The organism is Pseudomonas sp. KB_15 (genome assembly GCF_052114525.1).
GTDB lineage: Bacteria > Pseudomonadota > Gammaproteobacteria > Pseudomonadales > Pseudomonadaceae > Aquipseudomonas.
On record NZ_JBFREX010000031.1, the window covers coordinates 1 to 57,671 of the forward strand.

General features: G+C 57.4%; 43 protein-coding genes and 4 pseudogenes (1 of these 47 running past the window's edge). 29 read left to right on the forward strand and 18 right to left on the reverse strand.

Features of this window, described 5'->3' with window-relative positions:
- The first annotated feature begins 962 nt into the window (after positions 1–962).
- The 5 genes from nirB to AB4Z35_RS21160 all read left to right on the forward strand — a co-directional run bounded on the left by nirB (position 963) and on the right by AB4Z35_RS21160 (position 7,247).
- Entirely contained in the window at positions 963–3,524 is a 2,562-nt protein-coding gene (gene nirB / locus AB4Z35_RS21140; RefSeq protein ID WP_442099204.1) for a nitrite reductase large subunit NirB, read from the forward strand.
- The gene (nirD, locus tag AB4Z35_RS21145) at positions 3,524–3,910 is read left to right on the forward strand and encodes a nitrite reductase small subunit NirD (protein WP_442099205.1); all 387 of its coding nucleotides are present in this window, start codon (positions 3,524–3,526) and stop codon (positions 3,908–3,910) included. Before nirB ends, nirD begins: the two co-directional genes overlap by 1 nt.
- A gap of 100 nt (positions 3,911–4,010) precedes the next feature.
- On the forward strand, positions 4,011–4,451 hold the full coding sequence (locus AB4Z35_RS21150) for a CBS domain-containing protein (RefSeq protein ID WP_442099206.1): 441 nt from the start codon (positions 4,011–4,013) through the stop codon (positions 4,449–4,451).
- Positions 4,452–4,742: 291 nt separating this feature from the next.
- Positions 4,743–5,801 (forward strand): tartrate dehydrogenase, encoded by a 1,059-nt coding sequence (locus tag AB4Z35_RS21155; RefSeq protein WP_442099208.1) that lies wholly within the window; start codon positions 4,743–4,745, stop codon positions 5,799–5,801.
- A 93-nt stretch (positions 5,802–5,894) separates the two neighbouring features.
- The gene (locus AB4Z35_RS21160) at positions 5,895–7,247 is read left to right on the forward strand and encodes a dicarboxylate/amino acid:cation symporter (RefSeq protein WP_442099210.1); all 1,353 of its coding nucleotides are present in this window, start codon (positions 5,895–5,897) and stop codon (positions 7,245–7,247) included.
- Positions 7,248–7,299: 52 nt separating this feature from the next.
- On the opposite strand, the gene AB4Z35_RS21165 is transcribed toward AB4Z35_RS21160, so the two are convergent.
- The 6 genes from AB4Z35_RS21165 to AB4Z35_RS21190 form a co-directional block, all read right to left on the reverse strand.
- The gene (locus AB4Z35_RS21165) at positions 7,300–8,211 is read right to left on the reverse strand and encodes a LysR family transcriptional regulator (RefSeq protein ID WP_442099212.1); all 912 of its coding nucleotides are present in this window, start codon (positions 8,209–8,211) and stop codon (positions 7,300–7,302) included.
- 441 nt (positions 8,212–8,652) lie between these two features.
- The gene (gene ttdB, locus AB4Z35_RS21170) at positions 8,653–9,261 is read right to left on the reverse strand and encodes a L(+)-tartrate dehydratase subunit beta (protein WP_008004560.1); all 609 of its coding nucleotides are present in this window, start codon (positions 9,259–9,261) and stop codon (positions 8,653–8,655) included.
- Entirely contained in the window at positions 9,258–10,157 is a 900-nt protein-coding gene (ttdA, locus tag AB4Z35_RS21175; protein ID WP_178087131.1) for a L(+)-tartrate dehydratase subunit alpha, read from the reverse strand. The genes ttdB and ttdA overlap by 4 nt, the downstream gene beginning before the upstream one ends.
- Before the next feature lie 879 nt (positions 10,158–11,036).
- The gene (locus tag AB4Z35_RS21180; protein ID WP_442099215.1) at positions 11,037–12,167 is read right to left on the reverse strand and encodes a helix-turn-helix transcriptional regulator; all 1,131 of its coding nucleotides are present in this window, start codon (positions 12,165–12,167) and stop codon (positions 11,037–11,039) included.
- A gap of 87 nt (positions 12,168–12,254) precedes the next feature.
- Positions 12,255–13,625 carry a DUF1329 domain-containing protein gene (locus tag AB4Z35_RS21185; RefSeq protein ID WP_442099216.1) on the reverse strand — a complete coding sequence of 457 codons (1,371 nt, stop codon included), beginning with the start codon at positions 13,623–13,625 and terminating at the stop codon, positions 12,255–12,257.
- A 22-nt stretch (positions 13,626–13,647) separates the two neighbouring features.
- A complete protein-coding gene (locus AB4Z35_RS21190; RefSeq protein WP_442099218.1) occupies positions 13,648–15,279 on the reverse strand; it encodes a DUF1302 domain-containing protein in 1,632 nt (543 codons plus the stop codon).
- Positions 15,280–15,642: 363 nt separating this feature from the next.
- On the opposite strand from AB4Z35_RS21190, the gene AB4Z35_RS21195 reads away from it, so the two are divergent.
- The 3 genes from AB4Z35_RS21195 to AB4Z35_RS21205 all read left to right on the forward strand — a co-directional run bounded on the left by AB4Z35_RS21195 (position 15,643) and on the right by AB4Z35_RS21205 (position 18,394).
- The gene (locus AB4Z35_RS21195) at positions 15,643–16,479 is read left to right on the forward strand and encodes an SDR family NAD(P)-dependent oxidoreductase (RefSeq protein WP_442099219.1); all 837 of its coding nucleotides are present in this window, start codon (positions 15,643–15,645) and stop codon (positions 16,477–16,479) included.
- 51 nt (positions 16,480–16,530) lie between these two features.
- Positions 16,531–17,409: an SDR family NAD(P)-dependent oxidoreductase gene (locus AB4Z35_RS21200; RefSeq protein ID WP_442099221.1), complete on the forward strand. Its 879-nt coding sequence runs from the start codon at positions 16,531–16,533 to the stop codon at positions 17,407–17,409.
- Positions 17,410–17,488: 79 nt separating this feature from the next.
- The gene (locus AB4Z35_RS21205) at positions 17,489–18,394 is read left to right on the forward strand and encodes an NAD-dependent epimerase/dehydratase family protein (RefSeq protein ID WP_442099223.1); all 906 of its coding nucleotides are present in this window, start codon (positions 17,489–17,491) and stop codon (positions 18,392–18,394) included.
- Between the two features lie 353 nt (positions 18,395–18,747).
- On the opposite strand, the gene AB4Z35_RS21210 is transcribed toward AB4Z35_RS21205, so the two are convergent.
- Genes AB4Z35_RS21210 through AB4Z35_RS21225 form a run of 4 tightly spaced genes read right to left on the reverse strand, consistent with a single transcriptional unit; the run spans position 18,748 to position 21,500 of the window.
- Positions 18,748–19,524: an SDR family NAD(P)-dependent oxidoreductase gene (locus tag AB4Z35_RS21210; RefSeq protein WP_442099224.1), complete on the reverse strand. Its 777-nt coding sequence runs from the start codon at positions 19,522–19,524 to the stop codon at positions 18,748–18,750.
- A gap of 15 nt (positions 19,525–19,539) precedes the next feature.
- Positions 19,540–20,295 carry an SDR family NAD(P)-dependent oxidoreductase gene (locus AB4Z35_RS21215; RefSeq protein WP_008004553.1) on the reverse strand — a complete coding sequence of 252 codons (756 nt, stop codon included), beginning with the start codon at positions 20,293–20,295 and terminating at the stop codon, positions 19,540–19,542.
- A 22-nt stretch (positions 20,296–20,317) separates the two neighbouring features.
- Positions 20,318–21,079, reverse strand: a complete 762-nt coding sequence (locus tag AB4Z35_RS21220; protein WP_442099226.1) for an SDR family oxidoreductase — start codon at positions 21,077–21,079, stop codon at positions 20,318–20,320.
- Entirely contained in the window at positions 21,066–21,500 is a 435-nt protein-coding gene (locus AB4Z35_RS21225; RefSeq protein WP_442099228.1) for a nuclear transport factor 2 family protein, read from the reverse strand. The genes AB4Z35_RS21220 and AB4Z35_RS21225 overlap by 14 nt, the downstream gene beginning before the upstream one ends.
- A 218-nt stretch (positions 21,501–21,718) precedes the next feature.
- Between AB4Z35_RS21225 and AB4Z35_RS21230 the strand changes: the two genes are divergently transcribed.
- Positions 21,719–22,219 (forward strand): nuclear transport factor 2 family protein, encoded by a 501-nt coding sequence (locus AB4Z35_RS21230; RefSeq protein ID WP_442099230.1) that lies wholly within the window; start codon positions 21,719–21,721, stop codon positions 22,217–22,219.
- Positions 22,220–22,374: 155 nt separating this feature from the next.
- Here the strand turns inward: AB4Z35_RS21230 and AB4Z35_RS21235 are convergent, their stop codons facing one another.
- From AB4Z35_RS21235 to AB4Z35_RS21245, 3 genes and pseudogenes are all read right to left on the reverse strand, one after another.
- Complete coding sequence (locus tag AB4Z35_RS21235) at positions 22,375–23,850, reverse strand: FAD-dependent oxidoreductase (protein ID WP_442099231.1); 1,476 nt, start codon at positions 23,848–23,850, stop codon at positions 22,375–22,377.
- A gap of 85 nt (positions 23,851–23,935) precedes the next feature.
- Positions 23,936–24,727 carry an SDR family oxidoreductase gene (locus tag AB4Z35_RS21240; RefSeq protein WP_442099232.1) on the reverse strand — a complete coding sequence of 264 codons (792 nt, stop codon included), beginning with the start codon at positions 24,725–24,727 and terminating at the stop codon, positions 23,936–23,938.
- Positions 24,728–25,160: 433 nt separating this feature from the next.
- Positions 25,161–25,369 (reverse strand): annotated as a pseudogene (locus tag AB4Z35_RS21245) (IS3 family transposase); the annotation flags it as partial.
- Positions 25,370–25,897: 528 nt separating this feature from the next.
- Between AB4Z35_RS21245 and AB4Z35_RS21250 the strand changes: the two are divergent.
- Positions 25,898–27,142: an EAL domain-containing response regulator gene (locus AB4Z35_RS21250; RefSeq protein WP_442099233.1), complete on the forward strand. Its 1,245-nt coding sequence runs from the start codon at positions 25,898–25,900 to the stop codon at positions 27,140–27,142.
- A gap of 565 nt (positions 27,143–27,707) precedes the next feature.
- Here AB4Z35_RS21250 and AB4Z35_RS21255 read toward each other — a convergent pair.
- Positions 27,708–31,451 carry a transporter substrate-binding domain-containing protein gene (locus AB4Z35_RS21255; protein WP_442099234.1) on the reverse strand — a complete coding sequence of 1,248 codons (3,744 nt, stop codon included), beginning with the start codon at positions 31,449–31,451 and terminating at the stop codon, positions 27,708–27,710.
- 41 nt (positions 31,452–31,492) lie between these two features.
- Between AB4Z35_RS21255 and AB4Z35_RS21260 the strand changes: the two genes are divergently transcribed.
- The 8 genes and pseudogenes from AB4Z35_RS21260 to AB4Z35_RS21295 all read left to right on the forward strand — a co-directional run.
- The gene (locus tag AB4Z35_RS21260; protein WP_008004537.1) at positions 31,493–32,122 is read left to right on the forward strand and encodes a response regulator transcription factor; all 630 of its coding nucleotides are present in this window, start codon (positions 31,493–31,495) and stop codon (positions 32,120–32,122) included.
- Positions 32,123–32,681: 559 nt separating this feature from the next.
- Entirely contained in the window at positions 32,682–33,233 is a 552-nt protein-coding gene (locus tag AB4Z35_RS21265; protein WP_442099235.1) for a fimbrial protein, read from the forward strand.
- Between the two features lie 70 nt (positions 33,234–33,303).
- Positions 33,304–34,044, forward strand: a complete 741-nt coding sequence (locus AB4Z35_RS21270) for a fimbria/pilus periplasmic chaperone (protein ID WP_442099237.1) — start codon at positions 33,304–33,306, stop codon at positions 34,042–34,044.
- 385 nt (positions 34,045–34,429) lie between these two features.
- Positions 34,430–36,946 (forward strand): fimbria/pilus outer membrane usher protein, encoded by a 2,517-nt coding sequence (locus tag AB4Z35_RS21275; RefSeq protein ID WP_442099283.1) that lies wholly within the window; start codon positions 34,430–34,432, stop codon positions 36,944–36,946.
- A gap of 225 nt (positions 36,947–37,171) precedes the next feature.
- A complete protein-coding gene (locus AB4Z35_RS21280; RefSeq protein WP_442099238.1) occupies positions 37,172–38,191 on the forward strand; it encodes a fimbrial protein in 1,020 nt (339 codons plus the stop codon).
- 63 nt (positions 38,192–38,254) lie between these two features.
- Positions 38,255–38,641: a hypothetical protein gene (locus AB4Z35_RS21285; protein ID WP_442099240.1), complete on the forward strand. Its 387-nt coding sequence runs from the start codon at positions 38,255–38,257 to the stop codon at positions 38,639–38,641.
- 458 nt (positions 38,642–39,099) lie between these two features.
- Positions 39,100–39,348: pseudogene (locus tag AB4Z35_RS21290) on the forward strand (multidrug ABC transporter ATP-binding protein); the annotation flags it as partial.
- Between the two features lie 1,121 nt (positions 39,349–40,469).
- Positions 40,470–40,670, forward strand: a pseudogene (locus AB4Z35_RS21295) (hypothetical protein); the annotation flags it as partial.
- Positions 40,671–40,772: 102 nt separating this feature from the next.
- Here AB4Z35_RS21295 and AB4Z35_RS21300 read toward each other — a convergent pair.
- Both AB4Z35_RS21300 and AB4Z35_RS21305 read right to left on the reverse strand, forming a co-directional pair.
- Positions 40,773–41,264 (reverse strand): MaoC family dehydratase, encoded by a 492-nt coding sequence (locus AB4Z35_RS21300; RefSeq protein WP_442099242.1) that lies wholly within the window; start codon positions 41,262–41,264, stop codon positions 40,773–40,775.
- A gap of 232 nt (positions 41,265–41,496) precedes the next feature.
- On the reverse strand, positions 41,497–42,114 hold the full coding sequence (locus tag AB4Z35_RS21305) for a LysE family translocator (protein ID WP_442099243.1): 618 nt from the start codon (positions 42,112–42,114) through the stop codon (positions 41,497–41,499).
- A gap of 147 nt (positions 42,115–42,261) precedes the next feature.
- On the opposite strand from AB4Z35_RS21305, the gene AB4Z35_RS21310 reads away from it, so the two are divergent.
- Positions 42,262–42,714 carry an Lrp/AsnC family transcriptional regulator gene (locus tag AB4Z35_RS21310; protein ID WP_442099244.1) on the forward strand — a complete coding sequence of 151 codons (453 nt, stop codon included), beginning with the start codon at positions 42,262–42,264 and terminating at the stop codon, positions 42,712–42,714.
- 43 nt (positions 42,715–42,757) lie between these two features.
- Here the strand turns inward: AB4Z35_RS21310 and AB4Z35_RS21315 are convergent, their stop codons facing one another.
- Both AB4Z35_RS21315 and AB4Z35_RS21320 read right to left on the reverse strand, forming a co-directional pair.
- Complete coding sequence (locus AB4Z35_RS21315; protein WP_442099246.1) at positions 42,758–43,873, reverse strand: Gfo/Idh/MocA family protein; 1,116 nt, start codon at positions 43,871–43,873, stop codon at positions 42,758–42,760.
- A 159-nt stretch (positions 43,874–44,032) separates the two neighbouring features.
- Positions 44,033–44,953, reverse strand: coding sequence for a MurR/RpiR family transcriptional regulator (locus AB4Z35_RS21320; RefSeq protein ID WP_008004519.1), 921 nt, complete (start codon positions 44,951–44,953; stop codon positions 44,033–44,035).
- A 311-nt stretch (positions 44,954–45,264) separates the two neighbouring features.
- Here AB4Z35_RS21320 and AB4Z35_RS21325 point away from each other — a divergent pair, with 311 nt between their 5' ends.
- From AB4Z35_RS21325 to AB4Z35_RS21370, 10 genes and pseudogenes are all read left to right on the forward strand, one after another.
- Positions 45,265–47,202, forward strand: a complete 1,938-nt coding sequence (locus tag AB4Z35_RS21325; protein WP_442099249.1) for a bifunctional 5-dehydro-2-deoxygluconokinase/5-dehydro-2-deoxyphosphogluconate aldolase — start codon at positions 45,265–45,267, stop codon at positions 47,200–47,202.
- Positions 47,203–47,362: 160 nt separating this feature from the next.
- On the forward strand, positions 47,363–48,256 hold the full coding sequence (iolE, locus tag AB4Z35_RS21330) for a myo-inosose-2 dehydratase (RefSeq protein WP_442099251.1): 894 nt from the start codon (positions 47,363–47,365) through the stop codon (positions 48,254–48,256).
- The gene (gene iolB, locus AB4Z35_RS21335) at positions 48,253–49,062 is read left to right on the forward strand and encodes a 5-deoxy-glucuronate isomerase (RefSeq protein WP_442099253.1); all 810 of its coding nucleotides are present in this window, start codon (positions 48,253–48,255) and stop codon (positions 49,060–49,062) included. The genes iolE and iolB overlap by 4 nt, the downstream gene beginning before the upstream one ends.
- Before the next feature lie 44 nt (positions 49,063–49,106).
- Entirely contained in the window at positions 49,107–50,609 is a 1,503-nt protein-coding gene (locus AB4Z35_RS21340) for a CoA-acylating methylmalonate-semialdehyde dehydrogenase (RefSeq protein ID WP_442099255.1), read from the forward strand.
- 25 nt (positions 50,610–50,634) lie between these two features.
- Entirely contained in the window at positions 50,635–51,456 is an 822-nt protein-coding gene (locus tag AB4Z35_RS21345) for a TIM barrel protein (protein ID WP_442099257.1), read from the forward strand.
- 85 nt (positions 51,457–51,541) lie between these two features.
- Positions 51,542–53,356: pseudogene (iolD, locus tag AB4Z35_RS21350) on the forward strand (3D-(3,5/4)-trihydroxycyclohexane-1,2-dione acylhydrolase (decyclizing)); the annotation flags it as partial.
- A 32-nt stretch (positions 53,357–53,388) separates the two neighbouring features.
- The gene (locus AB4Z35_RS21355) at positions 53,389–54,414 is read left to right on the forward strand and encodes a Gfo/Idh/MocA family protein (protein WP_442099259.1); all 1,026 of its coding nucleotides are present in this window, start codon (positions 53,389–53,391) and stop codon (positions 54,412–54,414) included.
- A 160-nt stretch (positions 54,415–54,574) separates the two neighbouring features.
- Positions 54,575–55,435: a sugar phosphate isomerase/epimerase family protein gene (locus AB4Z35_RS21360; protein WP_442099261.1), complete on the forward strand. Its 861-nt coding sequence runs from the start codon at positions 54,575–54,577 to the stop codon at positions 55,433–55,435.
- 136 nt (positions 55,436–55,571) lie between these two features.
- The gene (locus AB4Z35_RS21365) at positions 55,572–56,624 is read left to right on the forward strand and encodes a Gfo/Idh/MocA family protein (RefSeq protein ID WP_442099262.1); all 1,053 of its coding nucleotides are present in this window, start codon (positions 55,572–55,574) and stop codon (positions 56,622–56,624) included.
- A 156-nt stretch (positions 56,625–56,780) separates the two neighbouring features.
- A protein-coding gene (locus tag AB4Z35_RS21370; protein ID WP_442099264.1) for a sugar ABC transporter substrate-binding protein crosses the window boundary here: on the forward strand, positions 56,781–57,671 show its 5' portion. It continues 36 nt past the right edge of the window; the window shows 891 of its 927 coding nt (coding positions 1–891); its start codon is at positions 56,781–56,783; its stop codon lies off the right edge, out of view.

Below are 57,671 nucleotides of genomic sequence, written 5' to 3' on the forward strand. Positions count from 1 at the left end.
GTGTCAGACCCAACGCGCACCCAGGGTTTACGACTGCTGCGCAGTCGAACGCAGGCTTCGCCAGCTGCTACAGGGTATGTGTCGCTGCCGGCAGGCTGATCGCAGGCAACCCGGTGAGGTTCCAGGCACTGGTATGGCTGAGCGGCGCGGCGCGCATCGACTGCTGTGGTGGTAATCGTCACGCTGGGCGAGACCCGGTAGTCATAGTGCTCCGTGACATACAGCGGGCCCGCGCTATCACCCTGATGCCGATCCGTTAAGCCAAAACGCGATCCATGTAGCAGCTGGCGAAGCCTGCGTTCGGCTGCGCAGCAGTCGTAAAGTCAGCCTATGCGGTGCGTCAGACCCACCGCGCCCCCAGGGTTTACGACTGCTTCGCAGCCGAATGCAGCCGAATGCAGCCTCGCGGGCTCGGCAGCTGCTACAGATTGCATTATTAGCCGAATACCGTTGTATTTTTGGCCGGTGGGGAGGGCGTTGTAATCGGCGGTCATTTGCTGGAATCGGTTGTGCCGTTCCAACAGTTCGGCGGGCGAAAAACAGGCTTGAGCTCCAACGAGCTGTGGCATCGAACTGTAAATGCACTTTTATAAAGCGCTATGCGTAACAGCGTGCACCAGTCGGAAGCGCCGCAAAGCGCTTTCGCCTGTGGACAGCAGTCGCCGTGACAATCMCCCCTGGTTCAAGACTCAGTGTTTCCAGATAGTTGAAGTCTCTCTGTTGCTGGCTGGCACAAAGGCTGCAAGGTTGACATCAGGTCCACCTGGAACGCATTCGTGTGGACAGCCCCCTCGGTCAACGACGATCGATTGGCCGAACAGGTCGTGGGCAACATCGGTGGATCAGGCATAGACGCCTGTTTCAACACCACAAAAAAACAGGCAAAGACGCCTGGAACCGCAAGGTTTCAGGCGTTTTTTTTTGCTTTTAAAACCGTGATTGGCTMGGGCTGGGTGCTTTCTATGAATTCCAATGTTGCCACGTTGAACAAGATGCAAACGCTGATCGTGATCGGTAATGGCATGGTCGGACATCATTGTGTCGAACAGCTGATCGAGCGGGGAGCGCTTGACCATTACCGGCTGCACGTCTTCAGTGAGGAACCGATGCGTGCCTATGACCGTGTGCATCTTTCCGAGTACTTCTCCGGTCGTGATGCCGAGTCGCTGGCGCTGTCTGATGCGTCGCTGTACCAGACGCCCGGCGTTACGCTGCATTTGGGTGTGCCGGTATTGGAAATCGACCGCGTCCGTCGCCAGGTGATCACCTCGCAAGGTTGCGTCACGTATGACAAGTTGGTCCTGGCCACCGGGTCTTATCCGTTTGTTCCGCCAATCGAAGGCGCCGAAGGTGAATCGCGTCTGGTCTATCGCACCCTGGAAGACCTCGATGCCATTCGGGCTGCGGCGGCCAATGCCCGGCGCGGCGTGGTGGTCGGCGGAGGCTTGCTGGGTCTCGAAGCCGCGAACGCGTTGAAGAGCCTGGGCCTTGAAGCCCACGTGGTGGAATTCGCGCCGCGCTTGATGCCAGTACAACTGGATGACCTCGGTGGCCAGGCGCTCAAGGCGCAGATCGAACGATTGGGCGTCGGTGTACACCTGTCCTGCGCCACTCAATCGATCAGCGCGGGCGAGCAGTACCGCTATCGCATGAATTTCGCCAATGACGAATTCCTCGAAACCGACCTGATCGTGTTTTCCGCCGGTATCCGCGCTCAAGATGCGTTGGCCCGTCAATGCGCGCTGGAGATCGGTCCGCGCGGTGGCGTGGTGATCGACGACACGTGCCTGAGTTGCGACCCGAACATCTACGCCATCGGTGAATGCGCATCATGGAACGGCAGCCTGTTCGGCCTGGTCGCGCCGGGCTACCAGATGGCGCGCAGCGTCGCGGCCCGTCTGTGCAACGAAGTCGCCGAGCCGTTCACCGGTGCCGACATGTCGACCAAGCTCAAGCTGCTGGGGGTGGATGTCGGCTCCATCGGCGACGCGCACGGCAGTACCCCGGGCGCGCGCAGCTATCAGTTCATCGACGAAACCAGCGCCAGCTATCGGCGCCTGGTGGTGGACGCCAGTGGCAAACACGTCCTCGGTGCAGTGCTGGTCGGTGACAACAGCTATTACGACACCCTGCTGCAATACATGCAGAACGGCATCGCCTTGCCGTTGGAACCGGCCAGCCTGATTCTGCCGTCCACCGAAGGCGCACCGACCCTGGGCCCGGGTGCGCTGCCCGAGTCGGCCACGGTGTGCTCCTGTCATAACGTCACCAAGGGCGCGATCTGCACGGCCATCGACGGAGGCTGTACCGACCTGGGCCAGCTCAAGTCGCAGACCAAGGCTTGCACCGGCTGCGGCGGCTGCGCCGGCCTACTCAAGCAAGTGTTCGAGCATGAGTTGATTGCCCGTGGCGTCAGTGTCGACAAGAGCCTGTGCGAACACTTCGCCTATACCCGCCAGGAGCTTTATGCGCTGGTGCGGGTAGAAGGGATGATCACCTTCGAAGAACTGTTGACCAGGCACGGCCGCGGCCATACCGGTTGCGACGTTTGCAAGCCGGCCGTGGGTTCGATTCTCGCCTCGTGCTGGAACCAGCCGATCATGGACACGTCGCTGGTGCCGTTGCAGGACACCAACGACACCTTCATGGCCAACATGCAGAAAAACGGTACCTATTCGGTGGTGCCACGCATCGCCGGGGGCGAGATCACAGCCGACAAGCTGATCGCGATTGGTGTGGTGGCGAAGAAATACGACCTCTACACCAAAATCACCGGCGGCCAGCGGATCGACCTGTTCGGCGCACAATTGCATCAGTTGCCGGATATCTGGTCCGAGTTGATCGAGGCCGGTTTCGAAACCGGGCACGCCTACGGCAAATCGACCCGGACGGTGAAGTCCTGCGTCGGCAGCACCTGGTGCCGTTATGGCGTGCAGGACAGCGTGAAAATGGCCCTGACCCTCGAGGATCGCTACAAAGGCCTGCGCTCGCCGCACAAGCTCAAGTTCGCGGTCTCTGGCTGCACCCGTGAATGTGCCGAGGCGCAGAGCAAGGACGTGGGCGTGATTGCCACCGAGAACGGCTGGAACCTCTACGTGGCGGGTAACGGCGGCATGCGTCCACGCCACGCCGAGCTGTTCGCCACCGACCTGGATGATGAAACCCTGATCCGTTACATCGACCGGTTCCTGATGTTCTACATCCGCACCGCCGACAAATTGCAGCGCACCTCGGTCTGGCGTGAAAGCCTGGAGGGCGGCCTGGATTACCTCAAGGACGTGGTCATCAACGACAGCCTGGGGCTTGGCCTTGAGCTCGAATCGCAGATGCAACGGGTGGTCAACCGCTACGAATGCGAATGGGCCAACGCCCTGAAAGACCCGGAAAAGCTCAAGCGATTCCGCACCTTCGTCAACGATCAACGCCCGGACCCGGACATCCATTTTGTCCAGGAACGCGGTCAGCGCCGGCCGATCATGGCCGCTGAACTCCACCTTATCCCTGTCATTGAGGAGATTGCCTGATGAGCCAGTCCGATACCCAGCGAGCCTATTCCTGTTCCTCCCAGGTCAATCCACAAGCCTGGCAAACGGTGTGCCGCCAGGAGGATCTGGTGAGTAACTCCGGCGTTGTCGTCTGGCTCGATGGTGCACAAGTGGCGCTGTTCTACCTGCCGGCTGCCGAAGGCAAGACCCTCTATGCCATCGATAATCATGACCCGCAATCCGGGGCGAATGTCATCGGTCGCGGGCTGATCGGCAGCATCAAGGGCGATCTGGTGATTGCCTCGCCACTCTACAAACAGCATTTCCGCCTTGAGGACGGCAGTTGTCTGGAGTATCCGCAGCAGCGCCTTCGAGTCTGGCCGGTGCGCCTGAACGCAGGCCAGGTGGAAGTCGCGGTGGCCTGACCACATGGATTTTGACGGGGTCTGAACGCTCATTCAATTAATGATGTAGCCAGGCTCCGGCGACGTCGATGATCAATGACAAACAGTATCGGAGGCTCGTATGAAAACAGCCGCACAACTGCTGAAGCTGAAGGCCGTGCAGAACCGGCGGGTGCATAGCATCGCGCCAGACCAGATGGTGCTTGAAGCGTTGAAGATAATGGCCGAAAAAAATGTCGGTGCTCTACCCGTCATGGAGCAGGGACAGGTGGTCGGCGTTATCAGCGAACGCGACTATGCGCGCAAGGTCGTTCTACAGGGGCGCTCTTCGGTCGGTACGCCGGTCCGGGCCATCATGAGCGCGCCCGTCGTGACAGCAGACAGTCAGCAGAGCATTGAGCGTTGCATGGCGGTCATGACCGACAGTCATCTGCGCCATCTACCGGTGGTGGAGGGCGACCAACTGATTGGTCTGTTATCGATTGGTGATCTGGTCAAAGAAGCCATCGTCGAGCAGGCCGAACTGATCCGGCAACTGGAACACTACATTCGCGGACATTAGAACGACCGGGGCAGGGTGGATCGAAGGCTAATGAATAAGGCATGGCGTTATATGCGTTGCACGATCTGGCAACGCTGAAGGAACACCCAGTGCTGCCTGCCGCAGTAACTCTGAATAGACCAACCGTGCCTATAACTGCGTGTGTAGCAAGCCCAACAGGAATTAATGAATTAAATTTAATAATGTAGTGATTTTGAGTTAACCAACGCCTGTTGCTCACTTCGTATATTCCAGCCACACGCCGGCTGATCTCCCTTCGAAGGCGCACGAAAATAAAAGGTGGAGTTGACGATGAACACTTACAAAATTGCAGCGGTTCCTGGTGACGGTATCGGCGTGGAGGTGATCGACGCCGGCGTTGAAGTGCTCAAGGCACTGGCCGAATGTTCGGGCACCTTTGCCCTGGACTTCAAGCACTTTGACTGGAACTCTGACAACTTCCTCAAAAACGGCCACTACATTCCCGAAGGTGGCCTGGAAGAGCTCAAGACTTTCGACTCCATCTTCTTTGGCGCCGTGGGTGCGCTCAATGTGCCGGACCACGTCTCCCTCTGGGGCCTGCGCCTGCCGATCTGCCAAGGCTTCGACCAATACGCCAACGTGCGTCCGGCTCGCGTGTTGCCGGGCGTGAAAAGCCCACTGCACAACGGCCACGAGATCGACTGGGTGGTGATCCGCGAAAACTCCGAAGGCGAGTACTCCGGCAACGGTGGCCGCGTGCATCGTGGCTTGCCGGAAGAGGTGGCCACCGAGGTGTCGGTGTTTACCCGTGCCGGTGTCGAGCGAATCCATCGCTTTGCCTTCGAGCTGGCGCGTACCCGGCCACGCAAGCACCTGACCATGGTCACCAAGTCCAATGCCCAGCGCCATGGCATGGTGCTGTGGGATGAGATTTTCTACGAAGTGGCGAAGGACTTCCCTGACGTGAAAATCGACAAGGAACTGGTAGACGCCGTGACCACCCGCATGGTGCTCAAGCCATCCACCCTGGATGTGATCGTGGCCACCAACCTGCACGCCGACATTCTCTCAGACCTGGCTGCTGCGCTGTCGGGCAGCCTGGGCATCGCGCCCACCGCCAACCTCAACCCGAGCAAGAAATTCCCGTCGATGTTCGAACCCATCCACGGTTCCGCATTCGACATCACCGGCAAAGGCGTGGCGAACCCCATCGCGACCTTCTGGACCGCCGCCATGATGCTCGAACACCTGGGCGAGGTGCAGGCATCTCGTCAGTTGATGTCGGCCATCGAAGCCGTGACCGAGGCGGGCGTGCATACCCCTGACCTGGGCGGCACGGCCACCACTCGCCAGGTGACCGATGCAGTCATTGCGCTGCTGCGACGTTAAACACTTCCTTATCGTGATATAGCGCCACAGGGGTTGGTCACCCGGACCGAACTCCTGGGCATTCCTGACAACAATAAAAACTCAGGGTCCGCCATGAAACGCATACTCGGCAAACTCTATGTACAAGTACTCATCGCAGTCGTACTCGGCGCAATCGTCGGGGTGCTGTTTCCCGAAACAGGAACAGCGCTCAAACCCATCGGCGACGGCTTTATCAAACTGATCAAGATGCTCCTCGCCCCGGTGATCTTCCTGACGGTAGTCAGCGGCATCGCACGCATGGAAAACATGAAGGAACTGGGGCGTGTGGGCGTGCGCGCATTGCTCTACTTCGAAGTGGTGTCCACCTTGGCCCTGGCCATCGGCCTGATCGTGGTGGATGTGTTCAAGCCAGGTGCCGGCATGAATATCGACCCCAAGGCACTGGACACATCCAGCATTGCCACATACACCACCCAGGCACCGCACAACTCGTTCATGGATTTCATCCTGAGCATCATTCCGGACACCATCGTCGATGCTTTCGCCAAGGGGAATGTGCTGCAGATTCTGCTGTTCTCTATCCTGCTGGGCGTAGCCCTGGCCAATGCCGGCCCCCGCGCCAGGATCTTCATCGACGTCATCGACAGCCTCATGCGCGGCATGTTCAACATCGTCAACATGGTGATGCGTCTGGCGCCCATCGGCGCGTTTGGGGCCATTGCTTTCACCATCGGTAAATACGGTTTTGGCTCGATGTTCTCGCTGGGCAAGCTGATGGCTTGTGTCTACCTGACCTGCGTCGTGTTCGTGATTTTCGTGCTGGGGCCGATCTGCCGCTACAGCGGGTTCAGCTTGTGGAAGTTCCTGCGCTACATCAAGGAAGAGCTGTTCACAGTACTGGGCACCAGTTCCTCGGAGTCAGTGCTGCCACAGATGATCACCAAAATGGAAAAGGCAGGGTGCTCCAAGCCGGTGGCCGGCATGATGATTCCCGCCGGGCTGAGCTTCAACCCGGACGGCCAGGCCATCTACTACACCATCGCTGCCATCTTCGTCGCTCAGGCGACCAACACGCCATTGACCTTGACCGACCAGTTGATTGTCCTGGCGGTGTTGATGTTCACCTCCAAGGGTTCGGCGGGGGTGAGTGGCTCGGGCTTCATCATCCTCGCCGCGACGCTGGCCTCCCTGGGCAACATTCCGGTGTCAGGCATGGTGCTGCTGCTGGGCGTCGATCGATTCATGTCCGAGGCCCGCGCCATTACCAACACCATCGGCAACGGGGTAGGTTGCCTGGCCATTGCGAAGTGGGTGGGGGCGCTGGATACAGCCAGGCTGAGACGGGTGCTGGATGGTGAAGAGCAGGTGGTGGAGGAGGCGGTAGTCGCCAAGGCTTCGAGCTTCACCTTGCAGCCTGAAAATGCCCATCCAATGGGTGGTGTGAAAGCCGCCACCCGCATCTGATCAAAGGGTCGTGATTCAGCTGTCGATTCCCCGGTGGAGTCGACAGCTTTTTTTATGCGCGGTCTTCGATGTTATCGATCTGCTTGAAACGTTGGATCAGAAAGTCGATCAGGCTGCGTACCCGGGCTGACAGGTGCAGTTGCTGCGGGTAAACCGCATACACGTCTGCGCGGGTAGGGGTATGGTCCTCCATCACCAGGCGCAGCCGCCCGCTGCGCACATAGCGGGCGATGTCCCACTCGGCGCGCAGCAGCAAACCGTAACCCTCCAGCGCCCAGTTCAGGGCGACCTCACCGTCGTTGCAACCCAGCGCTCCGCGGACCTTGATGGTCTCGGTCCGCCCGCCGTTGTCGAAGTTCCATACACCGTAGGGGGCTTCGTTCTGGCGAATGAAAATGCAGTTGTGGTTTTGCAGGTCGGAGAGTTTCTCCGGGGTCCCATGCTTGTCCAGATAAATCGGCGACGCGCACAGCAAGCGCCGGTTTGAGGCAATCTTGCGGGCATGTAGCGCAGCGTCCGGCAGAGTGCCGAAGCGAATGCCCAAGTCGAAGCCGTGGGTGGCGAGATCCAACGGGTGGTCACTGATCTCCAGCTGGATTTCCACCTCCGGATAACGGGTGTAGAAAGCCGCCAGCGCAGGGCCGATATGCCGACGGCCGAAACCCAGTGATGCGTTCACCCGGATCAGCCCCTTAGGCGTGGCGCGGCTGCTGCTGACCAGCTGCTCCATTTCGTCGACTTGGGTAAGAATGCGCGCGGTATGCGCGTAATACAGCTCGCCCTCGGGGGTAAGGCTCATGGAGCGGGTAGTGCGGTTGACAAGCTGGACCCCCAGCCGTGCCTCCAGCGAAGCCAGGCGCTTACTGACGGCCGGTGGCGTCACGCCAAGCTCCCTGGCGGTGGCGACCAGGCTGCCCTGTTTAGCCAGCAGGTAGAAAAAACCCAAGTCCTGGGTGTTCGTCATTCATGACTCCAGATTAATTATCGCGTTACTTTCAGGTAAACCATCGCTTCCGTTTCAATACATATACTCCAGCCGATCCTGCGCGAAAAGCCTTTGTGTCTATGCAGTTTTCTCAGACGTGAGCGATTGGCCGGGCACGAGCCGTGAGGATCGTGGGCCTGGTTTTTCCTGAGAGGAGGGTGGTTGATGGGTGATGGAAGGACTTGCAGTCCAGGAGTGCCAGGAAGGCTCAGGGCATTTGCAGGAAAGGGTGTTGCTGAGGGCATTACGGGGGATCGGGAAGCACAACCTGTGGCGAGGGAGCTTGCTCCCGTTGGGGCGCGAAGCGGCCCTGCTCTTTGTTTAAAAAGAAGGGGTCTGCTGCGCAGCCCAACGGGAGCAAGCTCCCTCGCTACAGGTGATCTGTTCGTCCTTAAGTGAACAGAATTACCCACCCGCGGATCATTTAATGAAGCGTACCTGCGCGTTGATCTTCTCGATGATCGACCCTTTGCGCTCGTTGAAGCGCGCCTTGTTCTGCTCGAAGAGGTTGTTGCCCTTGGTGTCGATGGAAATGATCAGCGGGCCGAACTCGCGTACCCGGTTCACCCAAAGGGTTTCCGGCATGCCCAGGTCTTGCCACTCGGCGCGTTCGATTTCCTCCACCTTGGTGGCGGCCAATACCGCGCAACCACCCGGGAACACCGCATGCACCGCCTTGTTTTCCAGGCAGCCAGCGGTTGTTTCAGGCCCCATGCCGCCTTTGCCGATGATCAACTTGACCCCGGTTTGTTCGATGAACTGCTTCTCGAATTTTTCCATGCGCATGCTGGTGGTCGGCCCAATGGACACCATCTCGAAATTGCCGTCATCTTTCTTGCGCACGATGGGGCCGGCATGGAAAATCGCGCCACCGCGCAGGTCTACCGGTAGCTCGCGCTTGAGCTCGATCAGACGACGGTGCGCCACGTCACGGCAGGTCACCAGTTGGCCTGTGAGGTACACCACGTCACCGACGTTCAGACCGGCCAGGTCCTCGTCCTTGATAGGGGTATTAAGGACTTTAATCACAGTACTACTCCTTCATGGGAGAGGATGTCGTAGGAAAGGTCGGCGTTGATGCGGATCTTGCCGCGCCGATGTGCCCAGCAACCGGTGGACACGGCCACGCCAATGGTGGACGGGTGACGAGCCGATGACTCAATGTTCACCCCCATCACACTGCTGTTACCGGTCAGGCCCTGCGGGCCGATGCCCACCTCGTTCAACCCGTCCTCCAGCAATTGCTCCATAAGTGCCGCGCTTTCGTTCGGGTGGCTGGAGTCCACCGGGCGCAGAATCGCCCGCTTGGACAAACGGGCAGCCGTCTCCACCGACGTCGAGACACCCACGCCAACCAACAGTGGCGGGCAGGCATTGACACCGCGCGACGTAATGACGTCAAAGACAAACTCGGTGATGCCTTCATAACCCTGACCAGGCATCAACACCTTCGCCGAGCCAGGCAACGTGCAACCGCCACCAGCCATGTACACATCGATCAATGCATAGTCGGCATCCGGAATGATCTCCCAGTCGAGCCACGGAATCTTCGAGCCAGTGTTGGTGCCGGTGTTCTTCTCAATAAAGGTCTCCACCGCGTTATGGCGCAGTGGTCCCTTGATGGTGGCCTCGCGCGTGGCGTTTTCCAGAATGCTCTCAAGCTCTCCCAACAGCGGGAACCGGGCRCCGGCGCTGATGAAGTACTGAATCACCCCGGTGTCCTGACAGCTGGGCCGATCCAGCTTGTCGGCGTAGTCCTGGTTCTCGGCCATGGAGTCATAGACAGCAATGGCCAACGGATTGGTTTCCGCTGCGCGCAACTGGGCAGTCTTTTTCTTCACGTCGGTGGGCAGGCGCTTGCCAATGTAGGCCGTGAATTTGGCCATCACATCAGTCAGCGAATCAACGGCTGAGTCTTTATCCACTTTCATTTCCTCACTGCATCTCAAGGCTTGTTTTTTTGTTTTGGAGCTTTTGGTTGTGCGAAAGGACGCTGGCATGCCCAAGGAGTAATTCCATATAGAGCATGTGGTTAATGCGCTGAATTAAAATTATCAGTTCAACTGGAGGGATTGAATGGGGTCATGGTTATTACACTCTTTACTTAAAGTTAATTATTGGAGGTAAACCAGAGAGCCGGTTTGTGGGGTTGGAATGACGCGTGAAATGGCTTTTACGAGGGATGTGAGGTGTGAATCGGGCGTGGGGGTAGTAAGTGAGAACCTGGCATCTCAAAAGTAGGCATCGATTTTCTGATGCCCACCAAGAGTTTTCTGCCGGGTCTCATCCTGGTGTTCGGTGCCGTCCGCTTGCTGCCGAGCGAAGAGCGTCCAGATCCTCGCCACCGAGGATCGGACCAGCACACTGGACATCAAAACCTCGGAGGGCTGCCGAATCAGTGGAAACGGTAGACCGCAATTTCTCCCCTCAGAGTTGGTAAAGCGTAGTGTCCGTTACGGGGGCGCATTGCAGCCTTTCGCGACAGGCATTTCGTGCAGCGGAGTGTTCTGGAAAAGATCGGCAATTTGAAAAACCTGAGCCGGTCGATGTCGAGAATCYCAAGGAGTTAACCAGATACTCATGGCCAGAATCTGACCGGGAACGGATAGCACGAGTATCCATACTTTTGACATTGACTGATGGCTGCATGCTGCAAAGTCGGGAGTGACACTGGAAGCACCACGTAGCCAAAGGTGACAATGCACAATAGCGCGGCGATATAAATTGTTATTTTTGTTTTCATGATCATCCATTGCTGAATGGCAAGCACGATTGGACGTGTGATGCTGATCCGGGCTGGTCATTTAGCCGAGGGTGGCGACGCTGCGTAGAATCAACCGCACCAGTAAGGTCTGACTGGTGACCCCGGTTTTCGAGAAGATCGAGCGCAGTTGCGCACGTGCCGTGTTGCGACTTATGCCGAACTCATCAGAGGCCTCATCAATGGTCTGGCCATTGGCCAACTGAAAGGCCAGGTGAGTTTCGGCAGGTGTAAGGTCGAACAACGACCGGACGATCTCCTGAGGCGCGCTGGATTTATGTTCGGGATCGCTGATGAAAATGACGACTGCCGGACAGTGTGTCCCTTCGCTCCATTCGCTCTGCGTTACGCGGCGGACGATGATGCCAAGGTCGCCACGCCCGGAAGGGCGCTGTACGCGCATGGCCTTTACCAGCGAGGGGGTCTTGCTCTTCTGCGATAGCAAGGCCTGATCAATCAGTTTGTGGAGCTCCTGGCAGTCCTGCACCGTTCCGACCTGCAGATTGTCGTTGACCAGCTGGATACCGTCCCTTTCCTCCAACAGGCGTTGGGCGAGTCGATTGCTCTGCAGGACCTTGCCATTCTGGTCGAGGATGATGGTGCCCAGAGCCAGTTTGTCGACAGCGCCAGCGTAAAGGTTTCGCTCGCTCTCTATGCGGTTGAGGTACATGTGCAGGAGTACGGTACGTTCCAGGTGCGGAAGGAATGAAGCGAGAAGTTCCTTGTCCTGCTGATTGAATGGGCCACTGGCCTGATCGCGTGAAATGSGAATCCGGCACTTGGAGCCAAGGTTGGTATTGATGTCGGCTCCCAGGACATGGAACACGTTCACCGGTTCGAGGAAACTCTTGTAAAACTCGCATTCCAGCCAGTCTTTCTCTGAAACGAACTCGGTGCAGATGACAACCTGGCGATTGGGCAGGTCGATGAAGGGATCGATGGTGTAGAAGTACTGATTATAGGAGGCTGTAATCGCCGCCGAGGAGCCCGAGGTGGAGATACTCAGTCCGTCCACGTGCTGGCTCGGCGGGCGCAGAGTGAGGGTGGCGTACTTGGCTCTCATTGACCATTTGAGCCGGTCGAGAAACGTGCTCCAGGGAATGTTTTCCAGTGGCCCCTGATAGAGGCTGCCGAGCATCCCGCTGAATTCGTCAAGGCTGAGGGGATGTACCATATGGACCCCGTTTTTATTATTGAGAAAAGTCTATCCGCATAAGCCTGCTGCCCGGCTACCTGTCGGTCGGGCAGCAGGCTCGGGTTGTCAGCGCCCGAGTTTGCGCAGATTGGCAGTGGTAAAGAAGTCTGCCTCGAAACTACTGCTGTTCAGGCGAGCGGGGGGCTGGCCATTGAGCAGGCGGTCGGCAAGGTAGGAGCCGGCGATGAGGTCATGGAATATCGCGACGCGGGCCTGGAAACCTTGCATGTCATAGGCATATACAGTGCTCTGYATGTTGCTTCGCCATAGGTCACCTTTGCCGTCGTAGTTGTCGGCAAGCACGCCGATCCAGGAGTCTTCGTCGAGATAGAGCATGCGCTTGCCATAGACATGGCGCTTGCCGGGTTTGAGGGTGGCTTCGAGTACCCAGACGCGGTGTAACTCGTAGCGCATGTAATCGGGATTGACATGGCCATTTGTGGCCAGTAGCTGGTCGAGTTTGAGGCCTGGATCATCGAGCTTGTTATTGTTATAGGGGATATACATCTCCTTCTTGCCGAGCATCTTCCACTCGTATCGATCAGGAGCGCCGTTGAACAGGCGGTCCTCATCCATCACACGAAAGCCGCCGGCGCCGAAAGGGGTGTCGTAGGCCACGGTGGGTGCTCGTCGTACCCGACGCATTCCCGGGACGTATTGCCAGGCCTGCGATGGCGTGGTCATGGGGTCGGTGAACGAGTGGGCAAGGATTATCTCGCCTTTCTTGCGTACGGGTTCCAGTGTGCTCACCATGGCATATGCCTGTACGCCGCCGAAGGTGCTGAGGCTTTCTTTGGGATCGTCCCAGACCGAGTAAATCTTGTAGTCCATGGACTCGAGCGAGCGTTCGCCATTGGATAGGGTCAGGGCCATGGTATAGATGGCATCCTCCTTCCAGGCCCGGGCTGGCAAATTGAGATTCCACATCAACTCGTAGCCATTTTTGGGAATAGGGAAGGGCGATGCGCCAATGGCATTGGTCACGCCGTTGCCATCACTGATCAGTTCGGCATCGACAGCATTCCTGGCAATGTTGCTCTCGACCCTTTGCGAGTAGCTGAAATCGCGATGGCTGGGATAGATCGGCATCTTGAAGGTCTGTGGATAGCGCTTGAACAGGGCCTTCTGACCGTCGGAGAGCTTGTCGGCGTATTGCGCCATGTTTTGTGCTGTGATGGTAAACAGCGGTCGCTCATCTGCGTAGGGGTTTGGGTACTGGCTGCCGCTGCCAGCGTAGTTCAGCTGGGGGGGCGCACCGCGCCATTTTCCACTCCAGGCCGGGATGCTGCCATCGGCATTGCCGGCCTTTTCTGCACCCATGGGGGTGAGGTCGTGGCCCAGACGTGCGGCTTCTTCGGGGGTCGATTTGGCCAGAGCGACGCCGCTGAGGCTGCCGGCAAGCAACGCGCTGAGCAATAGGGCTTTGTTCTTATGCATTTGGACTCTCCTGCGCACTCGGTTAGAAACTGTACTTGGCGTTGATTGCGAGGTTGTCGCGATCAGCCAGAGGGGTGTCCTTGGCACTGCCAAGGAAGGCGTTGTAGCGTGTTTCCAGCGTGAGGTTGTTGAGGTAGGTCCAACTGACGCCGACACCTAAACGGTCGTCTCTCTCTCCCATGCCGAAACTGCCTAACAGCGAGGAGTTGCCATTGACCGCCTGGCTAAACACAAGGGGAATGCTCATGTCCCAGCCATTGAAGACGTTCAGATAGGCAAATGTGGCGCCTGCGGTATAGCCCCAGGCCGACCTGTCGTTAAAAAGCTTGCCGGTGTTCGAAGTGGTGTAGGGGGCTACCCCACCTGCGCCATCTGGAACGAACACACTGAAGCTTGGGGCCTTGTCGTTTTGCAGGACGCGGTTGTAGCCGACTTCGCCGGTCAGGTTGATGGTGTCGGCCACTGGCGTGTTGCTTAGCACATGGACGAAGGACACCTGACTTTGCAGGGTCTTGCCCCGTACTGAGTGAGGTACCAAACCGGTGTCTACCATTACCGGCTGACCGTCGCGGTAGCTGACCTCACCACTGACGTTGGTTTCGCCAAGCACTGTGGAGAAGCTCGCGCCATACAGGTCGATGTTGTCGAAGTAACGCACCTGGTAGGCGGCATTGTTCCAGTTACTAAGGAAGTCCAACTGCGGCGCCTTGTCATGGAAGCGCACGTAGTACAAACCAAACTCGGTGTTGTTCAGCGACTCGGCCATATAGGTCATGGCCACGCCGTACTGCCCTTTGTCGCTTGGTTTGTCGTCTGCCAGGCGGTGGGTTGCACCGAAGGCATCGGTGAAGCCACCCTTGTCAATGAAGTCGGTTGTCGAGAAAAAACTGCCGACGCCGTCGATTTCGGTTTTCTGCCACTCGTATTGGTAGTAGGCCTGCAGACCGATGGTATCGGTCACGCTTATTTGACCGAACAACTGACCGACCGGCAGGAAGATCTCCTTGACCTCGACCCCTGGGGTATTGGCTTTGGTGGCGTCGGCCGGGCTTTGTGCTCCGGAGATGCCATTGGCGATGTAAAGGCTCTCACCCCAGCTGACCACCTGATCGCCAAGGCGCAGGTTGAGGTCATGTCCGTCCAGATGCCAGCTGCCGTAAACATAGTGGTCGAGCAGGCGGACATCATGACCGTGCTGGTCGATGGTCTCCCTGGAAAATTTATTGGGGCTTGAACACTCTCCACCGACGAAGCAGTTCGAGGTGCCGGTATTGTTGTCGTTGTTGTGGTTGTAGACGTCGTCGTAGAAGCCGCTCGCACGTACGAACACGCCGAAATCCTGTTGCCAGTTGAGATTCATCTCTGTCAGGAAGCTGGTTCGATTGCTGATCAGGCTGCCGCGGGAAAAGGCATTGTTGCCGTCGTCGCCGTTAGCGATCGCCGGGTTGGGGAAACCGTTGGACAAGTGTTTGTCCCGTGATTCGGTGCGCCAGGCCAGACCATAGGTGAGGTTGGTATTCCATTCGACTTTCAGGTCATCACTGGGTTGGAAGCTCAAGGCATGCACTTGTCCAGCCAAGCCACTGGCCAACATGGCCAAGGACAAGCGAGCGGCAGAACGCAGGGGGGGCTGGGCGATTATTGTTTTTATCATGTCGTCCTCTTACCAGGTCCAGGTGTTACCCAGCCGGTATGTGTCGGGGTTTAAACGAAGCGACATGACTATGGAATTCGGGCTTGCACTGCATCATCGTCCTACCGGACTAGACCGCCGGGGAGCGCGTTTTTTCCGTGTCCGGAACCGCCTGTTTCGCAGCTGTGGATACTGAAGGCTCGAGGTAGTCCCCTAGGACGATGCCGGCCTGGTCACGCCAGCAAACAATCGCCGCAACGACCCTCCGCTCGCAGCGGTCGCTGCTCGCTGAATCCGGTGCATTAACCCGAGGATTTCCGGGCGCGAGATGCCGCGTTCAAGACGGCGTCAGAAGTTTTCAGTGGACAAACCGAGGACAACGCAATGATGGATTTCACAGGCAGAACAGTACTGGTCACCGGTGGTGGCGCGGGCATTGGTCGCGCAATTGTCGAAGCCTTTGCCCGAGCGGGCGCGCGCCTTGTGGTCGCGGAGATTGATGTCGCGCGTGCAGCGGACGTTCGCAACTCACTCGAAAGCAGCAGCAACGAGGCCCTGGTAGTGGAGGCGGATGTCACCGACAAGGAGCAGGTGGCTGCACTGGCCGAGCAGATCCAGACGCGTTTCGGTGGGCTTGACGTACTGGTGAACAACGTCGGCGACTCGCTGATGATCGCCAAGCCCTTCGATGTCTACAGCGATGACGATATCGACCGGTTGTACGCCGTCAACCTGCAGCACATTTTTCGCGTCACCCGCGCCATGCTGCCGCTGCTACGGCGTCAGGGTGCGGGCAGCAGCATTATCAGTCTGTCGTCGATCGAGGGTTTCCGTGCCATTCCAAACTGCAGTATCTACGCCGCTTTCAAATCCGCCATCAGCGGTTTCACCAAGAGCCTGGCGCTGGAGCTTGGGCCTGCGGGGATTCGCGTCAACCAGATCGCGCCCGAGTCCACCGAAACGGCGCAGTTGCCGATGTCCATGATGATTGCTGCGGAGCACCAGAGGCTGATCCCACAGTGGATTCCCCTCGGCCGTTTCGGCAAGGCCGAGGACATGGCCGGTGCCGCGCTCTTCCTCGCCAGCCCGCTGTCGGGCTGGGTCACCGGCACTACCCTGCACGTGGACGGCGGTGCTTTGGCCGCTGCAGGCTGGTACCGCGACCCGAACGGTACCTGGACCAACGTACCGGTGATCAGCGGTAACGGTTTCAATTTCTGAGCCCGCGCTAATGAGCTTCGAATGACCACCAAAAATAATAAGGAAGCACAGATGAAATCGGAGAATTCCAGGATCGCGGTCGTCACTGGAGCCAGCCGCGGGGTTGGCAAGGGCATTGCCATTGCCCTTGGTGCTGCGGGCATGACTGTCTATCTCAGTGGTCGCACAGAGGCCGTCAGCAATAGCCAGTTGCGCGGTCAGCCACTGCCCGGCAGCCTGGTTGAAACCGCCGCGGCAGTGACCCGCGCGGGTGGCAAGGGCATTGCTGTGCAATGCGATCACCGAGACGATCAACAGGTACGCAAACTCTTCGCCCGCGTCGAACGGGAGGAGGGGCGTATTGATTTGCTGGTTAACAATGCCGCCTTGCTCCACGAGAACCTGATAGATCCGGGGCCGTTCTGGGACAAACCCCTGGAGTTGGTAGACATCCTCGATGTTGGTCTGCGTTCGGCCTATGTCGCGAGCTATTATGCCGCGCCTCTGCTGGTCCGTAATGGACACGGCCTGATCGCGTTTGTGTCCTCCTTCGGCGCTGGCTGCTACATGCATGGTCCGGCTTATGGCGCACAGAAGGCCGGCTGCGACAAGCTGGCCGCAGATATGGCGGTAGACCTCGAGGGCACCGGCGTTGCCGCGGTATCTCTCTGGCTCGGCCCGCAGCGTACCGAACGCACGGCTATTGCCGGAGCGGAGCGCGCCGACCAATACGATGCCTTCATGGCAATGGCTGAAACTCCGGAATTCAACGGTCGAGTCATATGCTCGCTACTGGATGCCCCGGATCTGACCAGCCTCTCCGGGCAGACCCTGATCAGTGCCGAGTTAGCCCTGGGCTATGGCATCAGCGATGAGGCCGGACGCCAACCGCCGTCCTATCGCGAGATGCTCGGTGCCCCTCGGCAACAGCACCCGGCGCGCGTTATCTGAGCCGCGCGCGCCCGGCATTGCACGGGCGCCCCTTCAAAAAATCAGCCCAATTTCGGGCTCAAGCAGGAGCGAATATCCGATGAAGATTCTTGTAATTGGTGGGACTGGCCTGATCGGAGGTCATGCGGCCCTCTACCTCCAGGAGCTGGGTAACGACGTGACCATCGCCAGCCGCAAACCCGCGGCCGCAAACAGCGCCCTTGCCGAATTAAAACAACTGCAGTGCGACTACATCGCGAGCACCATCAGCCGGGACGAACTGGCCGGCTTCGATGCCCTGGTTTTCGCTGCCGGCAGTGACATCCGCCACGCTCCGCAGGAGGGGGATATCGATGCCCACTGGCAACGCGCGAATGTCGAGGCCATCCCGCGCTTTTTCGAGCTGGCTCGTAGCGCCGGGATCAAGCAGGCGGTTCTGGTGGGCAGCTTTTATCCTCAAGTGGCGCCGGAGCTTATTGACAGCATCCCATACGTGCGCTCGCGCCATTTATCCGATGAAGGTGTAAGAGCCCTGTCCGGGCCGGGCTTCAGGGTCTGCAGCGTCAACGCGCCCTTCGTTGTCGGGATGGTGCCTGGACTCCAGGTGGATATGTTCGAGGCCTACACCCGTTATGCAGAGGGCAAGTTTTCGCCAATGCCGTTCTACGGTCCGGCAGGTGGCAGCAACTTCATCTCTACCCGCTCGCTATCCCAGGCAATCTGGGGTGCACTGCAGCGTGGCGAGTCGGGCAAGTCATACCTTGTCGGGGACGAAAACCTCAGTTACGCCCAGTACTTCCAGGCCTTCCTGCGTGCGGTCGGCAACGATGCCGAGGTACCATCGCTGGACCAGGAACACCCGCTGCTACCGGACATGGCGCTCTATACCGGGCGTGGCAATACAGTAAGCTACCAGCCTGACGCGCAGGACGCCGAATTGCTCGGTTACGTGCGCCAGGATATCCAGCGCGCGGTGAACGAAGTAGTGAGCCAGTACCGAGGATAAGGTAACCGACACCGGCCTTGTCCTGCATGGTCGGTGTCGGTAGGCGAGTAACACGGTTAAAAGACTCCCCCCGCTTGAAAGGCGGGGGAGCGTCTGAGGCCCGCACAAGGTGCGGGCCTTTTTTATTGGGGCGGGGGACGCCAGGCATGGTGCGTTGCGCGTAATCGCAACCGGGTCGACGGTGGTGGCCAGCTATGGTTTCGAGTGGCGAAGAAGCTCCGGGATCCGCCCGGACTGGTCTCGATACTGGAAACTTAACCAAATAACCTGAGCCGCCGTATACGGAGCCGTACGTACGGTGTGAGAGGACGACGGGAGTCAGATCCCGTCTCCTACTCGCTTTGCCCCATGGTTCAGATGGGCGAACCCGGCAAGCCTTCGTAATAGAATCCGGCAGCCGCGCCGCCATCCACCGACAGCTCGCTGCCGTTGCAATAGCTGGCGTCGTCGCTGGCGAGGAACAGCGTCGCGCGGGCGATCTCCTCCGGAGCGCCAATGCGTTGCAGCGGCACCTGGCGGTATTGGCTGTCCAGCTTGTCGCGTGAGACTCCGGTGGGATTGGACATTTGCGTATCCACCCCGCCCGGATGCACCGAGTTGACCCGCACGCCGTGTGGGCCCAACTCCAGCGCCGCCACCTTGGTCAGCCCGCGCACGCCCCACTTGCTGGAGACATAGGCGGCGAGGGCGTTCACGCCGCGCAGGCCATCCACTGAGGAGATGTTGACGATCGAGCCGGCGCGCTGCTCACGCATGATCGGCGCGACGCTGTGGATACCCAGAAATGTGCCGGTCAGGTTGATCGACAGTGCCCGCTCGAAGTCGGCCTTGGACAGTTGTTCCAGGGAGCCGAATACCAGCACGGCGGCATTGTTCACCAGCACATCGATACGCCCGAAGCGTTCTACTGTCTCGGCAACCAGTTGTTGCCAGTGTTCCTCGTTGCTGACATCCAGGCGACGGAAGCTGGCAGCGTCGCCCAGCTCGCCGGCAAGGGCCTGGCCCTCGGTTTCCAGCAGGTCGGCGATGATCACTTGCGCACCTTCCTCGACGAACAGCCGGCAGGTGTGTGCACCCATGCCGCGAGCCCCACCGGTGACGATAGCGATTTTGTTTGCCAAACGTTTCATGCAGTTTCTCCTCGATTAACCCCAGTAAGCCTGGCCGCCATCCAACGGGATCGTGGCGCCTGTCAGGTAGCGTGCATTGTCGCTGACCAGGAAAGCCACAGTGCGACCGATATCGGATTCGCAATCGCCGACCCGGCGCAGTGGGATGCTGTTGAAAAAGACTTGTGCTTCATGCGGATTGTTTTCGATCCAGCCGCGCAGGCCCGGCGACAACGCATGGGGGGCGATGACGTTGACGCGGATACCATCCACGCCCCATTCGCAGGCGGCGCCACGGCTGAGGGCACGGATGGCTTCTTTGGTCGCGGCATAGTGGCCGTAGCCCGAAGCGTCCCAGCGTACCGCTGCCGAGGAGGCCAGGTTGATCACTGCGCCGTCGCCCTTGAGGTGGGGATGGCAAGCTCGCATCATCCGCAGAGTGGCCATGGGACCGGAGTCGATGCCCAGCATGAAGGCTTCGTCGGTGACCTCGAGGATGCTGCCCAGCGGCACGATGTGAGCGTTATTGACCAGAATGTTCAAGCCGCCGAAAGCCTCTACTACTTCGGCGACGCAGCGATTGATATCGGCCTGGTTCATCACGTCGCATTCCACTGCCAGAGCGGTACCGCCCCGGCGACGGATTTCGTCGCAGGTTTGCTCCAGGGTGGCGCGCGTACGGCCTGCCACGGCGACCATCGCCCCCTCGTTCGCGAGGGCAAAGGCAATACCCTGGCCGACTCCCTGGCCGCCGCCGGTGACCAGGGCTACTTTGCTTTCCAGCATATTCATGTGCAGATTCTCCAGGTGGTATTCAAGCGATGCCGGAAATCAGCTGTGCATTGTCAATGCGCAGTTCGGCGCCGTTGATAAAGCAGGATTCGTCCGAGGCGAGGAACAGAACCAGATTGGCTACGTCCTCAGGCATGCACATGCGCGCCATGGAGTTGTCGCCGATGCCCAGAGCTACCGGATCAAGATCGGGTACCAAGGCCTGTGTCATGGGAGTCCAGATGCCGTCCGGGTGTACCGAATTGCAGCGGATGCGGTAGCCCTGCTGCTTGCAATGTACCGCCACGCTGCGGGTCAGCGCGGTCACCGCGCCTTTGGAACTGCTGTAGGCGCACATCGGCGGCAGGCCGGCGAGGGCCGCGACCGAAGACATCATGACGATCGAACCACCAGCGGCGTTGCTTTTCATCGCCTCAATTGCGTACTTGCAGCCGAGAAAATAGCCGTCGGCGTTGACCCGCATGACTTTGCGCCATTGTTCCAGGCTGGCCTCTTCGATAGTCCCCAGCGGGCAGATCGCTGCATTGTTGACCAGCACGTCCAAGCGTCCGAAGTGGGCCCGGATCTGGGCGTTCGCGCGTTGCCAGTGTGCTTCGTCTGCTACATCCAGTTCGATGAACAGGGCATGTGGACCAATCTCGTCGGCCACCGCCTGGCCGGCTTCGCAGTTGACGTCGGCAACCACGACACGGGCTCCTTCTGCGGCCATCAGCAGGGCATCGGCCTTGCCAACGCCGCTGGCGGCACCGGTAATAAGCACGACTTTGTTTTCAACGCGTTTCATGTGGGGTTCCTTGCAATGGCAGGTCCTGGCTCCAGTCGAGCAGCAGCTCTCGGCAAGTGAAGTGCCAGACGCCCTCTATGCAGGCGAAACGATCGAGATAGCGAATGCCCCAGTCGAGTTTGCGGTTGATACCTTCGGCTTCGTAAAGGTGGTTGGCCACGCAGTAGGTTTGCGCGCCGGCCTCCATGTCGTCCACTTCAGCGAGGTGGTTATGGATGTGATGCTGGGTCCGGCTGTAGTGGCTCAGGCCGTTCATGCTTTCGACTATGGCGGTGATGCCATCGAAGCTGAACCCCGGTCCCTTGAGCGTTGCCTGGGGTGTGAACAGGCGGGTCAGCGCCGCCCAGTCGCGTTGGTCGACTGCCTGAGCATAACGACAGACGAGTTCGTAGAGCGCTTGCTTGTGCGATGCCTCGGACATCCTCTGAGCCTCCTTATTCGTCCTGCGATGGTGCAGGTGCGGTGAAGCTCGCATCCCGGGAGGCACAGAGACATCGTCCAAGGAGACTACCGTCACGCCAAGGGCGTAAAGCTTGCGTTTTGTGGAGGGGGATCTTGTAGTCCGGCCAGACGATGAAGGCGTGTGGGGTGCTACCTATCCTGCGTTCGACCCCTCCGCCATGCACAGGAGCACCACCGATGGTTATTACGCTGGACGACTATCTTGAAATAGAGCAGATCAGGCAGCTCAAGTACCGCTACTTTCGCGCGGTTGATTGCCACGACTGGACTTCATTGGAGACCTGCCTGGCTGAAGACGTGAAGACCTCCCTTGACAGTGGCAAGTACAGCTTCGACTGCCGCACCGCGTTCCTCGACGGGCTCAGGGCGATCATGGACCGACCCACTTTGCTGTGCAAACACCAGGGGCACCATCCAGAGATCGAGATTCTGGGACCGGACAAGGCCAGGGGTACCTGGTACCTGGAAGATCATGTTATTGACCTGGAGGGCGACTGGATGTTGCACGGTACGGCCTTCTACCAGGACGAGTACATCAAGCGCGACGGGAATTGGCTAATCGTTTCTACAGGCTACCGGCGCGTATTTGAAACCCTCACCTCGCCGATTCCTGAACAGCTCAAAGTCACCGCCAGCCTGTTTGATGCTCCCGCTCTTGCGGTTGCACGTCAGGTGTAAACCAGCCAACGGTAAAGCCCGACGCATGGCGTCGGGCTTTACCGTTGCTTGATAAAAACCTGGAAGGATTCAGAGTCGATACTGACTGGTGGGCAGCACGTTGATCTTGTCGAAATCGATAAAAAGCGTCAGATCGGCAACGATGTCGAATCGCCTCAATTTCTTGTGATTGCGGCGCTCAGCCCCGCTTGGCGCCCAAAAAAGGTGGCGTCGGCCAGAGACATTCCAGAACTATAACCACCTCCCCAACGCGGCAACCCGCAAGCGGTACGCCCGGCGGCATACAGGCCGTTGATTGGCTGACGTTTTTCTGTGAGCACCTGGCCCGTCGGCAGAGTATCCAGCCCCCCCAGAGTAAAGTGCGGATAGAACGCATAATCGACTCGGCAATCCAGCGCGACGAAGGGCGGCTCATCAAGTGGTTTGAGCCATTTTTCGGCTTTGTGGAACAGGGGATCGTTGCCTTGGGCCGCGTGGCGGTTGTACAGGGCGACCGTATTGACCAAAGCGTTTTCAGGCAAGCCAAGATCTCGCTCTACCTCTTCCCACGTTTCTCCGGCGGCGGCAATGTCAATGCGTGTGAATTGAGCCGGAGGCTCGTAAGACGAGTTGTCGACGAGAAGATAAATCCGATCACCCGTTTGCCGCATGATGTGATGGCCAACGCGACCGTGATAGCAATCTTCATTGATGAAACGATGGCCACGCTCGTTGACGAAAATACCCCTTACCAGAGATTCGGGGGCATAAAACGGCAAGCTCACAAAAGCCTCGTCCATGTGAATCGATGCGCCCCCCACGCTCATTCCCAGAAGGATGCCCGTACCGTCATCGCCAGGCGTTCCTATGGGCCCATCGGCGCGCAGCAATTGTGGCGCGTGGCGCTTGACCATATCGCGGTTCATCGCGAAGCCTCCGGCGCACAGGATGACGCCATTGCGAGCCCGTACAAAGCGAATTTGACCGTCGATTCGAGCCACCACGCCGTGGACGTTGTTGGCGTCATCGGCAATCAGGGTAAGCACCCGGCTGTCATAGCGAATGTCCACGCCCAGCTTTTCAACGCGAGCGGCAAGCGCATCCATGAGCATGCGTCCGCCGCCCCAGCCGGTCCATTGAGGGGCATGTCCCCGGGGACACGGTTTGGCCTGTTCCGAGAATGGCCATGCTTCTTCGCTGCCAGACCAGATCAGGCAGTCGTCTGTCTCTGGCTCCAACATTTTTTCCGGCAAAAACGTATTTTTGTACATGACCCCTTGTGCGACCAGCCACTCATAGTGGGCAAGGCTGTTCGCAGCATAGAGGCGTACCTTCGACTCGTCGGCGTCGACGCCGCCGGCCATCATCAAGTAACGGAAAAGGTCTTCGGTGTCGTCGTTGAAGCCAGCTTGTTGCTGAGCGGGCGTGCCCCCGCTACCGCCAAGATAGATTTCGCCCCCGGACAAGGCGCTGGTGCCCCCGTTGCCTGAGGCAGCTTCCAGAAGCGTCACGGCTGCGCCGGCACCGGCGGCTTCGATGGCGGCGCAAGCGCCCGCCGCGCCAAATCCGACAATAACGACATCGGTCTCGAAATCCCACTTTGGGACTTGATGGGTTCGACATGGGTGTGAAACAGAAAAACCATATGACATGAACACAGTCCTTTTTTTATATTTTTTAGTCAAAAAACGGTGTCGTAGCGATATAAAGTCTGAGCCATAGCCTGGCTCCGGGCGCTCAGGGCATGAAGTCGCCGCCATTTGCGTCGAGTGCCGCACCGGTAATTGCGTTGGCGTAATCGGATACCAGGAACAACGCAGCCTTGGCGCAGTCGTCGTCGGTCGGCATGCGTCCGAGTGCGATATTGGCAGCGATCGGCTCTATGATTTGCGCTTGCGGCACGTTGAATTCGGCAGCTGCATGCTGGACATAGCCTTGGACCGGCGCACCCCACATCCAACCCATGTAGATGCTGTTGGCGCGGATACCATACTGTCCGAGTTCCCTGGCCAGATACTTGACGGCCACCGCGAGGGCGCCTTTGGACGCCGCATAGCCGGATTCGCCAGGAAAGGGTTTGCGGGTGGCCTGGGTGTTGATCATGACAATCGCGCCGTTGCCCTGCTTTTTCATATGTGGCACGACTTCCTGTGTCAGGTTCATCGTGCCGAGCACGTTGGTGTTGAAGACCTCACGCCAGATATCCAGATCGGCCCCCTCGACCTGCTCGGGGAAGTTGCCATGCACAAAGGCGCTGTTCACCAAGGCGTCGATTCGGCCGAAGCGCTCGATTGTCTGCTCCGCCAGGTACTTGCACTGCGCCTTGTCGGTAATGTCGGTCACCACCTTGAGCACTTGGCAGTCGGTGGCCAGGTCCAGAATCCGGCGTTCTGCCTCATCCAGTTTCGATGCGGTACGTGTGGCGAGGACAACTGCATGTGCGCCTTCGCGTGCGGCATGGATCGCAAGTTTGACCCCAAGTCCCGGACCGACGCCCGATACCACGACTACTTTGTTTCGCATTAGCATTTCAATGTCTCCCGTATAACTATTCGTATCGTGAAATTACGGCATCGAGGAGTGCACGCTAACGCGCCGCCTGGGCAACGGTCAGACGAGAACGCTTCAGATAGAACACGATCTCCCGCTCAACCTGATCAAACGTTTAGTTGTGCGCGGGTTCAAAATACAAACGGTCGGCTGTCTCGATCTTCGTCCGACTGGACTACGTTCTGTACGAAAAGTAAGTCGCAAACATGGTGGAGAGTGGGGGGCGGTGCCCGATACAGGGTTACGCGGTAAACGGAAATCGGAGATTGCTACTGCGCTACCACGAACGTCCCCCTCTACGGGCTGACTGATTTCGTGACGCTACCCGTGCCTGTCAATTTTTGCATCCATCCTGCGGGTCGCCCCATAAACACCTCGATCAAAGGTGTTGCGACGACCGGTTGAATTCGCCTTGCCATCCCTGATCCGAGTGAAACAGCAGCCTTTGAGGCCTGCCACGCTGTTCGTAAGCCATTTCCCCTGCGCCCAGATGTAGGTGATGTCGCCACACCAGAGCTGATTGGGTACCGGCACCTCAAACTCCCGATTCAAGATGTTCGGAATGTCCGGGCGCTCGACCGTCGCTTGTTTATAGGCATGTGAGCCAGGTTGTTTGCTGACTGGTTCCAGCTCCCACTCCGCCAACCATCGTCCCCGGATTCAAAGTGGAATTTGCGATTTTCGCATTGCAACGAAATCGTTTCTGCTGATCGGCTACAGTGCGCAGGTGCTCGAAAATAGGACTGTTGCGAGAGTTGTGGTACTTGCCACATCAACGAAAAGCTTTCAGTAAAAGCTAAAAAAGCCCCCTGGATCGGGGGCATAAAATACCAGATGTGGAGCAACCCGGTCAGTTTCCAAGAGAGTGGTTTAAATGTCTGCAAGAAAATTCTTAAGTTGCACCCTTGAGCAAATTCTCTATGAAGATGAGGTTGCTTAAGTTCAAGAAATTTCTTGCATCTCCAGGCAGTTCGAGTGAGTAGAATCACATTCTTGTAGATGCAAGCGGTCTAAGCTTGCCTATATTTAATGCTTAATTGGATCTGGTGAGAAGGTTTAAACTGCGGCGTCTTTCCCGGATGTGGGTAACTTCCGTTGTGTGGATAATTTAGCCATGGATAAAATTACTTAAATTATAGAGGTGTTGCGTTGCGCTTACTGAACGTGCTGGTTCTGGAAGATAACTCTTTTGAGTTAATGGTCTTGCATAAAATGCTAAATGCCATTCAGGTCTTCAATGTGCTGACGGCGGACAGCGTGGAAGTCGCCCAGCAAGCACTGGCCAATCGAGGGGGTGTCGATATCGCCATTTGCGACTTGCAGATGGACGGCCCGGATGGCCTCGACATGATACGTTTTTTGGCCAAATACCGCTTGGCTCGGGCACTAATCATCCTTAGTGGCACTGACCAAAGCATACTTGACGGTGCGGCCCATTTCGCCCGATCACAGGGCATTCTATTGCTTGGCAGCTTGCGCAAACCCATGTCGCCCGACGCGTTGTGTCAGTTGCTGGAAACTTATCAGGATCTGGTTGCGCGCGGTGTTCAATCAGTGCCGCTGAAGCAGGCTTCACAGCAGTTTTCATTGGAGGAGTTACATCAACTTGCTCCCGGTCAACGCATCGGTGACACGGGTACGTTTGCGCAATGGGTCGCCTATTACCAGCCCAAAGTAAGTTTTGAGGGTCGATTGGCAGGTGTCGAAGCGTTAGTCCGTTGGCAACATCCTATCCATGGGTTGATGTCACCCGGTCAATTCTTGGACGCTGTGGATAGTGCCGGACTGATTGAGCCGTTAACCTGGCGGATGTTGGACTTGGCATTGACGTTGTCCTCGCGAGTGCTGCGTGAGCGTGGTGAGTGCCTGCCTGTCTCGGTCAATATCCCGCCTTCGATGATCGAGCGGGATGATTTTGCTCGACAGATATTGGCACTTTTGGTGCGCTTCGGGCTACCAGCCAACGTGCTCACGTTGGAGATTGTAGAAAGCCCGTTGTTGCAGGCCAAGACGGCACACCTGGAAGGTTTATTGCGCTTGCGCATGCAGGGCTGCCATCTGTCGATTGATGACTTTGGAACCGGCGCGTCGAACATTCAGCGTTTGCTGCAACTACCATTTTCCGAGTTGAAAATTCCTGCGGAGTTCGTGCGTGGCATTGGCGACGATGGACGTAAGTCCTCTGTGGTCGCCGGCGCTCTGATCATGGCGCAAAAAATGGCCTTGAGCGTGGTGGTCGAAGGTGTGGAAACAGCGCGTGACTATCGAGCCTTGCAGGCATTGGGAGAGCCGACCATACAGGGGTATTTCATTGCGCGACCGATGAGTGAGGTCGACCTGTTGTGTTGGATTGAGGAGCGCACCAAGTTCGGCGGCATAGTTAGGGTAGTGTAAGCGCGCGTAGTGCCTCAAACACCAGTCTAAACGCCCTTCGTGCAGGTTAAGATTTTTCTTGCAGACACAAGCACCGCGTGCTTGGAAACTGAGTATGTAATTTTCCTCGCTTGGGATTATCAAGCTCCTCAATTATTCCGTGGCTCAGCAGGTTTCAGAGGATATTAATTGTGATAAACAAAGTAATGGCAGTGCTTTTGTGCCATGTATTTCTGTGTGCCAGGGTCGGGGCGGTTGAGTCACAGAACATCATTTTACTCGAAGAACTGTTGTTTACGCCTGCGCTCAACGTTGCGGAGCGCTATGAAGATAACTTTCGAATTGTTGAGATTAATGGCGAGCTTTCTTGGGACCCATTGTTTTCACCTGCGCTAACCCTAAGGACCTATGAGTACTATCGCGATTCGGGGGAGGAGGGTTTACGCGCTCAATGCGCGAACGGCCCTGGGGCAATCGGATGCTTCTGGTCGCTGTGAGCAACTGAATTCCAATCAAGCGCGGGGGCTTTTTGCATAGTCCGGCGATATGCAGGCTGTCTGGACCTCCTCACGGCGAAAGCTCGCTTCTATTGGTCTGTGGTTGGCGACTTACCCTCTTGCAGCAAGATCGACAGGCTTTGCATGCAGCTGGAGATTGCGTCCCCCGGGACCTGCAGCGCCTCAGCATCCACGTTGTCTCGGCAAGCTATTTCCATATTGGTGCAACTGATATTGAGCGCTTCATATTTAAGTATCAGTGCGCTGCCCCTGATCTGATGGGCGAGCCTGGCTAGTCCTTTGGTGTCACGATGATCGAGTAACTTTTGCAGTTCAAGCAGGTTGTACGCAGTACTGCGCTCCAACTCCGACCAGAGGGCATGCATCGCTGTCTCATCTGCTGCAGTCAAGTGCATCAAGTGGGCGTGAAGTTGAGTGCTTGACAATTCGCCATCATTGAACTCATCGGTATGCTCGCCGCAGAGTGAAAGCAATCGGTTACTCAGGGTGCTCAGGCTGATGGGTTTGAACAGGCAGTCATCCATCCCCGCATCCAGGCAATTTTGCCGTTCTTCAGGTACTGCGTTGGCAGTAAAGCCCAGCAGCAGGCAGCCTGGTTCGTTTCTTCGCTGTTCTTGCTGACGTATGTTGCGTGCCAATTCATACCCGTCCATGTTGGGCATGTTGCAGTCGGTGATGATCACGTCGAAGGGGGCTTCGTTCCATAGCTTTAGTGCTTCGACACCATCGCAGGCTTCGCTGACATGATGGCCCAGGTAGCTCAGTTGTCGGGTGAGCAGGATACGATTGGCCATGTAGTCATCGACAATCAGGATGTTCAGCTGGCAATCAGCATGAAGTTCTTCAGGTGTCTGCTGTTGCGGGACTAAAGCTTCGGCATGGAGAGCGTCCTGAAGCGGCAGGTCGATCCTGATCGTGATCAGGGTGCCCATGCGCTCGTGGCTGATCAGCTCGAGTGTTCCCCCCATCATTTCTACCAACGTCCGGCTGATTACCAAGCCAAGCCCCGAACCGTTGCCAGAAGGCTGTTGAGCGCTCTTGACCTGGGAGAAGGGCCTGAACAGACGTTGTTGGTCGGCTACCGAAATACCAATGCCGCTGTCCTGGACCTTTACTTCCAGGCTCATGGTTCGTTCTGTGGGGTGATGGGTCGCGCTTGCCGAAAGGTTCACCGAGCCTTGGGTGGTGAACTTGATTGCATTGCTCAGCAGGTTGGCCAGCACTTGCTTGAAGCCCATGGGGTCGATGAGTACAAGTTGGTCGACTGAGGGCTCGATATGGGTGACCAGCTGCAGTGATTTCTGTGTTGCCGGGCCATCGAATATACGCACTATCGACTTCAGCAGGTCACGCGGGTTTGCCGGCCTGGGGGTCAGGCTCAGTTGCCCCGTCTCAATGCGCGCGATATCAAGTATGTCGCCGATCAGATCGAGCAGCCCTTGTGCGGCTTCCGAGGCGACATCGATGGCTGCCCGGTCAAATTGGCCTTGCTCGGCGGTTTTTGACGCCATTTCCAGCATCCCGATCACCGCATTCAGAGGTGTGCGTATTTCATGGCTCATGGTTGCAAGGAAGGTCGTTTTCGCCCGGCTGGCATTATCGGCGTCATTCTTGGCAGCGTGCAGTTGTTGGATCAAGTCCTGGCGTTCACTCACATCGAGCCAGCCACCAATCAGCCCTTTGATGGCGCCATCACTTGCACGATAGGGCAGCATCCAGTGATAGATCGTGAGTGTCTCACCGGAGGGAAGGCTGAGCAGGCGATCTTCGAATTTGGGCTCGCCAGAGGCCATCACCTCAAAATAGCTTTGATGGTATTCAGCGGCCTGGGCTGGATCGAGTAGCAGGCTTTGTTCGACGGTCGTGCCCTTGAGGGGCGCGCTGTCGCTGACACTGAAGGTATCGATATAGGCTTTGTTGCACAGTAACAAGCGCGCATCGCAGTCCCTGGCATAGATCGGGTGCGGGGTGCCGTTGAGCAACACGCGCTCGAACTCGAGCTTGTCATTGAGTGTGCGCTCGACGAGTTTGCGCTTGGACACCTCGCGCTTCAAAGAGGTGATCCACACGAAGATGCCCAGCAGTAGCAGTGCGGCTGCAACCAGGCCTTGAATGATCATTTCACGGTGTCTGGTCCAGTAGCTGTCTTCGACGACAACCGCGCGGCGCCACCGATTGGTGATCTCATCCATTTCCTCGGGTGAGATGCTCAGTAATGATTTATTGAGTATCGACAACAGTTCGGGGGCATCTTTGCTGACAGCGAAGGCGACCTGGCCTGCTTTGGTGCCCGTGGTCGAGGCTATCTTGAGTGCGTCCGGGTAGGTCCTGGCAATGATGTAACGCGCACTGATCAATGAACTGAGGGTTGCATCCGCTTTTCCTTGAGCGACCATGGCGAATGCTTCATTCAGGTTGTTGGCTGGCACCAGTTGTACTTGCGGATGTTCACGTTCAAGCAGAGACAAGTTGACGTTGCCATAGACCACTGCCAGTTTCTTGCCTGCCAGGTCTTCAAGGTTATGAGGGGCATCAGATCTGGCGTGTGCCACGAGTACCAACGGTGTTGCCAGGTAAGGGCGACTGAAATTGACCAGCTTTTCCCGCTCTGGGCTTTGTGTCAGCGAAGCGACAACATCGAACGTGCCGGCGTTGAGCTCGGCAATCATTTGGTTGACCGACGATCCGCGGCCGGTTTCAAAGCGCAGGCCGGTTCTCTGGCTGATCTTTTTCAGTACATCAACCGTCAACCCCCTGGACTGACCGTTTTCATCTACGAAGGAGAACGGTAAGTAGTCTTCGTTGAACAAGACTTTCAACTGACCATGCTGTGTCAGCCATTCTTGTTCGTCGACACTGAACTTGATCGTGTTGCGCCCCGAAATGCCGACACTGCCTGCTTGCCAGCGCTGGACAATGGCGATGCGTTCGCTGGAGGGGATGGCTTCAAGAGCCTGGTCGACCACTCGTTTGAGTTGCGGGTTTGAGCGCAGCAGCGCAAAAGAGAAGTTGTTGGCTTCCAGCCTTGAGAAGTCAGTCATCTGAACAGTGTTCAGGTAACTTTTATTAATCAGGTAATTTGCAGTAACAGTATCGCCCAGATAAACGTCAGCATCGCCGAACGCGACCGCACCGATGGCATTGAGTATGGATGGGTAGAGCACGATCTGCGCTTGCGGATAAAAGCCCTGCACGATTGCTAAAGGCAGGTAATGGTAAAGCATCGCAATTTTTTTGCCGGCCAGGCTCTCGTCAGTTGCGACATCATCTTCAACACGCGTGATGATTGTTGGTTGATCGAGCATGTAGGGCGCCGAGAGCATAAGCTGCGGATCCACCGCTTCATAGGCGTTGGCCGATCCGATCAGGTCAATGTCGCGGCGCTTGAGGGCCTCAATCAAAGTGGTACGGTCTGGAAAGCTGAATATTTCGACCCGGACCTTGAGGAGTTGCCCAAGTAGCGCGGAATAGTCGGCGGTAATGCCTTCGAATTCTTTTGTATGGGTAGTGATATCGAGGGGAGGATAGTCAGGATCGGATATGCCGATGCGTAATGTTGCTTTTTTTTCTAACCACTGGGTGTCGCTCTTGTTGAGCGAGAAGTACTCAGGTTCAACAATCGCGCGGCCAATAACTTTCAGTATCACGGGATCATTGTTTGCTGATGCGTAATTGAATACGGCGCAGGAAAAAATTAGTATCCAAACGTACTTCATACTTTTGTCCTTGCCGATGCGCGCTACCAGAATCTTGCATGTATTGGATGCTGATAAAGACTCGTGGTAAAGCGGATGATGTCTCAATGCCGTCATGATACACTCTCTACACCTTATAGAAAGCAAGGTTGAGCCGCGTGGCGTACAAGATTCTTGTTGTAGATGACCATCCGCTTATTAGGTTGGCGTTGAGCACAGTGCTGACTAAGGCCGGGCATGAAGTGGTGGCCGAGGCGGAAAACGGCGTAGAAGCAATCAGTCTTATTCGCAAGCACAATCCGCATCTTGTTCTCCTTGATGTGACGATGCCGAAACTCGATGGAATTGCGGTCATCGACCGGATCAAAAGGCTCTCGCTGCCAGCGAGAATCATTATTCTTACCTCGTTGGCATCGGAGTACTACGCGCTACGCTGTATCAAGGCGGGAGCGTCAGGGTTTATGACAAAGACGGATGACTTGGGCGCTGTTTCCGAAGCCATCAAGTCGGTGATGAAAGGCGAAATTTATTACCCTGACGAAGTCAATGTTTCTACCCGTAAAAGCGACATGCTGGTGGGTGAAATGGAAATGATAGGCTTACTCTCTGATCGCGAGCTTTCGGTGTTGCAGCAGCTTTCAAGAGGTATGAGTAACAAGGCGATTGCTGAAAACCTCATGCTCAGCAGTAAGACGGTCAGCTGCTATAAAGCCCGCTTGATTGACAAGCTTGGTGTCAAGTCTGTGGTCGATCTTGCCGACCTTGCCCGGCGCAACAAGTTAATCTGAAACGGGCGGAAATCCTTACAGGTGCCAGGCCGTTCGTGTTCTGGCCGTTCTGTTAAGTCCAAAGTGCTGCCCACGATGCCTCGTCGTGGAGCCTGGTTGGATCTATCGTAAGAAGCGCTGCCCCCTTGGTGCTCTTTCAACGCTTTCAAATGTGCAGTGGCTGTCCCAAGGCCTGCGGCGCCGTTCACGACCTGGTTAGTGCGATTTACTCGTGACTTTCTGATGTTTGGTCAATGGTAGTGCTAATCATTATCCTCAAGTGTCGCTCCGTGCAGCTTAAGACTTTTCTTGCAGACTTAAACACTGCTCTCCTAGAAACTGAACATGTTGCTCCCAAGCAAGAACCTTTATGTCCCTACCTCTGAGGAATGGCAGCAGCCGATATGTCGACTTGCAGCAATTTCACGGTAAGTTGTTCGGCGTTTCCCTGTGAGCGCTAAAAAAGGGGGGTGGCTTATTGGAGTTCACCTACAGGAAGTTCAGGTTTTTGATTGGGGGCAAGCACCTAGAATGGATGCTGCCACCAATATATCGATTCAAGTTAAAGCACGGAAAACTTATGAAGCTCAAAACGTTGTTAACTATTGCCGTTACTATTGCATCTGGCGCCGCAATTAGCCTGCCGGCCCAAGCTATAGATGGCACCATCACCTTCGCCGGTCGAGTAATTGATGCTACCTGTAACGTCACGGCCGGGGGCGGTTCGGACGGTAATGCCACTGTGACCTTGCCAGCCGTCCCGGTGTCTCTTCTGGCTCGAGCTAGCGACACAACTGGCGACACCGATTTCAGCATCCAACTGCGCGACTGCACGGGTGCTACGGCTGCTGCTGGCGGCCAAGGTGTGGCGGTGCTTTTCGATCCGAACGGGCGGGTCAATACTGACGGTCGCTTAAATAGCACTGGCTCTGCAGATGGTGTGGACCTGGCAATCTACCCAACGGGCAGCGCCACCCCGCTCAACCTCCGCGTAGCGCCCACCGCCGCTTATGCAACCATAACTGACGGCAGCGCGACCCTGACTTACACCGTCAAATACTTCTCGACCCGGGCATCTCCTGCTGGCGGCACTGTGGCCTCCACCGTGGCCTATACCGTCCTCTACCTTTAAAGCATACGCCGGTGAGCCGCTCTGGTTCTCCGGCAGCCAGCAAACATTTACGTCAGCTAGGGGATAATCAGTGCTGCTCTTTAAATTTTCTCAACGGTTGCGGCTTGGACTGATCCTTGCTGGCAGCCTGTTTATCACTCAGGCCCAGGCGTCCATTGTGATAAACGGTACCCGGGTGATCTATCCCTCCGACCAGAAGGAAATCAGCGTCAAGCTGGATAATGCCGGAAAAGTTCCGCTGCTGGTTCAGTCCTGGATCGACGACGGTGATCAGCGCAGTACGCCGGATACTTCAAAGTCGCCCTTTGTCCTGACCCCGCCGATTGTGCGTATCGATGCTCGCGAGGGGCAGACCTTGCGGGTGCGCTTCATCGGCCAGCAAAGCCTGCCACAGGACAAAGAGTCAGTGTTCTGGTTGAACGTGCTGGAAGTTCCACCTTCTGTCGATGATGGGCAGAACAAACTCAAGATCGCTTTTCGCAGCCGGATCAAACTCTTCTACCGTCCGATCGGTCTGAAAGTCGATCAAACGCAGGCAGGCCAGAGCATGCAATGGCGGGTAAGTAAAAGCGCCGACTCGTGGGTTCTCGAAGGGACCAATCCCTCTCCGTACTACTTGACCGTGAGTTCGGTCAAGGTAGGCGATGCCAGTGCTGAACTGAACATGGAAAGCAGTATGTTCGCGCCGGGTGAGCATAAGTCTTTGCCCCTCAAGGGGGCCTCCGCCGCATCGGGTAGCCGGGAGGTTGAGTTTTCCACCATCAATGATTACGGCGCGCTCAGTAACTTTCAAGTTCCGCTGATGCGTTGATGTCGTTTTGCAAGACCATGTTGATAACTATTAGAAGTAGTAAAAAGTTGCGCTCCTTATTGGTTATCCCGTGACTGTGCGAAAGAAAATATATTAAAGCACAAATGACGAAGCCCCAGTGAGGCTTCAACGTCAACTATGCGCCACGATTGTTTGGTGGGCGGATTTTACACAAATAGAAATTATCAGTCATTCGCGAGTGTGCCCTTGAACCATTGAGATGGTTACTTCGTGGCGCTCTCCCTTTGTCCAGGAAAGACCTCTTAGTTAGTTCTAGTGGTACATAATGAAGTCGATAGTTCAGACCCGAATTTTGAGCAGTAAGCACAAGCGGAGTATCAACAGTGGAGTGCGTCGTACCCGCTGGTGCTTGAGCTCTTTGAAAGTGGTAGGTCTGATTGGTTGCGCCGGCCTGGCGCCCCCTGTCCAGGCGCTTGAGCACAGCGATCGTTCGAACGAGGTCGTCAGCTTCGACAGCCATATGTTGATGGGGGAGGGCGCCCGCTCGCTGGATGTCGAGCGCTATAGCCAGGGCAACCCGGTCGAAGCAGGTACCTACAGTATCGACGTCAGCATCAACGGCACGCCTCAAGGGCGCCACGACATCGTCTTTGTTCCGGGCGTGACACCGGGCCAGGCTAAACCCGATTTGGGCCTTGAACTGCTGGAACAACTCGGCGTCGATACCGACAAGCTGCAAGCGCAAGAGGGCAACGAAGTGGTGGCGGGTGATCTGTTCAGCCGTATCCCTGATGCCACTTACCGTTACAACGACTCTGATCAGAAGCTCGAGTTAAGCGTGCCGCAGGTCTCCATACTTAACCGCCCACGTGGCTATGTCAGCCCCCAGCGCTGGGATAGGGGCGTCAATGCTGCGTTCGTCGACTACGACGTCAACACCTACCAGAGCAGCAGCCAGGGCAGCACCGCCTATGCCAGCTTCAACGCTGGCGTCAATCTGGGCATTTGGCGTTTGCGCCAGCGTTCGACGCTGAACTGGAGCCAGGAAACCGACCAGGATTACCAGGTCGTCACCAGCTACGCGCAGCGGGATATCGACTTCCTCAGCTCGGAATTGACCGTGGGTGATGGCTTCACCGATGGTGAGCTGTTCGATTCGGTAGCCACTCGTGGTGTGCGCCTTGCCACGGATACTCGCATGCTGCCCGACTCGCAGCGCGGCTATGCACCCGTTATTCGCGGCGTGGCCTCCACCAACGCGCGTGTCACAATCCGTCAGAACGGTTTCATCATCCAGCAAATCACTGTCGCTCCCGGTGCCTTCGAGATCACCGACCTTAGCCCCGCCACCAAGAGCGGTGACCTGGAGGTGGAGGTGACCGAAGCTGACGGACAGGAAAAGCGCTTCATCGTACCGTTCTCTTCTGTCAGCCGTTCAATGCGCGAAGGTACCTCACGTTACACTGCGACCGTTGGCCAGGTCCGCGACCTGCCTTATGGCAGTTCGCCCCATGTTGCCCAAGCCACTTACCAGCGAGGCCTGAGCAATCTGGTGACCGGCTATACCGGCCTGTCAGCCTCCGAAGGCTACACTGCGGCCATCCTTGGCGGTGTACTGAACAGCGAATATGGCGCGATTGGCGCGGACATCACTGCCTCGAAAACCGACCTGGCAGGTAAAACGTTCACCGGCCAATCGGCGCGGTTCACTTATAACAAGGTACTGCAACACACGGGCACCAATTTCACCCTGGCCGCGTACCGCTACTCCACTGAGGGGTATTACGGTATGCCCGGCGCACTCAATGCCCGTGACCAACTGCGAGAGTTGGGCGACAGCAGCGTTAGCCTGGATTCTATCCGCCATGCCCGTAGCAAGGCCCAACTGAACGCCAGCCAGCACATCACCAATAGTTCGAGTTTGTACCTCAACGCTTCGGTCCAGAACTACTGGAACAGCCCTGGCGACGACAAGCAGTACCAAGCCGGCTACAGTCACTCCTTCAACTGGGGCGCCGCTAGCGTCAGTGCCTCGCGTACTCAGGATATGTACGGTAACGACGCCACGCAGTACATGATCAATTTCTCCATGCCCCTGGGTGCGGTCAACGCCAGGAACCGCGCCTACCTGAGCGCCAGCGCCACCTCCAACAGCGACGGCAGCGCCAATCTGCAAAGCACGTTGAGTGGAACCAGAGGGGAAGACCAGGCGCTGAGCTATGGCATATCGGCCAGCAACAACCGCTTGAGCAGCGGCGCCGGTTCGAGCACCACCAGCGGCAACGCCCAGTACCGCACTTCGGCAGCCAACTTCAGCGCCTCGCTCAGTAGAGGCAGTAATTCCCGGCAGACCTCCCTGGGGGCCAGCGGCTCGGTGGTCGTCCACCCGGCCGGCATCACCTTTGGCCAAGCGCTGGGTGAAACCATCGCCATCGTCGATGCCCCCGCGGCGGCTGGAGCGACTCTGACCAATGCCTCTGGTGTGAAGCTCGACCGCAGTGGCCAGGCGGTGGTGCCTTCCCTGACCCCTTACCGGGTCAATGACCTGGGGCTCGACCCCAAAGGCATGTCTGACGACGTTGAATTGCACAGTACCAGCCAGGAAGTGGTGCCGCGCAGTGGCTCGGTGGTCATGGCCCGGTTCAAGACCGTCACGGGCCGGGCGCTGCTGATCAATGCCCAACAGGCCGATGGCAAGCCTTTGCCCTTCGGGGCCAGTGTCTACGATGCGGACGGTCGGACAGTCGGTATGGTCGGGCAGGGCGGGCAGATATTCGCCCGCGTCAGCGGTGACCAAGGCACATTGTGGATCAGCACCCATGACAAGGAGTCCGGTCAGTGCAGTATGACCTATCAGCTCAAGCCCAGGGAGAAGGGGCAATCGTCTGCAGAGCTGGAAAGGGTTGATCTGCCGTGTGCCGGCTCCGAAGGGGGGGCTTGAAAACGAAGACCCGTGGGTGGCACTGGAGGGCAGAGATTAACGCCATGACTGCGCGCATAGAGGCGGATCATTCACTGGCATTCGATAGTTTAGAGAAATTTCAAAATACTTATTGCAATAAAAGCATTAAACATAGTGTTGTTTTTATGGAAGGTTGCCCGATCAGGCAACTCATCAAAGATATTTGATTTGTGTGCATTCAGGGCGCTCAGTCAGGTAAGTGATATGCAACTAATCAAGGCCAAGGAAAACGCAATGAGGTATGTAATTAAGATGGCTTCAGTTTTTTTTGGGTTGGTCTTGGCACTTTCAATGCAGAATGTTTTTGCCCATTGCACGCTCACAGCAGTGGGGCCAGTTAACTTCACATTACCGGCTACGATTTCCGTAAATCGTGACGCTACCGTCGGGAGCGAAATATACACTAGTCAAAACTTATTTACCGGGTATATCCCGCGGTTTGGTTGCGATGCCAATGCAGGTAGCGCAGTTGTCGCTTATTCGGCGGGAATGCAGCCTGTGCTAGGAATGGATGGTGTTTATCAAACCAATGTCACGAATGTTGGGGTAAAAATTTTAGTGGGGGCGACTACTGTTTCTCCTGAGTGGCAGAGTATTTATAATTATCGTGCTTCTAGCGATAATAATGGTGGGCGTAATTCCTATCGTATTTCCTATGTTGCGACTGGACCAATCTCAGGCGGTAGACTTACCCTTCCATCGGTTTTGGTTGGCCTCTTTGTAAGTGACTTGCCCAATGCACTCGTTGGTCAGACATCCATAGGTGAACTACGTATCAACGGTAGTTCGAATATCGTCGCCAGTAGCTGCACTGTTGGTGTGCGGGACATAGCCGTTCAACTTGGTAGTCTGGCGTTTGGACAACTGGGGCGCGGACAGATCGGTGCAACATTCAATCCGACGCCCTTCAATATTAACCTGAACTGCAATGCCGGGATCCGAGTCTCCTACCAGATAGAGGGCGCGCGTGTGTTCTCTCAGATAGAAGGGGTATTGAACAATGCGCCCGGTGCTGGGATGGCAACCGGAGTCGGCTTGCAGATCCTACAAGGCCAGGGCAACCCACAGCCGCTTCCCTTGTCTATCAAGACACTCATTACCACCACGACCACCGCCGGCCAGTCCGTGAACATTCCTCTAGTAGCGCAGTATTACAAAACTGCACTTACGGCTGCACCAGGACAGGTACAAAGTGCTGCAACATTCACTTTGTTTTATGAATAGCTGAAGGCGCTGCAGGGGCTGCCTCTATCGCATCACCGTACTCGATAATCAGGACTTGAACGTATGAAAGCAACGATACCTGGCAAATTTCTAACACTCGCCAGTAGTGGTAAAACCTTACTTGTCTGCATTCCACTGCTGTTCGCTGGTTGCTCACATAATCTTGATATAAGACTCGATCGCAATCATGCCAATGGCGTTACGGTCAAAGACACTCACACGTACATGGCCTGCATAAAGCGCGAACTCGGGAGTGGCACTCAAATATTTACCGAGGAGAGCAACGGTAAAATCAATCTGTTTATTGGCAGTACTGACCCCATTACGGCAGCAGGGCTTGTCGAACTCTCTCGCGGCAACGTCCAAACCACCTACACCGTTTACCAGAGACATGCCTGGGTCGACAAAGGCAGGTTGATCAATGTGGCACAAGGGTGTGCAAAGGACTGAGGTGTGTGGCAGGTGGCGTCTCATGGTAGGCATTGTGCCGCCATGATGGCGCGTTAAGATGGGAAAAGGCAAAAAAAGCCCCCGGTGGCGTAATACTGTTTAATTAAGTTCAGCGTGGCGCCTATTGGGGCTGCGCAGCAGCCCCAGGATCTTAAGTGACAGCATTACCCCAGCAGCGGGGGCATAAAGGTTTTTGTTGTGGAGCAACCCATTCAGTTTCAAGCAGAGCGATACTTGTGTCTGCAAGAAATTTCTTAAGTTGCACACAGGCGACCCGATGGACTTAGGTACACTACGCAACATCGCAAGTGAACTATTAAGTTTTATCTAAAAACCTTCAATCCAGGCTGTGATTATCAATTCACAGTTATCGACGCAGAAGTCGACCGTGTCTCCATGTTCCCTTGATCATGCAAAGAGCGGTTTATGTCAGCGAACTCTGCAACATTCTACTCGAAGTTTTTGATGAGGCCACCAGTGCACTGGACGACGAATCCCTGGCGTTGATCCAAAGCAACATGGCGCGGATCGCTGAGGGGCGCACGGTGATCATCATCGCTCACCGATTGGCGGCAGTGCGCCAATGCATTGTGGCCGTTGAACATGGGCGGATCAGTGAGTCGGGCACCCATCTTGAGCTACTCGCCAACGGTGGTTGCTATGCATGCCTAAAGTGTCACGTTGTTTTCGCGGGAATACTCCTCTGATACTTCAGAAAAACCCTACATACATTTATATCACCAGTCCTAATAATCTGGGCTTCAAGGGCCTCGGTTTAATCAATAGGGGCCGCACACCACCCGATGCGCCAGCGATTTGCTTATCCGGAAGGCAATAACATCGACGGACCCCGCATCGAACTGGCGCATCAAGTGGATAGCAAGGTCCTGATTCCGTCGGTTGTAGTGATTGGCGAAATTATTCTCATGCGTCGGATTCTGGTGTTTCAACAATCGTTATAAGTAAGTGGCTATCAATAAGCTGTTTCCATCAAAAAACAGTTGCCAGGCATGCAAGGAGTAGGGAAGGGATGAACACCATAAACAAACATGGGTGGAAATGGGCTTACCGGAAGATTCGCGGACTGTACTGCACTCGTCTGACCGCCATTTACAGGGCGACGCTGTATTCCATTCGAGGCAATACCGGTAAATTCTCCAGCGAAGACAACTGGCAAAAAATCCGCATTCGACGGCATCGTTGATACTCGCATAATCCAGTGTCTGGTAAATACATCTCGCGGGGTGCTGATACTGGGTAAGCGAACGGGCATCACACCCTGCTGATCGGCTCCCGGTTGTGTGGCAGTAGCTCGGCAATGTTTAGGGAAACAATTCGCGGGGCGCAAGGCTATGAATTCGTGGAGGTGTTTTTAAATGACGACTTTCGCATTTTTAGATATTTTCGACAGGAGTGGAGCTGGATTGCGTGTAGCATGGATGTTATGCAATATCCGGGTCTGACAGTTATCGGATATTGCATCTGTGTCTAACCGCTTTTGTCTATCCGTGGCTAATACCTGATACCTCATCTGTGGCCGCAAGCATCACCTTATCTGCATCCCAACAAAGCATCTCCTGCGGTCGATGGTTTCCGAGGTACCCGTTGCTAGAAGCAAACCAAAATACGATTCCCCATCCATTTTTTTTCACTCTCAACACGTCGAGTATCACCTTCAGATCAGGTACCGGCTTGTACCCAGCAACGTCCTGGAAGGCATATTTGGAAACAATGGATAGGCGATTATCCGACATTCCATTTAATTAACGACGCTGACATGACAGACACATTATGAGCATTTCTAATATGGCACATGATTTAACAAGTGAGTGCTGTCAGCGAGACAGACGAGAAGTGGATCTACACGTACACCAACGGTTCAGCGCATGCCCAGAACTACGTGGTGACGATGAAGGTGACGACAACAGGCACCCAGAAGACACTCGACGTGCTCATCCGCAACGACGTGGTAATTAACTACACATTTAGCGAAGGCCCGGCACCGGGCACTACAACAGCAACCAACTGAGATAGCGCGCTGCGTCGGTAGCGCTTCGTTACCATCGTTTGAAGCTAACGCTGACAGCGTGTTTATTTCAAAAACCAGCAGAATTGCTGGCTCAACAAACCGTCATTCAGGGCCGCCGCATTGAGCAGCACCGTTGGTGGGATCCCCGTCAGAGAGCATCTGTGTGAGTCGTTCACGCTCCTCACGTCTTGGTAGCACACCAGAGGTTGTTGCCACCATTACAGTGATGCCTTCTGCGTTGAGTATCCTGACTTCGGCTTTTGCATGACCGCGTTCATCGATGTCAGCGATGAGCCAGTGGCAGGTGATCTGTTCTCCCGCGTAAACGGGACGTTTGAATTGGAAACTCATCCCTGTAGCCAGCCAGCCAATTTGCCCACCAATTTCGGTGACGAGGCTGGCAGTCAATAGGCCATGGGCGATTGGCGCCTTGAATCCACGCAACTCTGCATAATTTGCATCGCAGTGAACCGGATTGTAGTCCCGAGAAACCTGCGCGAATTGACGAATATCGTCATCTGAAAAACAGCGGACTATCGTGAACCGGTCTCCGATCTCAATACCTTCAGCAGCACGTTCTCTTGGACTTTTCATCACAACTCCTTGGAAGGTGAGGGGGAGGCGCCTGAAAAGTATGTTCGGGGCCCGGAAATGTTCCTGCATTCACCTCAAGCGCTTTGGCACTGTCAATCAGGCGCTGCGCATCTTCGCCTCTTTCATCTGTTTTAGATGGGGGATCCGGATACGCGGTGCCTTGCAGACGTCAGAGGCACCGCCGTACGGTGAAGGCTGATCGGTCATGGCGTTGCCTCTATTTCAAAATGGATCAATCCAGCACCTGCCCGGTGAGCAGAACGACCGCAATGATGATCATGGCCGCGCCGGAGAAACGGCTGACGAAACGAGCCGCAACTGGACGTGCTTGCAGTACCACCTGTGAGCCAAATCCGACCAGCAGATAGATCACACCGCAACTGACAGTGTGGATGAGCCCCAGTGCAATCATCTGCATCGGCACAGGCCAGGCTGCGGTGGTATCGGTGAACTGGGGCAAAAGCGCCAGGAACAGCAGGAACACCTTCGGATTCAGCCCGCTCACGCAAAGACCCTTGATCGCCCAGCGCTTCCAGGAACCCGACGTCTGGACATCATCAGAGTGTGGCGTAGCGGGGTGGGCAAGCATATTTAGACCTAACCAAAGCAGATAGGCCGCTCCGCCAACGGTCAGTACGGTCAAGGTAGTGGGGTGGTTGGCTACCAGCGTGCCAACACCACCGGCAACGATCATGGTTGCGATCAAATGGCCGGACAAGAGCCCGCCCACGGCGGGTATGACCACTCGGCCTTTCAACCCGGCAGAAATCGCATAGGCCCAATCTGCGCCTGGAGTTATGACGAATAGAATCGACACTGCCCAAAAGGCAACAAAAACGCTCAAGGTCATGGTGCTACCCACCTCTGCCGCTGACTCACCGCGTGCTGCATCGTCCCGCTCCGGTAATTATTGGTGCGAGGAAGAATAATGAATTCTTGTTAGAATTTACTTCCAAAGATAATCAGCAGATTGCTGCAATCGGGGAGATTCTTCTAAATGGACAGGATTGATCGCAAAATTCTTTCTGAGTTGCAAAAGGACGGTCGCCTTTCGGTTACCGAACTCTCCGAGCGTGTAGGGCTGAGCCTTTCCCCTTGCCATCGACGGGTACGGGCACTGGAAGAGTCAGGTGTGTTGCTCGGCTATCGGGCACAACTTGATCCAGGTGCATTGGGCCTTAACTTTTCCGCCATGGTGTTTGCCACATTGCGTGAAGGTGACAGGAAAGCGGTTGAGGCCTTCGAGAGAGCACTTGTCGATATCCCGCAAGTGGTCGACGCTCAACGATTATTTGGCGAGCCCGACTACCTGTTGCACGTTATTACTCAGGATTTGCCTGCGTTTCAAAGGCTCTACGATGAGAGCCTTTCGACGCTGCCCAACGTGCAACGATTGACCTCAACGCTTGTAATGAAACGGGTCGTTCAGGACAGGCCCCTTCCTTTGTGATCGGGGCCAGAGCGTCAGGATTGGCTGGCCGCCTTATCCGCGATCAGATCTCGCTGATATTGACCCAGCGCTGTTCCCGCGCCGCCAATCGAATCGCCGTCGCCAGTCGCTCCACTTCCAGGGCTCGCTCGAAATCAGTGCCGGCTTGTCCGTGGCCGGCCAAGGCCATGATCAGTTCATGCACTTCCAGCGTCTTCAACTCGTTGTAGCCCAATTGATGCCCCGGCGCTGGACTGAACGCTGCATATCCGGGCAGGTTCGGCCCGGCCAGTAAACGCTGGAAACCGTCCTGGCCGACACGGCACAGGCGTAACTCATTCAAACGCTCCTGATCGAATGACAGGGTCCCTTGGGTGCCACTGATCTCGAAACTCAGATGATTCTTGTAGCCGTGTTTGAGCCAACTGCTGCTGAAGGTGCCACGCGCACCGCTGGCGAAGCGCAGCAATGCATGGACCTGATCGTCGACGGCAATTGTGCGTTGTTCCTGGCTACCGGCTGTGGCCGGGCGCTGGCGGTGCACGGTCTGGGAATCGGCGCATACCGCCTCGACATTGCCGAGCAGATAGCGCGCCATGCCCAGCAAGTGGCTGCCCAGGTCCGCCAGCGCGCCACCGGCATGTTCGGTCTCACAGCGCCATGACCAGGGGGACGCTGGATCGGCCATGAAGTCTTCGCTGAATTCGCCTTGAAAGCTGATGATCTCACCGAGTCTGCCGCTCTGAATCAACTCCCGCGCCAGACCGATGATCGGGTTGTGCTGGTAGTTGTAGCCGACACGGGTGACCACGCCGGCATCCTTGGCCGCCAGGTGCATGGCATTGGCCTGTTCAAGGCTCACCGCTAGCGGTTTTTCGCAGTACACCGGCTTGCCAGCGGCAATAGCGGCCATGGCCATCGGGTAGTGCAGGTGGTTGGGTGTGGTGATGGCGATCAGGTTGACCTTGGGGTCGGCGATCAATTGCTGCCAGTCGCCATAGGCCTGCTCAAAGCCCCAGGCGGTGGCACATGCCTGGGCACGGACGGAATCGGCGTCGGCCAGGGCGGCGAGGCGAAGCGTGAAGGGCAGTTCGAATGCCGCGCTGACGTTGCGAAAGGCCAGGGCATGGGCACGCCCCATGAAACCCGTGCCGATAAGTCCGATTCCGAGTTCGCGCATGACAGGATCCTTTGGTTTTTGTTTTCAGGAAGCCTGTTTATAGAATAAAAATTCCCATTATTCAATTATGGAATAAATATTTACATGCGGCCGCTGAACGCACGCGTGCAAACGTGGGAGTACTTCGCTGCGCGCGGCGCCGTAAGGCCAGTGTCTCGGTCAGTCTTCGAACCCGACCTGCTCGTGAATCTCATCGACTTTCAATTCCAGTCGATAAGCCACGGCGATGAACAGCGCCTGGCACAGGCACAGGGTCGCACTCAATGAACGGAACGCAAACGAACTGCCTTCATTGACCAGCAGTACGGTGTTGGCGCGCTTGGCCAGGGGCGAGAGATTGCTATCGGTGATGATCAGGGTTTTCGCCTGATGATGCTGGGCGATGCGCAGGCAGTGCTGGGTTTCCTTGCCGTACGGAGTGAAGCTGATGGCGATCACCAGGTCATTGGCGCGCACACTGCGCATCTGCTCGCGGTAGCTGCCGCCGAGCCCTGAGACCAGGTGGATGCGCTTGTTGGTGTGTTGCAGGTTGTAGACCAGGTAATCGGCCACCGCGAACGAACGGCGCACGCCGACCACGTAGATGTTGTCCGCATTCACCACCAGGTCCACGGCCTTGTCGAAGGCCTGGTCATCGAGTTCCAGCCCCAGTCGTTCGATGCCCGACAGCGTGGCATTGATGCATTCGCGTGCCAGGTCGCCGCCGCTGGCCTTCTGCGACTTGTTGGTGATCATGTTGCGAATGCGCTGCTGGTAGTTCTGCACCGGCGTGGTTTTGTGGGTGTAGGCCTCGCGGAACAGGGCCTGCATTTCGCTGAAGCCGCTGAAGCCGAAACGCTGGGAAAACCGCACGATGGCCGACGGATGCACTTCGCACTCGCGAGCGATGTCGCTGATGCGGTCGACCATGATGCGGTCGCTTTGCTGGCTCATGTAGCTGGCGATGCGTTTGAGCTGGCGCGGCAGACTTTCGTATTCATTGGTAATCAGCTGCAGCAGGCGCTCGGCATTGATCGGGGGGGTGACAAGGTCGCTCTCGGGCGTGCTCTCGGTCGTAGCCGGCTGATCGGTGCGGGACATTAGGAAATCCTTCTGGCTTGTTCTTATAGGGACGATTTTTCACCTCGTCCCCCGACAATAGGTTGGCTGTGCGCAGTCTACAGGGTAGGCCCGAATAAAATCTTGAGCTTGCAGCAGTGTGAAGCGTGCTGAAACGATGCACTGCTTCTGGAACGCCTGTGCCAAAGCTTATTGGAAAAATAATTCCATGTAAAAAATATTTGGAATAATTATTGATTGTTCGGTCCCRGTCGTTTTAGTCTGCCTCCACCAAGAGTGTTCGGCGCGGTCATCGCCCCGAACGCAGGCTGATAAAAATAACAGGAGCCAGCATGGGCCAGACTCGTTTTGCCAGTGGGCGTCAATTGGATCTGATTTGCCTGGGGCGCCTAGGCGTCGACCTCTATGCGCAGCAAGTCGGGGCGCGGCTGGAGGATGTAAGCAGCTTTGCCAAGTACCTCGGCGGCTCGTCCGCCAACATCGCCTTCGGCACCGCGCGGTTGGGGCTCAAGTCGGCGATGCTGAGCCGGGTAGGGGACGACCATATGGGGCGCTTCCTCGTTGAATCCTTGGCCCGTGAAGGCTGCGATATCAGTGGCATCAAGGTCGATCCGGAGCGCCTGACCGCCATGGTCCTGCTGGGCCTCAAGGACCGCGAAACCTTTCCCTTGGTCTTCTACCGCGAAAACTGCGCCGACATGGCGCTGCGGGCCGAAGACATCAGCGAAGCCTTCATCGCTTCCAGTAAAGCCTTGCTGATCACCGGTACCCATTTCTCCACCGATGGCGTGTACAAGGCGAGCATCCAGGCCCTGGACTATGCACAGAAGCACAACGTCAAACGGGTGCTGGACATCGACTACCGCCCGGTGCTCTGGGGTCTGGCCGGCAAGGCGGACGGTGAAACCCGTTTCGTCGCCGACCAGAACGTCAGCCAGCACGTGCAGAAAATCCTTCCGCGTTTCGACCTGATCGTCGGCACTGAAGAAGAGTTCCTGATGGCCGGTGGCGCCGAGGATTTGCTCACCGCGCTGCGCAATGTCCGGCGAGTGAGCGCGGCGACCCTGGTGGTCAAGCTCGGCCCGCAAGGCTGCACAGTGATTCATGGAGAGATCCCGGCCCGTCTCGAAGACGGCTCGATTTATCCCGGTGTGCGTGTGGAAGTGCTCAACGTGCTGGGGGCCGGCGATGCCTTCATGTCGGGCTTCCTTAGCGGTTGGCTGGAGGATGCCAGCGATGAGCGCTGCTGCCAGTTGGCCAATGCCTGTGGTGGTCTGGTGGTCTCGCGCCATGCCTGCGCCCCGGCGATGCCGACCCGCGCCGAACTCGAGTACCTGTTCAACAGCCCGGTGCCGATTACCCGTCCGGACCAGGATGCGGTGTTGCAGCGCCTGCATCAGGTCAGCGTGCCGCGCAAACAGTGGAAGCAACTGTTCATCTTTGCCTTCGACCATCGCGGGCAACTGGTGGAACTGGCCCACAAGGGCGGCCGTGACCTCAACGCCATCAGCGAACTCAAGCAACTTTTTGTTCAGGCCGTGGAGCGGGTCGACGCCGATTTGCAAAAGCAAGGTATCGATGCCGATGTCGGGCTGCTGGCCGATCAACGTTTCGGCCAGGACTCACTGAATGCTGCCACCGGTCGCGGCTGGTGGGTGGCGCGGCCGGTGGAAGTGCAGGGTTCACGGCCATTGGCCTTCGAACACGGTCGCTCTATCGGCAGCAATCTGGTTGCCTGGCCACAGGAACAGATCATCAAGTGCCTGGTGCAATTTCATCCCGATGACGAACCGTTGCTGCGCCTGGAACAGGAAGCACAGATCAAGGGGTTGTATCAGGCATCCCAGGTCAGCGGTCATGAACTGCTGCTGGAAATCATCCCGCCCAAGGATCACCCCTCGGCCCATCCGGACGTGCTGTATCGCGCCCTCAAACGCCTCTACAACCTGGGCATCTACCCGGCGTGGTGGAAGATCGAGGCGCAAAGCGCCGAGGAGTGGCAGCAACTCGATGAACTGATTCAGGAGCGCGATCCGTACTGCCGAGGCGTGGTGCTGCTGGGCTTGAATGCTCCGGCATCAGCATTGGCCGAAGGCTTTCAACAGGCCAGCAAGAGCCAGACCTGCCGTGGGTTCGCCGTGGGCCGGACGATTTTCCAGGAGCCGAGCCGTGCGTGGTTGGCCGGGGAAATCGACGATGAGGCGCTGATCCGCCAAGTGCAGGGCACGTTCGTTGAGCTGATCGATGCCTGGCGTGCGGCCCGCGCCTGACGAAACACCGCAATACCTGTGGGAGCGAGCCTGCTMGCGATAGCTGACTGACAGTCAACATTAAAGGCGCCTGATACACCGTTATCGCGAGCAGGCTCGCTCCCACAAGGGTTTTTGTGTCGTTCTTACTGATGTGTGTAAAACAATAAAAGGTGCAGCCATGCCCGCTATCCGAATTGGCATCAACCCGATCTCCTGGAGCAACGACGACCTGCCGTCCCTCGGTGGCGAGACGCCATTGAGCACCGCCCTCGGCGAAGGCAAGGAAATCGGTTACGAAGGTTTCGAACTCAACGGTAAATTTCCCAAGGATGCCAAAGGCGTCGGTGACGTGCTGCGGCCTTATGACCTCGCGTTGGTGTCCGGTTGGTACTCCAGTCGCCTGGCCCGCCGCTCGGTGGCCGAGGAAATCGACGCCATCGGCAGTCATGTCGAACTGCTGGCCAGGAACGGCGCCAAGGTGCTGGTTTACGGGGAAGTCGCTGACTCGATCCAGGGTCAATGCATCCCACTGGTGGAGCGCCCGCGCTTCCACACCGAACAGGCCTGGCAGGAATACGCCGACAAGCTCACCGAGCTGGCGCGTTTCACCCTGTCCCGGGGCGTGCGTCTGGCCTATCACCACCACATGGGTGCTTACGTCGAATCCCCGGCGGATATCGACAAACTGATGGCGTTGACCGGCAGCGAAGTCGGCCTGCTGTTCGATTCGGGCCATTGCTACATGGGCGGCGGCGAACCCTTGCAGGTGCTGCGCAAGCACATCGAACGCATCTGCCACGTGCATTTCAAGGACGTGCGCAAACCGGTGGTGCAGTTGGCGCGCAACAATCTGTGGAGCTTCCCGGACTGCATCATCAACGGCACCTTCACCGTGCCTGGCGATGGTGATATCGACTTCGGCTCATTGCTCGACGTGCTGCTGGCCGCCGATTACCACGGCTGGCTGGTGGTCGAAGCCGAGCAGGATCCGGCGGTGGCGCCGAGTTATGTCTACGCAAAAAAGGGCTACGACACCTTGCGTGCGTTGCTCGACGAGAGGGTCGCGTCATGAGCCTGCTGGTCAAAAGCAACGCCCGCGGCCGTACCATGGTCGAGTTGGGCAACGGTGAGCTGGAATACGTCGGCTTCGCTGCTTACCGCTTGAGCCTGGGCGAAACCTTGCCGGTCTCGGCGGGTGATAAAGAACTGTGCCTGGTGCTGCTCAGTGGCCGCGTCAGCATCAAGGGCGAAGCACCGGAGCAGGGCGCGTTCGACTGGGACAACATAGGCGATCGCCAATCTGTGTTCGAAGACAAATCACCCTTCGCCGCGTACTTGCCGCCGGGTAGTCAGGCGCAAGTGGTCGCGCTCAGCGATGTGCAAATTGCTGTATGCGCCGCGCCCGGTTCGACGAGCAACGGCCTCGGCCCACGCCTGATCAAACCCGACACGATGAAGCGCAGCGTGCGCGGCAAGGGCGCCAACACCCGTTACGTCTGCGACATCCTGCCGGACACCGAGCCCGCCCATTCACTGCTGGTGGTGGAAGTGCGCACGCCGTCAGGGCACTCCTCCAGCTACCCGCCGCACAAGCACGACACCGACGACCTGCCGCACCAGAGCTTTCTCGAAGAAACCTATTACCACCAGATCAACCCGCCCCAGGGTTTCGTGTTCCAGCGGGTGTACACCGATGATCGCAGCATCGATCAGGCCATGGCCGTGGAAAACTGCGACCTGGTGGTCGTGCCCAAGGGTTATCACCCGGTCAGTGTGCCGTACGGCTACGAGTCGTATTACCTGAACGTGATGGCCGGCCCGAAACGCGTCTGGCAGTTCCATAACGATCCGCAGCACAGCTGGCTGCTGGATCTCTGAATTCCAACGTCCGAATTCCACTATCTGCACGGAGAACAATAACGATGAGCGATGTCCAGGTTGTAGGCCATTACATAGACGGTCAGGTGCAAGACACCGGCAATGAGCGGTTCAGCAATGTCTTCAACCCGGCCACCGGCAGCGTGCAGGCACGAGTCGGGCTGGCCAGCGAGAAGACCGTGGACGAGGCAGTTGCATCGGCCCTGAAAGCCTTTCCAGCCTGGTCCGAGCAATCGTCCCTGCGGCGTTCGCGGGTGATGTTCAAGTTCAAGGAATTGCTCGACCGCCATCACGATGAACTGGCAGAAATTATCAGCCGCGAACACGGCAAGGTGTTTTCCGACGCCAAGGGCGAAGTCACCCGTGGCATCGAAATCGTCGAATACGCCTGCGGTGCGCCGAACCTGTTGAAAACCGAATTCAGCGACAACATCGGCGGCGGCATCGACAACTGGAATCTGCGCCAGCCGCTGGGTGTTTGTGCCGGGGTTACACCGTTCAACTTCCCGGTGATGGTGCCGCTGTGGATGATCCCGCTGGCGCTGGTTACCGGTAACTGCTTCATCCTCAAGCCGTCCGAGCGCGATCCGTCCGCGAGTTTGTTGATGGCGCGGTTGCTGACTGAAGCCGGTCTGCCGGATGGAGTGTTCAACGTGGTCCAGGGCGACAAGGCTGCGGTCGATGCGCTGCTGCAACACCCGGACATCGAAGCGATTTCCTTTGTCGGTTCGACGCCGATTGCCGAGTACATCCACCAGCAGGCCACCTCGCGCGGCAAGCGGGTGCAGGCCCTGGGCGGGGCAAAGAACCACATGATCGTCATGCCCGATGCAGATCTGGATCAAGCCGCTGATGCCTTGATCGGCGCGGCGTACGGCTCGGCCGGTGAGCGCTGCATGGCGATCTCGATTGCCGTGGCGGTGGGCGATGTCGGCGACCGCTTGATTGCCAAACTGCTGCCGCGCATTGATCAGCTCAAGGTCGGTAACGGCCTGCAGGGCGACACCGACATGGGGCCGTTGGTGACGGCCGAGCACAAGGCCAAGGTTGAAGGTTTTATCGGCGAAGGCGTGGCGCAGGGCGCACAGCTGATTGTCGATGGTCGTAATTTCAAGGTGCCGGGCGCCGAGAACGGCTTCTTCGTTGGCGCGACGCTGTTCGACAAGGTCACGACCGAGATGAGCATTTACCAGCAGGAAATCTTCGGCCCGGTGCTGGGCATCGTCCGTGTCCCTGACTTCGCCAGCGCCGTTGCTTTGATCAACTCCCATGAGTTCGGCAACGGTGTGTCGTGTTTCACCAGTGACGGCGGGATTGCCCGCGCCTTCGCCCGCACCATCAAGGTCGGCATGGTCGGCATCAACGTGCCAATTCCGGTGCCCATGGCCTGGCATTCGTTCGGTGGCTGGAAACGCTCGCTGTTCGGCGACCACCACGCCTACGGCGAAGAAGGTATCCGCTTCTACAGCCGCTACAAAAGCGTTATGCAGCGCTGGCCCGACAGTATCGCCAAGGGCCCTGAATTCAGTATGCCGACAGCCAAATAATTCACTTGTGCGGAGAACAAAAATAATGAGCAAACCCCTGCGTTTCGCCCTGAACCGTATGGTCGCCCCACGTTTGTCCCTGCCCGCGTTCATCGAGTTGGCGGTGACCCTCAAGGCCGACGCCATCGAGATCCGCAACGACCTCAAAGGCGTCGAGATCGAAGACGGCACCGCACCCGAACGCGTGCGTGAGTTGTGCGCGGCCAAAGGCATCACCGTGCTGTCGATCAACGCGCTGTATCCGTTTGATGTGTGGAACGACGAGCGCCGGGAGCAGGCCTCGAAGCTCGCTGCCTATGCCCGGGACTGCGGCGCCCAAGGGCTGGTCATGTGCCCGTTGAACGACCGTGCCGACCCGCGTACCGAAGCCGAGCGCACTTCAGGCCTGCGCACGGCGTTGAGTCAGCTGGCGCCGATCCTGCGCGATCACGGCATCCTCGGTTTCATCGAACCACTGGGTTTCGAAGAGTGTTCGCTGCGCCGCAAACGCACGGCGGTGGAGGCGATCAAGGCGATCGGCGGGCTGGATGTGTTCCGCTTGGTTCACGACACCTTTCACCATCACCTGGCCGGTGAGCAAGAGTTCTTTGCTGAGCTGACCGGACTGGTGCACATCTCCGGGGTCGAAGATGCCGAAGCGCCACTGGCGACCATTCGCGATGGTCACCGGGTGCTGGTGGGCGATGGCGACATTCTCGGCAACGCGGTGCAGATCGACACCTTGCTCGGCAGCGGCTACAGCGGCTATCTGTCGTTCGAACCCTTTGCTGACAGCGTGCATGGGCTGGCGGATATCGAACAGGCGATCGGCGCGAGCATGGATCACCTGCAAAAAACTCTGGCCTGAGACAGTTATCGAACTGATTGGAAAACCCTTGTGGGAGCGAGCTTGCTCGCGATGGGGCCTGCACATTCAACTTTGATGCTGGCGCCACGGCAACGTGCTGGGTCTAGGCCAGGCTCTGGAGCAGGACAGTGGTGACCTGATCGTCCATCAGGGCCGCAATGAGCAAGGCATGGCCCACGCGGCTATCGGTTTCGCCAAGCAGCATCTGCGACGCAAGATCTACGCCTGCACTTCGTCAGTGGGACCTGGCGCGGCGAACATGCTGACCGCTGCCGCCACCGCGACAGCCAACCGCATTCCATTGCTGTTGTTGCCCGGTGATGTCTACGCCTGTCGTCAACCGGACCCGGTGCTGCAACAGATCGAGCAGTTCCACGACCTGAGCATCAGCACCAACGATGCCTTCAAGGCCGTGAGCAAATACTGGGATCGCATCAACCGTCCCGAGCAACTGATGACGGCGGCGATCCACGCCATGCGCGTGCTCACCGACCCCGCCGAAACTGGCGCCGTGACCCTGGCCTTGCCGCAAGATGTGCAGGCCGAGGCCTACGACTATCCCGATTACTTCTTGCAAAAACGCGTGCACCGTATCGAACGTCGTCCGGCTACCGAAGCGATGCTGGGTGATGCGCTGGCGCTGTTCAAAGGCAAGCGTAAACCGCTGATCATTTGCGGCGGCGGGGTCAAGTACTCTGGCGCCAACTCCGCGTTGCAGGCATTCGCCGAGCGCTTCGATATTCCCTTTGCCGAAACCCAGGCCGGCAAGAGTGCGGTAGTGTCCAGCCATCCGCTGAACGTCGGCGGGATCGGCGAAACCGGTTGCCTTGCAGCGAATCTGCTGGCCAGGGACGCTGATCTGATCATCGGCATTGGCACCCGTTACAGCGACTTCACCACCGCGTCGAAGTCCTTGTTTCAGCACCCGGACGTGCAATTCCTCAACCTCAATATCAGCCCCTGCGATGCCTTGAAACTCGACGGCGTGCAATTGCTGGCGGACGCCAGAACCGGTTTGTCGGCGCTGGCCAAAGCGCTGGGTGATTATCGCTCGAGCTGGGGCGATCAGACGTGTCAGGCCAAGGCGCAACTGGATGAGGAAGTCGATCGCCTCAATCAGGTGGAATACCAGGCCAAGGATTTCGTCCCGGAAATCAACGACCGCATGGACCCGGCGGTGCTGCGCGAATTCATCGAGCTGACCGGCTCCTGTCTGACCCAGAGCCGGGTGCTCGGTGTGCTCAATGAAACCCTGGCCGATGACGCGGTGATCGTCGCCGCCGCCGGCAGTCTGCCCGGCGACTTGCAGCGCAGCTGGCGCAGCAAGGGCGTGAACACCTACCACGTCGAGTACGGCTATTCCTGCATGGGTTACGAGGTCAACGCTGCGCTGGGCGTGAAACTCGCCGAGCCGGATCGTGAGGTCTATGCGCTGGTGGGCGACGGCTCCTACATGATGCTGCACTCGGAGCTGGCGACCTCGATTCAGGAGCGGCGCAAGATCAACGTGGTGCTTCTGGACAACATGACCTTTGGCTGCATCAACAACCTGCAGATGGAACACGGCATGGACAGCTTCGGCACCGAGTTCCGCTTCCGCAACCCGCAAACCGGCAAGCTCGATGGCGGCTTTGTGCCGGTGGATTTCGCCATGAGCGCGGCGGCCTATGGCTGCAAGACTTACAAAGTGAACACCGTTGAAGAGCTGAAAGCTGCACTGGCGGATGCGCGCTTGCAGACGGTTTCGACGCTGATCGATATCAAGGTTTTGCCCAAGACAATGATTCACAAATACCTGTCGTGGTGGCGGGTCGGTGTGGCGCAGGTTTCCACCAGTGCCCGTACCGATGCGGTGGCCAAGACCCTGAACGAACGACTGGCCAAGGCCCGTCAATACTGATTGCCCTGAAACCAATAAACAGGAGTTGTTATATGTCTTTGCTCTCTAATTCGTTGCGGGTTGGCGTCATCGGTACCGGAGCCATCGGCCAGGACCATATCCGTCGTTGCAGCCAGACCTTGCTCAACAGCCAGGTCGTGGCGGTTACCGACATCAATTTGCAGCAAGCGGCCAAGGTCGTTTCCGATCTCAAGCTGACCGCCGAGGTCTATCCCGACGGTCACGCCCTGATCAATGCACCGGAAGTCGAGGCAATCCTCGTTACCTCCTGGGGGCCGAGCCACGAAGAGTTCGTGCTGGCAGCGATTGCCGCCGGTAAGCCGGTATTCTGCGAGAAACCGCTGGCGGTCACTGCCGAAGGCTGCCGCAAGATCGTCGAGGCTGAAGTGGCTCACGGCAAGCGGCTGGTACAGGTCGGTTTCATGCGTCCGTACGACGAGGGGTATCGGGCGCTGAAATCAGTGATCGACAGTGGCCAGATCGGCGAGCCTTTGATGCTGCATTGCGCCCACCGCAACCCGACCGTGGGCGAGAACTACATGACCGACATGGCGATCACCGACACCCTGATCCATGAGCTGGATGTGCTGCGCTGGTTGCTCGATGACGACTACGTATCGGTACAGGTGGTGTTCCCGCGCAAGACCAGCAAGGCCCACGCCCATTTGAAAGACCCGCAGATCGTGTTGCTGGAAACCGCCAAGGGCACGCGCATCGATGTGGAAGTGTTCGTCAACTGCCAGTACGGCTACGACATCCAGTGCGAAGTGGTGGGGGAGACCGGTATCGCCAAACTGCCGGAACCGTCCCAGGTGCAGTTGCGCAGTGGCGCGAAGCTGTCCAATGCGATTCTGATGGACTGGAAGGACCGGTTCATCGCCGCGTATGACGTCGAGTTGCAGGCGTTCATTGACGGCGTGTGCGCCGGGCAGGTTGGCGGGCCTTCGGCATGGGATGGTTTCGCAGCGGCGGTGGCGGCCGATGCGTGCATCGAGGCGCAGAACAGCGGGCAGATCGTAAAAGTCGGCCTTCCAGAGCGTCCACACTTCTACGGTTAATCCGTACCCAATGTGGGAGCGGGCTTGCTCGCGAAAGCGGTCTGTCAGGCAACATTGTTGCTGACTGTGTAACCGTCTTCGCGAGCAAGTCGGATCGCCGCACCGCCGCTCCCACAGGGCTGGTGTCCGGGCTCAGGCCCTGGTTAAGGAGAACAACAATATGCGCATCGCACTAGATCCCTACATGTACCGCACCCTGTCCCTGGGCAAGATGGTCGATAAAGTCGCCGAACTCGGCTACGAACACATCGAGTTGTCGCCCCGGGAGGATTTCCTGCCGTTCTACAAAGCCCCGCGGGTCGACAAGGCGCGGATCAAGGAGTTTCGCAAAGCCCTGAGCGATACCGGGGTCAAACTCTCGTCTTTATTACCGATGTACCACTGGGCCGCCGCCGACGAAGGCCTGCGCGTGGCCGCCGTCCGCAACTGGAAGCGCGCGATCCAGATTGCCGTGGAGATGGACTGTCAGCTGGTCAACACCGAGCTCACCGGCCAGTCGGACAACCCGCTGGTGTGCGAGAACCAGTTCATGCGCTCCATGGATGAACTGATGCCGGAGTTCGAACGCGAAGGCATCAAGCTCGATATCCAGGCTCACCCTTATGATTTCTGCGAGCGCAACAACGAGTCGGTGGACATCATTCGCGGACTGGATCGCGACTGGATCAACTACCTCTACGCGGCGCCGCACACCTTCTTCTATGACGATGGCGTCGGTGATACCGCCTCGATGCTCAAGTACGCCGGCTCCAGGCTAAGCCACCTGATCATCGCCGACACCTACAACCACAAGGCGTCTTCGGGCTTGCGCTACATCGTCAACCCGCCGGGCGTCACCGCCACCGTGCACCAGCATCTGGACATCGGCCAGGGCGAGGTCAATTGGGACGCGTTCTTCGGCACCTTGCGCGAGATCAAGTTCGATGGCATCGCCACTGTCTCGGTGTTCGCCTGGGAGGACCGGCCGGACGAGTCCAACCGGATGATGCTCGAGCGCGTCAAAAGCGAACTCTGCCGCTGACCGACCTACACAAAACCTGTGGGAGCGGGCTTGCCCGCGATGACGGCGGCACATTCAACATATCTGTGATTGTCAGACCGCTATCGCGAGCAAGCTCGCTCCCACAGAGGCCGTGTTTTATAAGGAGAATGTTTTCATGCGCATCGGACTTGTCGGATACGGCCATGGCGGCCGGTTTTTCCATGCTCCACTGATCAGCAGTTTGCCGGGTGCGACCTTCGTTGGTGTGGTTACCCGTTCAACGGAGCGGCGCCAGTTGCTGGCGGCAGAACACCCCGGCGTGCCGGCCTTCGACAGCATCGGTCAACTGGTCGAAATCGGGGTCGATGTGCTGGTAGTGTCCACGCCGCTCAAAGGCCGCCCTGCGTTGGTGCTCGACGCCATCGAACACAATGTGGCGGTGGTCAGCGACAAGCCGTTCGCCGCTGACGCGCAACAGGCACAAACCCTGATCACCATGGCCGAACGTCAGGGCGTGCAACTGAGCGTCTACCAGAACCGGCGCTGGGACTCGGACTTTCTTACCGTGCGCAAACTCATTGAGTCCGGAGCGCTGGGCCAGGTCACCCGTTTTGAATCGCGAATCGAGCGCTATTCGCCACAGTCGGTGAACAACGGCAGTGGTGGTGGTTTCCTGCGGGATCTGGGCAGCCATCTGGTGGATCAGGCGCTGCTGCTGTTCGGCCCGGTCACCCGGGTTTACGCCGAACTGGATTACCTCGAAAAAGGCCAGTCCTTCGACAACGGCTTCTTTATGTCCCTGACCCATGCCAGCGGCGTGACCTCGCACCTGGGCGGCAGTTGCCTGCAAAACACCCCCGGCCCGCGCTTTCGTGTGACTGGCACTCAGGGCTGCTACAGCGTCGACGGCCTGGACGGGCAGGAGGCGTCGGCGCTCGCCGGGCTCACACCGAAATCCGAAGGTGAACGCTGGGGCGTGGAAGAGCATCGCCGCTGGGGCTGGTTCGAACAGGGCGAAGTGCGCGAAAGAGTTCCCTCCGAGCGTGGTTGCTGGAATCAGTTCTATTTACAGCTGCAAGCCGCATTGCAGAACGGCGGCCCATTGCCTGTGGAGGCCCGTGATGCACTGGCGACTACCCGCGTGCTAGACGCTGCGCGGCTGAGTTTCGAGCGCCATCAAGTGGTGCAATTGAGCCCGTTCGAGAGTCATGGAACAAAATCAGAATAAAATTCTAAAATGAGTTGATATGGAAAATAATTTCCAATAAAGTCATTTCCAGCGAGGTGCCTCGCACTCGGTTCCAACTCTTTTCCTGCTTGTCCGCTTACTGAAATCGTCACGCCTTATCCATAAAACCAACAAGAATGTGGAGAAAGACTTTTCATGAAGACCAAGATCCGTTTCGCCTCACTCGCCTTGTCCCTGATGTTCTCCAGCGGCGCTGCACTCGCTGACATGAAGATCGGCGTCAGCATGTCGCAGTTCGATGACACCTGGCTGACCTACCTGCGTGAGTCCATGGACACCAAAGCCAAGTCCTATCCCGATGGCGTCAAGCTGCAGTTCGAAGACGCACGCAGCGACGTGGTCAGGCAGTTGAGCCAGGTAGAAAGCTTCATCAGTCAGAAGGTCGACGCCATTGTAGTCAACCCTGTGGATACCGCCGCCACCAAAAAAATCACCGAATCGGCGGTCAAGGCCGGCATTCCGCTGGTGTACGTCAATCGCCGTCCCGATGACCTGAACCTGCCCAAAGGCGTGGTCACTGTCGCCTCCAACGATCTGGAAGCCGGTCAGATGCAGATGCAATACCTGGCCGACAAAATGGGCGGCAAGGGTGACATCGTGATCCTGCTGGGCGACCTGGCGAACAACTCCACCACCAACCGTACCAAGGGTGTCAAAGAGGTGTTGGCCAAGTACCCGAACATCAAGATCGAGCAAGAGCAAACCGGCATCTGGTTGAGGGACAAGGGCATGACCCTGGTCAACGACTGGCTGACCCAGGGCCGCAAGTTCGACGCGGTCGTCTCCAACAACGACGAGATGGCCATTGGCGCCGCGATGGCCCTGCAACAGGCCGGAGTGGAAAAGGGCAGCATCCTGATCGCCGGTGTCGACGGTACGCCTGACGGTTTGAACGCGGTGAAGAAGGGCTCTCTGGTCGTCTCGGTGTTCCAGGACGCCAAGGGGCAGGCAGACGGTTCGATCGAGACGGCAGTGAAAATGGCCAAAAACGAGCCGGTCGAGCCAGCCGTGTGGGTGCCGTATCGC

Excerpts from the sequence above, each read along its gene's own strand:
- AB4Z35_RS21365 (WP_442099262.1), top strand. The coding sequence starts at position 55,572 with ATGCGCATCGGACTTGTCGGATACGGCCATGGCGGCCGGTTTTTCCAT.
- AB4Z35_RS21360 (WP_442099261.1), top strand. The coding sequence starts at position 54,575 with ATGCGCATCGCACTAGATCCCTACATGTACCGCACCCTGTCCCTGGGC.
- AB4Z35_RS21285 (WP_442099240.1), top strand. The coding sequence starts at position 38,255 with ATGAAAGCAACGATACCTGGCAAATTTCTAACACTCGCCAGTAGTGGT.
- nirD (WP_442099205.1), top strand. The coding sequence starts at position 3,524 with ATGAGCCAGTCCGATACCCAGCGAGCCTATTCCTGTTCCTCCCAGGTC.
- AB4Z35_RS21340 (WP_442099255.1), top strand. The coding sequence starts at position 49,107 with ATGAGCGATGTCCAGGTTGTAGGCCATTACATAGACGGTCAGGTGCAA.
- AB4Z35_RS21310 (WP_442099244.1), top strand. The coding sequence starts at position 42,262 with ATGGACAGGATTGATCGCAAAATTCTTTCTGAGTTGCAAAAGGACGGT.
- AB4Z35_RS21235 (WP_442099231.1), bottom strand. The coding sequence starts at position 23,850 with ATGTCATATGGTTTTTCTGTTTCACACCCATGTCGAACCCATCAAGTC.
- AB4Z35_RS21205 (WP_442099223.1), top strand. The coding sequence starts at position 17,489 with ATGAAGATTCTTGTAATTGGTGGGACTGGCCTGATCGGAGGTCATGCG.
- iolE (WP_442099251.1), top strand. The coding sequence starts at position 47,363 with ATGCCCGCTATCCGAATTGGCATCAACCCGATCTCCTGGAGCAACGAC.
- AB4Z35_RS21325 (WP_442099249.1), top strand. The coding sequence starts at position 45,265 with ATGGGCCAGACTCGTTTTGCCAGTGGGCGTCAATTGGATCTGATTTGC.
- AB4Z35_RS21305 (WP_442099243.1), bottom strand. The coding sequence starts at position 42,114 with ATGACCTTGAGCGTTTTTGTTGCCTTTTGGGCAGTGTCGATTCTATTC.
- AB4Z35_RS21265 (WP_442099235.1), top strand. The coding sequence starts at position 32,682 with ATGAAGCTCAAAACGTTGTTAACTATTGCCGTTACTATTGCATCTGGC.
- AB4Z35_RS21320 (WP_008004519.1), bottom strand. The coding sequence starts at position 44,953 with ATGTCCCGCACCGATCAGCCGGCTACGACCGAGAGCACGCCCGAGAGC.
- AB4Z35_RS21255 (WP_442099234.1), bottom strand. The coding sequence starts at position 31,451 with ATGACGGCATTGAGACATCATCCGCTTTACCACGAGTCTTTATCAGCA.
- AB4Z35_RS21195 (WP_442099219.1), top strand. The coding sequence starts at position 15,643 with ATGATGGATTTCACAGGCAGAACAGTACTGGTCACCGGTGGTGGCGCG.
- AB4Z35_RS21315 (WP_442099246.1), bottom strand. The coding sequence starts at position 43,873 with ATGCGCGAACTCGGAATCGGACTTATCGGCACGGGTTTCATGGGGCGT.
- iolB (WP_442099253.1), top strand. The coding sequence starts at position 48,253 with ATGAGCCTGCTGGTCAAAAGCAACGCCCGCGGCCGTACCATGGTCGAG.
- AB4Z35_RS21220 (WP_442099226.1), bottom strand. The coding sequence starts at position 21,079 with ATGAAACGCGTTGAAAACAAAGTCGTGCTTATTACCGGTGCCGCCAGC.
- AB4Z35_RS21225 (WP_442099228.1), bottom strand. The coding sequence starts at position 21,500 with ATGTCCGAGGCATCGCACAAGCAAGCGCTCTACGAACTCGTCTGTCGT.
- AB4Z35_RS21355 (WP_442099259.1), top strand. The coding sequence starts at position 53,389 with ATGTCTTTGCTCTCTAATTCGTTGCGGGTTGGCGTCATCGGTACCGGA.
- AB4Z35_RS21210 (WP_442099224.1), bottom strand. The coding sequence starts at position 19,524 with ATGAAACGTTTGGCAAACAAAATCGCTATCGTCACCGGTGGGGCTCGC.
- AB4Z35_RS21230 (WP_442099230.1), top strand. The coding sequence starts at position 21,719 with ATGGTTATTACGCTGGACGACTATCTTGAAATAGAGCAGATCAGGCAG.
- AB4Z35_RS21280 (WP_442099238.1), top strand. The coding sequence starts at position 37,172 with ATGCAACTAATCAAGGCCAAGGAAAACGCAATGAGGTATGTAATTAAG.
- AB4Z35_RS21215 (WP_008004553.1), bottom strand. The coding sequence starts at position 20,295 with ATGAATATGCTGGAAAGCAAAGTAGCCCTGGTCACCGGCGGCGGCCAG.
- AB4Z35_RS21200 (WP_442099221.1), top strand. The coding sequence starts at position 16,531 with ATGAAATCGGAGAATTCCAGGATCGCGGTCGTCACTGGAGCCAGCCGC.
- AB4Z35_RS21155 (WP_442099208.1), top strand. The coding sequence starts at position 4,743 with ATGAACACTTACAAAATTGCAGCGGTTCCTGGTGACGGTATCGGCGTG.
- AB4Z35_RS21190 (WP_442099218.1), bottom strand. The coding sequence starts at position 15,279 with ATGATAAAAACAATAATCGCCCAGCCCCCCCTGCGTTCTGCCGCTCGC.
- AB4Z35_RS21300 (WP_442099242.1), bottom strand. The coding sequence starts at position 41,264 with ATGAAAAGTCCAAGAGAACGTGCTGCTGAAGGTATTGAGATCGGAGAC.
- AB4Z35_RS21345 (WP_442099257.1), top strand. The coding sequence starts at position 50,635 with ATGAGCAAACCCCTGCGTTTCGCCCTGAACCGTATGGTCGCCCCACGT.
- nirB (WP_442099204.1), top strand. The coding sequence starts at position 963 with ATGAATTCCAATGTTGCCACGTTGAACAAGATGCAAACGCTGATCGTG.
- AB4Z35_RS21165 (WP_442099212.1), bottom strand. The coding sequence starts at position 8,211 with ATGACGAACACCCAGGACTTGGGTTTTTTCTACCTGCTGGCTAAACAG.
- AB4Z35_RS21150 (WP_442099206.1), top strand. The coding sequence starts at position 4,011 with ATGAAAACAGCCGCACAACTGCTGAAGCTGAAGGCCGTGCAGAACCGG.
- AB4Z35_RS21240 (WP_442099232.1), bottom strand. The coding sequence starts at position 24,727 with ATGCTAATGCGAAACAAAGTAGTCGTGGTATCGGGCGTCGGTCCGGGA.
- AB4Z35_RS21160 (WP_442099210.1), top strand. The coding sequence starts at position 5,895 with ATGAAACGCATACTCGGCAAACTCTATGTACAAGTACTCATCGCAGTC.